This window comes from Hahella sp. KA22 (assembly GCF_004135205.1).
Lineage (GTDB): Bacteria > Pseudomonadota > Gammaproteobacteria > Pseudomonadales > Oleiphilaceae > Hahella.
Genome location: NZ_CP035490.1, coordinates 6311706 through 6369376, shown reverse-complemented (window position 1 = coordinate 6369376; position 57671 = coordinate 6311706). Strand labels below are relative to the sequence as shown.

The following is a 57671-nucleotide window of genomic DNA, read 5'->3' as shown; positions in this document are numbered from 1 at the left end:
CGCTACTTTCATGCGCCTTTCGCGAACTTCCCAGGTGTTGAGCGGCGGATTGAGACCGGAATCGGGGATGATTGCGCAGTTTTAGCACCTCTGAGTGGGCGTCTCGTGATTTCTACCGATACCTGTGTATCTGGCGTCCACTTTCCGGTGGATGCGTCTGCGGAAATGGTCGCCGCGCGCAGCCTTGGTTCTAGCGTTAGCGACTTGGCGGCGATGGGAGCCGAGCCTGTTGGGTTCACTCTGGCGTTAACTCTGCCAAGTATCAATGAGGACTGGCTGCAGGCGTTTGGCTCTCGGTTGTTTGAGTCCGCCTTGGCGTGGAATATTCCCCTCATTGGTGGAGATACGACGAAAGGCCCTCTTACTGTCACAGTGACGGTGTTTGGGCGTGTTCAAGATCATTGTTTATATCGTCACGGAGCTTCGGCTGGAGAGGATGTCTGGGTTTCTGGGGCTCTCGGTGACGCCGCCGCCGCTTTGACTTTATTAGAGCGGCCTTATGCCTCGCTAACGGCTCTGGAGCGCCAGCTTTACCAACGCTATGAAAGTCCGCAGCCTCGTATAAAGTTGGGAAGTAAGTTACAGGGGATAGCGACCGCGGCCATTGATATTTCCGACGGGTTGGCGGCGGACTTGGCGCATATCTGTTCCGCCTCAAATTGTGGCGCCCTTATAGAAGAAGAAGCTATACCTCTGTCCTCCGCTTTATTGGCGACTTATTCCAAAGATGATGCGTTGAGCTTCGCCCTTCAGGGCGGGGATGATTACGAACTCTGCTTTACCGCGCCACAATCTGCGCGCGAACTTATTCAATCATTATCCGTTAATGTGGCGTTGAGCCGTATCGGAAGCTTGCGAAGGGAATCGGGGGTCGCATTGCGAGGGCATGGAGAAGAAGTAAAGCTGGCTCCAAGGGGCGGATACGACCATTTTAAAGAGAAATCTGTAACGTGACTTTGACTACACGCGCTGAATCTTCCTTTACACCGCCTGTTATGGCGACGCTGAAATCTCCGACGCACCTACTTGCCGCTGGCCTGGGCTCGGGACTGGCGCCTTGGGCGCCGGGGACTTTTGGCTCCGCGTTGGCCGTGCTCATTTACATGGCCTCTTTGGCGCACTTGGGACCATGGCTGCAATTGTCGGTTATCTTTGTGTCAGCGGTGTTGGGCGTTTATCTGTGTGGTAGAACCGCTAGCGACTGGGGGGTGCACGACCACAAGGCCATTGTGTGGGACGAGTTTGTCGGGCAATGGATAGCATTGTTCCTGTTACCCTGGAATAGTGTGTTTATCCTGCTGGCTTTTGTTTATTTCCGGCTATTTGATATCTGGAAGCCGTGGCCTATTCGGTGGTGTGATCGCCATATTCATGGGGGTAAAGGAATCATGCTTGACGACCTTCTGGCTGGCGTCATGGCGTTGGCGGCGACGCAACTGACGGTCTACTGCGCCGCGTTGTTTTAGCGCCTCAATAGATTCTATGCGCTCGCATCACTCTGGCGGCTTGGCTTTCACCAGGTAGAAGCTGGGCGACTTTCAGAAAGCGGCGCAATCCCTCTTCTGCGCGTTCTTTAGCGGCGTAAGGTCCGCTATCAAAGCCTTCCCGTGTAGAAAAATACCACTTGTCGCCGACAGCGAAAAAGCGGTCGCTGCGAAACGGCGTCAAGCCGTCTTCACCTCTTCTGTTGGTCGTATCCATATTAAAGTCCCTCTTCTGCATAGATATAGTGTTGTTATCGTTTGATTAAAAAGTGGCACAACTTATTAAATTAGGCAAATGGGTTAGCCTATGCGTTATTTTGTTAGCTTAATAAGTGGCGCTACGAGGTTGCATAAGCCCTTCCGCCGTATGACAATTGAACCCGTTTTATGAAAGCTCCTAAAGCTTCTTACGAAATAAAAGTTAAAGAGGATGATATGAAGGTTATTTGGTCCTGGCTCCGGTCGTCGCTTGTAGTGGCGTTAGCAATCGCCATCAGTGCGTGTGGAACGACGCGAGCGATTAAAACCTATGATGGTCAAACCCTGGGCGATGGCCAAGTGGCTAAAGTCATGGCGCCAGCTGAAATAGAGCTGCTTGAAATTGATGGCGTTTCACAAAAGAACTTTCTATTGGAAAACATTGATTTAACCTACGATATTTTACCTGGTCAGCGGACGCTTGTTTATCGCTACGCGAGCATCTGGGCTAAACCAAGACAAAGCGATGACGGGAATGCCGAGCATGTTGATACGGTGGCTACGGATCGTCTTCAAGTTACGGTGGATATGAAGCCCGGGCAAGTTTACACGTTCAGTTATGACAAGCCTGATAATAAGCGTGAAGCGGCAGTCTTTGTGCGTAATCCAAAAATCGCTTTAGTTGATAGCGCGAATAGAACCATTGCTGTTGGGGGCGCATATCAACCAGTTGTTGTAGCTGCTACCCAGCCTTCAGCTACTCAACCGTCTGCTACAGCTACTGCGGCTACTGTTAGTCCTTCTGTTGCAGCTGTTCAGCCTGGGCAAAGTGCTGTGCAGAATAATGTTTCGGCACTGCCGTCAGACGCCGGTATCTCCCGTATAGAGGCATTGAAAGTGCTTTGGGAGAAGGCGTCGGCTGAGGAGAAAAAACAATTCCTTCACTGGGCCTTTAAGTAGTGTTTTCTTCCCCGAAGGCTTGCTCTACAAGCCTTCGGGGGTGACAAACTATCCTGGCGGGTTCAGAATAGACTTCCAGTAATCCTCTCTAATTGCCCTCAATATTAAAATCAATGTGAGTTGTGAGGCATCAAAAGGGAGATATAAATGTCTGTTCGAAAGCCTGCAGTTAGCGGATTATTCTACCCCGCCAACGAGGAAGACCTCTCTGAATCAGTGAGTCGCTATATCGCGACGTCGACTTCCTTTGATCATAAACCCAAAGCAATTATCGCCCCCCATGCAGGCTATATTTACTCTGGTCCAATAGCGGGAGTCGCATACAGCGCTCTGCGTAATTCAGCTAAACATATTAGTAAGGTTGTATTGTTGGGGCCAAGCCATCGCGTTGGCTTTAGAGGGATCGCAGTCCCTTCCTCTGATGTATTCTCTACTCCTCTCGGCAACATTGTGGTTGACGCCGATAATCTGGCGAAGCTCGCATTGCTCCCCCAGGTTATTACTTTGGATTCGGCGCACGCTCAGGAGCATAGCCTGGAGGTGCATCTGCCGTTCCTGCAACGGCGCCTTGATCGCTTTGAACTCACTCCCCTCGTGATAGGTGATGCTGATGCAGAGTCAGTCGCAGAAGTTCTAGAGCTTTTGTGGGGAGGAGAGGAAACGCTGCTCGTGATTAGTACGGATCTGAGTCACTATCATGATTATGTGACGGCTATAGACATTGATGCAGCGACAACTCGTGAAATTCTGGCTCTTCATCATGGTCTTACGGGAGACCAAGCCTGCGGCTGCAAAGGGGTAAACGGGCTTCTACTGTTGGCTGGCCGTAAAGGAATGCATATTTCTTGTCTGGCCCAGGCTAACTCTGGCGATACTGCTGGCGATAAGCGTCGAGTTGTAGGATATGCTTCCTATGTCCTGTATTAATCTCTCGGACGAAGAAAAGAAGCGGCTATATGAAGTGGCTTCCCTCGCTATTGAGCAGGGACTTGTTTCTGGTGAAAGGCGAATTATTGATCTGTCTGGGTTTTCGGATACGTTGTGTCAGGCAGCTGCTACTTTTGTTACCGTCTTGAAGCAAGGCGAATTACGCGGGTGCATTGGAGTGTTGGGGGCTATCCGCCCTTTAGTTCAAGATGTGTCGCATAACGCTTTCAGCGCAGCATTCGAGGACCCTCGCTTTGCTCCTTTGAAACGGGATGAGTGGCGGCTATGCGCATTACATATCTCAGTGCTTACTCAACCGCGATTATTGCCAGTTACTTCTGAGCAAGATCTGGCAGGCAAGCTAAAGGTTGGGGAAGACGGTTTGATACTCTCCTGGCATGGACATCGCGCTACGTTTTTGCCGTCAGTTTGGGAGCAACTCCCTAAACCTGAAGACTTTATTGGTCAATTGAAGCGTAAGGCGGGTTTGGATAGAAAATTCTGGGATAAGGATATCAAGGCTGAAATATACCAGGCTACATACATATAGTTCTATATCGGCGCGCCTTAAAGTTCTGAGTTGACGTCCTTTTGCTTCTCTTCAGTTTCCCCGGTTTTCTTTGCTTCGGAAAATAAGTTGCTAAAAAGAGAAGTGATATCCCCCAATAAGGCCGCAAGGATATTTGGAGGTCGTTGCTCAGTTAACTCTGGCGTAGCCTCTAGAGAGTTTAAGTCTGTATGTGCTAAGTCCTTTTCCAATTGAGTAATTGCGTTCTCAAAATGCTTGGTCAGATCTGCTGGATTTGTAATGACCTTCGGGTTGCTGGTTAGCGTAAATGTTACTTCGCCGTTGTAACTTACCACGACGATAGAAAGGCCGAGCCCATCGAACAAAGGTGCGCTGCCAAGCTGTTTGGTCACTTTTGCCCCGTTAAAGTAAAGAGGGGTTTGTGGGCCTGGAATATTGGTAATCGGTATATTGAATAATGGCTTGTGTCTCTGGGCGAGTTGAAACTCGGTGTAGATGCGAGCAGAGAGGCCTAGCATGGAGGAGGGAATGAGCTGAGTTAAGCGAGCGGCGGAGATTGCCTGACCATATATTTGTGATGAAGTTGCGTTGTCATGGATAGACTTGAGCCGGATGGCCAGATTGGGCTCATTCGTAGCGAGCGAAATCAGCATGGCTGAGAGCTGGCTGCCTGTGGGACTATCAATACGCTTGGAACGAACCGAGATGGGCGACACGGCAATTAGCGGGCGTTCGACGTTCTCATTCAGGGCTTGTAGGTAGCGTATTAAGACTTCGGAGCACAGTGTCATGACGACATCGTTAAGTGTAATGTCGTCATGCTGCTTTTTGAGCTGCTTAAGTCTATCGAGGCCGCATGCAAAATAGGCAAGGCTGCGTTCTTTTCCAATGGCGCGGTTGAACGGTGTAGGTGGTGCGCTGAAAAGGGCGGGAGGAAGCGCCAGTCTATGTAAACGCTGGACCAATAATGTATAGAACGCTGATGCGGCTGCGTCTTTAGCCATATTGGCGAGTCGAAACGGGGTATTCAGAGCGGAGCCGTAGACATTACTGATCAAGCGGGTCCTGGATGGTAAAGGGCTCGGGCTCCAGGCTTGTGGTGACGCTCTTTTGGCTGGTTCGGGAGAAAAGTCGAGCAGAGCGCTCATCAGTTCTTCGCCTGTCGCGCCGTTGATGATTGAATGGTGGATCTTGACGATTAAGGCGCAACAGTTGCATCTTCTTTCCCCGTTTGGCTGGCGCCCGCCAACTAGAGTTATCTCCCAAAGCGGTCGTTCGCGGTTTAAAGGTTCTGCAAGTATTGCCGAGGCGAGTTGGAGTAACTGCTCTTCTGCGCCGGGAGCTGGGAGATGGGCGTGTCGAAGGTGATTGCTTAGGTCAAAGTCCGGATCGTCTACCCAGTAAGGATGGTCCAGTTTTAGCGGCACCTCTACAAGGCGTTGTCTGAATTGTCTGGCGGTAGGCAGGCGGGATTCAATGTGATGGTAAAACGCCTCAAAACTCAGCTCACTGTTCTGTTCTGAGCAGTCGAGGACGTACACGCCGCCAATATGCATGGGGGCGTTTTCTGTTTCCAGATAGAGGAAGGACGCATCCAGTTCGCTTAGCTGCTGCATATCCGCTTAATGTCCTGTAATGGCGTACCGCTCACTCTATCAGTACGGCGCAGTCAGCGATAGCGGGTTGTTTCGCTTGTCCTAGTGCTCTCGTTTGAGCTTATTTGGTGCGGTTTACTGCAATTTCAGTCAAAGCAAATAATGCGTCTCGATATACTGAAGGAGTGAGTCGTTCAAGCCTTGCTGCGGCTCGATTAGCATACTCTTTCGCCAGCTTGACAGTATAATCCAGAGCTCCTGACTCCCTGACGGCAGTCATTACGGCATCAAGTTGCTCTAAGCCGCCTTCTCTGATTGCTTTACGTATCAATTTTCTTTGCGCATCGTCGCCTTTCTGTTGAGCGTAAAGCAGTGGTAGCGTGGGTTTGCCCTCAGCTAAGTCATCGCCCACATTTTTGCCCATTTCAGCTGCGTTGCCCTGATAGTCCAGGACATCGTCAATCAACTGGAATGCAATGCCCAGCTCTAGACCAAACTCCTTCATATTGGCGGTTGTGTCTGCGTTGGCTCGACAAAGTATTGCCGCGCTATGCGAAGCGGCTTCGAACAGCATGGCTGTTTTGGCGGTTATCACTTCCATATACTGCGCTTCGGTGATATCGGGATTTTTACAGTTGGTAAGCTGTAGCACTTCCCCTTCGGCAATCACATTCGTGGCGTTGGCCAATACCGCCATCACATCTATGTCGCGCAGCTCTACCATCATCTGAAATGCTCGAGAGTAGAGAAAGTCGCCGACTAGGACGCTGGGGGCGTTGCCCCACTTTGCATTGGCTGTGTCTCGCCCACGACGCAGATCTGAAGTGTCCACAACGTCATCATGCAATAGCGTGGCAGTGTGTAGAAACTCAATGATAGCGGCTAACTTAAGGTAATGCCTTTCGTTGGCGTTTAGTGCATTGCTGACCAGTAAGACCAGGAGAGGGCGCAGACGCTTTCCGCCTGAGTCGATGATGTACTGACCAATCTTCTCCACAAGTGGAACGTTGGAGAAAAGCTGATTTTTGATGAGTCCGTCGACGGACAGAAAGTCTTCGTTAACGGCTGCGTAAATAGTTTCTGCCTGCATGCTTGAATGTTCACCGGGAGGCTATGCGCCCGCTATCGGATGTTCGGCGCTATCGCCGGCCGGTTCGCATAAAATGCGGCCGATTAAGTGATTACCGATGGGAGCGTGAGTGTCGACACTGGGTTTGGCACCCTACGGGAGAGGAATGCTAGGGGGGAAGTCCGTGTTATGTCAAGGTTTTGCGGGCAATTATGGGGTGGTTGGCCAGACTGTAGCAGGATTCGCTTCCAAGCCTCGAATTAGAGTGCGCCTCTCTATAAACTTGGTTGCTCAATCTTTCTGCATTTTGTATAATCTCGCGCCCGCAAAAACCATTCCCTGTCATAGGGTCACCAAAGTGTTTCCCCTGGCAACAGGCTCCGCGGCGGTTTATTCGTTCAGTTTTCTGGCGAAGCCGGTATTAAGTAATGGTGATGCATGGACTTCCAGCAGGCCTGATGAATGATTAATAAGACAGGCGGCGAAGTTCATATTTAACCCGTGTGATTGGAGATTTATCTCATGTACGCAGTTATCGTGAGTGGCGGTAAGCAGCATCGCGTAAAAGAAGGCGAGCGTCTTAAGCTGGAAAAAATTGAAGTTGAAACCGGCGGTGTTGTTGAGTTCGACAAAGTCCTGCTTGTCGCTAACGGAGACGATGTTAAAGTAGGCGCTCCAGTTGTTGAAGGCGCTAAAGTGACTGCAGAAGTTGTAGCTCACGGCCGTCACAAGAAGGTCAACATCATTAAGTTCAGACGTCGTAAGCACCATATGAAGCGTATGGGGCACCGTCAGTGGTTTACTGAAGTTAAGATCACCGGAATTTCCGGCTGATACGGCAACTAATCTAGAGGAGTAATAACATGGCTCACAAGAAGGCGGCGGGTAGTAGCCGTAACGGTCGCGATTCAGAATCCAAACGACTTGGCGTCAAGCGTTTTGGCGGTCAATTCGTTAAAGCTGGCAACATTCTGGTTCGTCAGCGTGGTACAGAGTTTCATCCTGGTGAGAACGTAGGTTGTGGTCGCGACCACACTTTGTTCGCGAAGCAAGATGGCTTTGTTAAGTTTAACGTTGGTGGCCCGTTAAACCGCAGAACAGTCAGTATTGTCGCTGCGGAATAAGACTGACCCGTAACGTTTAAAAGCTCCGCATATGCGGAGCTTTTTTGTTTGCGCCGTACATGTGCAAACCTTGTGTTATAAAGATGTTGGTAATGGCTGGCTTCAAGCGCTGGCGAAATTGCAATTGTTGGGAGAAAAGGCATGAAATTCGTTGATGAGGCCACAATTTACGTGGAAGCAGGTAAAGGTGGAAATGGCTGTTTGAGCTTTCGTCGCGAAAAGTATGTGCCTAAGGGCGGGCCGGACGGTGGCGATGGTGGTGACGGCGGATCTGTCATTCTAGAGGCGGACGAGTCTATCAATACACTCATTGACTATCGCTATACGCGTAAGTTTAAGGCGGCGAATGGGGAGAGCGGTCGCGGAGGCAATTGTACTGGCGCGAGTGGCGTCGACTTGGTGCTGAAAGTGCCTGTGGGGACCACTATTATCGATACCGATATTGATGAGGTGCTTGGCGACTTGGTGGAAGTTGGGCAGCAAATTAAAGTGGCGCAGGGAGGCTTTCACGGCTTGGGCAATACCCGCTATAAATCCAGTGTTAATCAGGCTCCGCGCCAAACTAAGCCAGGACAGCCGGGGGAGTCGAGGAATATTCGGCTAGAGCTAAAAGTATTGGCTGACGTGGGATTGCTTGGCTTGCCCAATGCTGGCAAATCAACACTGATTCGCGGTATCTCCTCCGCTAAGCCCAAAGTAGCGGACTATCCTTTTACAACACTGGTTCCTAACCTTGGCGTTGTGCGCGTACAGGCGCATCGTAGCTTTGTTGTGGCCGATATCCCTGGACTGATTGAAGGCGCTGCAGATGGCGCAGGGCTGGGTATACGCTTTCTCAAGCATTTGGTCCGTACCCGTCTCTTGTTGCATGTCGTGGATGTTTCTCCTTTGGATGAATCAGACCCTGTGGAGTCAGCGGTTAAAATTGTGGCGGAACTGGAAAAGTTTAGTCCGGCGCTGGCCGCTCGCGATAGGTGGTTGGTGCTTAACAAAACGGATTTGTTGGCGGAGGACGAGAAGGATGCAGTTTGCGCCGACATTTTGAAGCGCTTGAATTGGTCTGGTCCCAGCTATGAGATTTCCGCGCTGGCGGGAGAGGGTCTGCAGCGTCTTTGTCAGGATATTATGACCTGGATTGAGCGAAGAGCTGAGGAAGAGCGTGATGATCCTGACGTGGCGGAAGCGGATCGCTTGAATCGCGAGCAGATGGATCAAGAAGTTCGTGAGCGTATTCAGTTTCTGAGTGAGCAGCGTCGTCTGGCGAGAAAGAAGGCGAAGGAATCTGATGACGATGATGATGACGAAGATGTTGAAGTTTTCTATGCGCCTTAACGGGAATTACGGGGACGTGTGAATTATGTCGGTCAGGCTGCAGCTAGGACAATTAAACGAGTCGCAGGCGCGAGCGCGTCTGCGGGAAACACGTCGCTGGGTGATTAAAATCGGCAGCGCATTGCTGACAAATGATGGGCGCGGATTGGCCTTGGAGGCAATGGGGTTGTGGGTGGATCAGTTGGCGGCTTTGCGCAAAGATGGCGTTGAAGTGGTCATTGTCTCTTCTGGCGCGGTGGCGGAAGGGATGAGTCGCTTGGGGTGGAAGGAGCGTCCGAAATTGTTGGATGAGCTGCAAGCCGCTGCTGCTGTGGGGCAGATGGGTCTGGTGCAGGCGTGGGAGGCGCAATTTAAGCGTCATAACATGCAAACTGCCCAGATACTTTTGACGCATGAAGACTTGTCTGACCGTAAACGCTACCTGAATGCTCGAGGAGCCTTATGCACCCTAATTGATATGGGGGTGGCTCCTATTATCAATGAGAATGACACGGTGGTGACGGATGAGATTCGCTTTGGAGATAACGATACGCTAGCTGCTCTGGTTGCGAATCTGGTCGAGGCTGACCATTTGATTATTTTGACGGACCAGTCGGGCCTGTTTGATAAGGATCCTCGTTCCAATGCCGATGCCAGTTTGGTGGGGGTCGCCAAGGCTAATGACTCGGCCTTGGATAGTATGGCTTCTGGTAGTTCTGGCGCTTTAGGTCGGGGGGGGATGTTCACCAAGCTGCGCGCCTCGCGTTTGGCTAGCCGTTCGGGGGCTGCGACGGTTATTGTGGGTGGACGTATCGATTCAGTGCTTACCCGCTTGCGTGATGGGGATGAATTGGGGACGCTTTTGCTTCCTGACCAAGAGCGCTGGGTTGCGCGTAAGCAGTGGCTGGCTGGACACCTCAAAACCCGGGGGCGTCTGGTGTTGGATGATGGTGCGGTTCGAGTGCTGACTCAGCAGGGGCGGAGCTTATTGCCTGTCGGGGTTAAGTCTGTGGAAGGCGGCTTTCAGCGCGGAGAAATGGTGAGCTGCTATGATTTGCAGGGTAATGAGGTCGCCAGAGGGCTGGTGAACTACGATGCAGATGAGGCGGTGCGAATTGTTGGCGTTGCTTCTGAGAAAATTGAGTCCATTCTGGGTTATATCAATGAGCCTGAGTTAATACATCGGGATAATTTGGTTTTATTGTAGTTTTACCTGGCGTGCAGACAATAAAAAACCGGCGTAAGCCGGTTTTTTATTGTTCAGAAGAACTTAGCTAGCCTTCAGCGCCTTAATTTTGGCGTTTAGGCGGCTCTTGGTGCGAGCAGCTTTGTTCTTGCTGAAAATGCCTTTGTTGACCATGGAGTCAATGATCGGCGCTGCAGTCGTTAATGCCTGTGTTGCGCCGTCATAGCTGCCTTGCTCGATCTGGGCGCTAACTTTCTTGATGTATGTGCGTACCATGGAGCGCAGGCTCATGTTGTGAGCGCGGCGTTTTACTTGCTGTCTGGCGCGCTTCTTGGATGAAGGATTGTTCGCCACCTTGAAACTCCTCAATATTCGAATGCTGTCGGTTGGTGTCGCCGAAATAAATGACGCGGAAATATGCCGCTTTCGTGGCCATTTGTCAACGATTATGGCAAAAAAAATGACTGTTTTTCATTCAATGCAAGCGTGGCGGCCGAGTGATCTATTTTTCCGCTAACTCTCGCATGATAGGATGTGCCGCCTGTCGATAGAGGGCGATCGTCTCTCAACGCTATTTTTAATTTTCCTAGGTATGACTAATTTGTGAGCGCAGCAGATACGCATAAAGAAAAGCCTACTCCGTCATTGTTGAGGTCCAGTGGCTTGGTTGGGTTGATGACCATGCTGTCCCGGGTGTTAGGTTTGGCTCGGGATATTGTAATCGCCAATTTTTTTGGCGCAGGCGCAGGCGCCGATGCTTTTTTCGTGGCGTTTAAAATTCCAAATTTTATGCGTCGCTTGTTTGCAGAAGGCGCTTTTTCACAGGCTTTTGTTCCTGTGTTGTCTGAGTATCGCTCGAAGCAATCGCCGGTTGCGGTGAAAGCTCTTGTGGACAATGTCTCAGGTACGCTGGGTGTGGTTTTATTGGTCATCACTGTTTTAGCTGTGGTGGTGGCTCCGTTGTTGGCGGCGTTGTTCGCTCCTGGCTTCTTGGATAATGATGATAAGTTTGCGCTTACCGTGGAAATGCTACGTCTGACATTTCCTTATCTGCTGCTTATTTCAATGACGGCGTTTGCGGGGGCGATATTAAATAGCTATGACTATTTTGCTGTTCCAGCGTTTACTCCTGTGCTGCTGAACCTGTCATTGATTGGCGCGGCGTTTCTGATCACGCCATACATGGACGAGCCAGTAATGGCTTTGGCTTGGGGTGTATTAATTGCAGGTATGGCTCAACTGCTGTTCCAGCTTCCCTTCCTCTCTCGCTTACAGTTGCTTCCCAAACCTAAGATAGATAGGAAGCACGAGGGCGTCCGCCGAATTTTACGACTAATGACGCCGGCGATGTTTGGTGTGTCGGTAAGCCAAATAAACCTTCTCCTGGACACTATCCTGGCGTCTTTTCTGGTGACAGGGAGTGTTTCCTGGCTGTACTACTCTGATCGTTTGTCGGAGCTGCCTTTAGGGGTTTTTGGAATCGCAATTGCGACCGTGATCTTGCCTAGCCTGTCACGAAAACATGCGGCGGATAATGCAAAAGACTTCTCCGCCACCCTTGATTGGGCGATTCGCGCAGTTCTTCTTATTGGCTTGCCGGCTGCGGTGGCTCTAATGACGTTGGCGCAGCCTATGATTGCTACGCTGTTCCAGCACGGGGCGTTGACTGACTTCGATGTGCAAATGTCCGCTCAAAGCTTGCAGGCGTACTCTCTTGGCTTAACTTTCTTCATGTTGGTTAAGGTTTTGGCTCCAGGCTATTTCTCGCGGCAAGACACTAGAACGCCAGTAAAGATAGGGATTGCAGCGATGATCGCCAATATGGTTTTCAATCTTGCATTGATTTATCCCATGGCGCATGCGGGCTTGGCCCTGGCGACCTCTTTGTCGGCAGCGCTAAATGCTGGGCTGCTCTGGCGCGGCCTGGTGAAAGCGGGCGTGCTCCAGCACCAGTCTGGTTGGGGGCTGTTCTTGTTGCGTCTTATTGGCGCCAATGTTGTGATGGCGTTGGTTCTCCTGGCCTTGTTGCCTGCTGAGAGCTTCTGGTTTTCGGCGAATACTGCGACGCGTGCGTTTTGGTTGTTGGGAATATGCTGCGCAGGCGGGTTGAGTTATTTCGCGTCTCTTTACGTGTTTGGCGTTCGTCCCCGTCAATTTTTTATGCGCGGATAAAGACCTTGCTTCAAATGAGATCTCATAGATTGGGCAGCTGGCGCCACATGCTTTATAATCGCGCTTTTGCATGGCCGCTGTAGACGCATGAAACTGATTCGGGGACTGCACAACTTAAAACCATTCGCCTCTGGCTGTGTGGCGACTATTGGAAACTTTGATGGCGTGCACATTGGTCACCAAGTCATAATCAGTCAGTTGCAGTCCAGGGCTGAAAGCATGGGCGTTCCCGCCGTGGTCATGGTGTTTGAGCCGCAACCACGAGAGTTTTTTGAGAAGTTGGACGCTCCCGCTCGCTTGATGCGGTTCCGTGAGAAGTTAGATGCTATCGCCGCCTTAAATGTGGATTACTTATTGTGTCTTCAGTTTAATCGCCGGCTGCGAGGCCTGACTGCTCAGCAGTTCATTGATGACGTTCTGGTAACAGGGCTTCATGTTAAGCACCTCGTTGTTGGCGATGACTTTCGCTTTGGCTGCGATCGCTCTGGAGACTTTCGCTTGCTGGAAAAGTCTGGCGTGGTATCCGGCTTTAGTGTTGAAAATACGCCCACTGTAGAAGTAGAGGGTGAGCGTGTCAGCAGTACGCGAATTCGCGCCACACTGGCGCAAGGCGAATTTACGCAAGCGGAAGACCTGCTTGGAAGGCCCTACAGTATTACAGGGTGCGTGGTGCATGGACGTAAGCTGGGGCGACAGTTGAACGCGCCGACAGCCAATGTATCTTTAGGGCGTAAAAGACCAGTGCTGTCTGGCGTCTACTTAGTTAAGACGACGCTGGCTACAGGTCACGTGCGATTTGGCGTAGCTAATATTGGCGTTCGTCCCACCATTGATGGCTTGGGAATGACGCCAGCTTTAGAGGTGCATCTTTTTGAGCATGCCGACGATATATATGGCCAGCGAATAAATGTGCAATTTCTTGAAAAACTGCGGGATGAGCGCAAATTCAGCGGATTAGAGCAGTTACAAGAGCAGATACAAAGAGATATTGAAGGCGCTAAGAGGCGACTGCAATCTATGCCACTGCAAAACATCAATAGTGCAGGCTGAACGAAAGCCTGCATGGTGTGTGGCGAAAAGCCGTAATCGTATGTTCACTAAGTATGGTTGGGCTCTGCTGTAGGGCGGTCGCAGCAATTGAATTGATCGCCGTAAGATGACTTTCAAGTGTAAACAGTAAAATGTAAGTGGATGGCAGGCGCAAAATCCTGACTTTGGCATATTAGGTAAATTATGAGCGACTATAAGCACACCCTTAATCTTCCTCAGACCGATTTCCCCATGCGTGGCAATCTCCCTCAACGTGAGCCGGATATGCTGAAGCGCTGGGGAGATATTGAGCTCTACGAGAAGATTAGAACGGAGTTTAAGGGGCGTGAAAAGTTCATACTGCACGATGGCCCTCCTTACGCCAACGGCAATATTCACTTGGGGCATGCGGTTAACAAAATCCTGAAGGACATCATCGTCAAGTCAAAGAGTGTGGCGGGTTACGATGCGCCTTACGTTCCTGGCTGGGACTGCCATGGCCTGCCCATTGAGCACAAAGTCGAAACTATGATTGGTCGCGCTGGCGACAAGGTCGGCTATAAAGAATTCAGGCAGAAATGTCGTGAGTATGCTCTGGAACAGGTGGCTAAGCAGCGGGAAGATTTTATACGCCTGGGCGTTTTTGGCGACTGGTTCAAACCTTATTTGACCCTTGATTTCAAAACTGAAGCGGACATCATCCGGGCGTTGGGCAAGATCGCGACGAGCGGGCATCTTCAGAAAGGGTATAAGCCAGTCTACTGGAGTGTTGTTGGCGGCTCCGCCTTAGCGGAAGCAGAGGTTGAGTATAAAGATAAGACGTCTAACTCCATCGATGTCAGCTATCCTGCTGAAAATGAGCAAGACGTACTGAGTGCGTTTGCTGACGCATCTGGCGAGGGAGATGTTTCCATTGTTATCTGGACGACTACCCCTTGGACTTTGCCTGCTTCTCTGGCGGTCTCATTGGGAGCGGAAATTGAATACGCGCTGACGCAGTGCAGCGTTGATGGTCGTTGGCAGCGTTGGATCGTAGCGGAAAAAATGCTTGAGTCCGTCATGTCCCGCTGCGGTGTTGAAGATTATCAGGTCGTAGGACGTTGCACTGGGCAGGACCTTGAAGGCAAGACATTCCACCACCCTTTCTATAACCGCAGTATTCCTGCGTTGCTGGGAGATCATGTCACTCTGGATGCAGGTACGGGCGTTGTCCATACTGCTCCTGACCATGGTATGGAAGACTTTGCGGTCTGCAACAAATACGGCATTGAAACTATCAATCCGCTGGACGACCGTGGCGTGTACCGGGATAACGTTGAGTTATTCGCAGGGGAACATGTCTACAAGGTCGATGACCATGTAATTGAAATATTGAAAGAACGCGGGCGCCTGCTAAGCCACGGCAAAATTACCCATAGCTATGCGCACTGCTGGAGAACTAAGACGCCGCTGATTTACCGCGCCACGCCGCAGTGGTTTATCAGTATGGATAAACAAGGGTTGCGTGATCAGGCGTTGGCGGAAATCAAGCAGGTGCGTTGGGTTCCATCCTGGGGACAAAACCGCATTGAGGCGATGATTGAGCAGAGCCCGGATTGGTGTATCTCTCGCCAACGTACATGGGGGGTCCCCATCGCTTTCTTTGTGCATAAAGAAACCCAGGAGCTGCACCCGGATACTGCGCGTTTGATTGAAGAAGTCGCCAAACAAGTTGAGAAAACAGGTATCGACGCATGGTGGGATATCAATGCGGAAGATCTGTTAGGCGCTGACGCTCAGAATTATGAAAAGGTCACGGACACTTTGGATGTGTGGTTTGATTCCGGCGTCACGCATAGCGCTGTCTTGGAGCAGCGAGAAGAACTGGCTCAGTTCCCTGCGGATCTGTATCTGGAAGGGTCTGACCAGCATCGGGGCTGGTTCCAATCTTCTTTGAAGACAGCGGTGGCTATTAAAGGTAAAGCTCCCTATCGGCAGGTGCTCACCCATGGCTTCACTGTGGATGAAAAAGGCCACAAGATGTCCAAGTCCTTGGGGAACGGCATTGAGCCCCAGGAAGTCATGAACAAGCTTGGCGCGGATATTCTACGGCTGTGGGTTGCGGCGACGGATTACAGCGCTGAGATGGTGTTGTCAAAGAATATCCTGGAGCGTACGGCGGATTCTTATCGTCGAATTCGCAATACTTCTCGCTTCCTATTAGCGAATATCAATGATTTTGATCCGCTCAAAGGCATGGTGGCGATGGATGATCTGTTGGCGTTAGATCGCTGGATTGTCGACCGCGCCTGGTTGCTGCAGGAAGAACTGAAGAAGGCTTACGAGCAGTACAACTTTGTTCAGGTATATCAGAAAGTGCATAACTTCTGTTCTGTAGAGCTGGGCAGCTTCTATCTTGACGTCATCAAGGACCGTCAATACACCATGAAGTTGGACAGCCGCGGCTGTCGGTCAGCGCAAACCGCGCAATATCATGTCATTGAAGCGCTAGTGCGCTGGATTGCGCCGATCCTGAGCTTCACCGCAGAAGAAATCTGGTCATATATTCCTGGGAAGCGCTCAGAAAGTATCTTCCTTGAAACTTTCTATGAAGGTTTGCAACCTCTGGCTGAAGGTTCTGAAATGGGGCGCGAGTATTGGAGCCGCCTGCTGCGGGTCAGAACATCTGTCAACAAAGCGCTTGAAGAAGCGCGTAATGCAGGCAAAGTGAAAGGTTCACTGACAACGGAAGTGTCCCTGTTTGCTACACCTGAGATGCAGCGTGATCTGAGCGCTTTGGGTGAAGAGCTGCGCTTTGTATTCATTACATCTGGCGCCTCTGTTTTTGGTGTGGAAGGTGCGACTGAAGCCAATTCTGTCGCTACGGAAACGGAAGGCCTGCGTGTTGGCATCAAGAGCTCAGAGTACAAGAAGTGCGGCCGCTGCTGGCATCATCGCGAAGATGTGGGCGCTCACAAGTCACATGAAGATCTATGTGGACGCTGCATCGAAAATATCGATGGCTCAGGAGAAAAAAGGAAATATGCCTAATGGATGCGCGGGCCAGTGAAGTCAATCAAGGCGGAGGCGAGATGCAAAAAGTGAATCCGGCAATGCTGCGTTGGTTATGGCTGACTTTGGCGGTTATTGTTCTTGATCTGGGAACCAAGTGGTATGTGAGCGCCAATATGGTTCTGGGCGAATCTGTGCCCGTCGCGCCTTTCTTCAGCTTTACGCTGCTGCATAATACCGGCGCAGCGTTCAGCTTTCTGGCTGATGCGTCAGGCTGGCAACGCTGGTTCTTTATTATTCTGGCGGCTGTTGTGAGTGCGGTGTTGGCGCTATGGCTGGTGCGGCTGAACCGCGCGGAGCGCTGGATGGCCTGTGCTCTCAGCTTGGTTCTCGGGGGGGCTCTAGGTAATCTGTATGACCGGGCTGTGCTCGGCTATGTTGTTGACTTTCTGCACTTTTTCTATGGTGGATACAACTTCCCTGCGTTTAACCTCGCCGATACCGCAATTACCATTGGCGCTTTTATGATTGCGATTGATGTATTCCGTAATCCTTCCGGTGTGACGGAAGATAAGTAATTAACGAGATGATGCAATGACTGAAATGTTTGTCGGCGCCGGAACGCTTATCACTCTGCATTTTGAGCTGCGTTTAGAGAGTGGAGAAGTTGTTGACTCAACTTTTTCTGGTAAACCGGGCGAGTTTGAGTATGGCGACGGCGCACTGCCAGCAGGCTTTGAAGAGTTGTTAAGAGGAATGCGGGCAGGAGAGCGCAAGAGCTTTTCTGTCCTGCCTGAGAAGGGGTTTGGCATGCCTAATCCTAATAATGTTCAGGAATTTCCGTTAGACAGCTTCCCCGATAAGGAAAGTCTGGAAGTGGGGATGGTGATGTCATTTGCTGACGCCGCCAAGGCGGAACTGCCCGGCGTAATTAAGCAGATCGAAAACGGTATAGTGACCGTTGACTTCAATCATCCGCTCGCAGGACATACGCTGGACTTTGAAGTAGAGGTTCTGGTGGTGAAAGAAGCGCAAACTGGCGAACAGGAGGGCTGTCATGAAAATTAAGCTGGCGAATCCTCGGGGTTTCTGTGCCGGGGTAGACCGCGCGATTGAGATCGTGAACCGTGCTTTAGACGTCTTTGGCGCTCCGATATATGTTCGTCATGAAGTGGTGCACAATCGCTTTGTGGTGGAGGGTCTCAGAACAAGAGGCGCAGTATTTGTAGATGAACTTGATGAAGTTCCAGATGGCGCATTGGTCATTTTCAGCGCCCACGGTGTTTCTCAGGAGGTGCGCCAGGAAGCCGACGCCAGAGGGCTGAAGGTTTTCGACGCTACCTGCCCACTGGTCACCAAAGTTCATATGGAAGTGATGCGTTATTCCAGAGACGGTCGGGAATGCATCCTGATTGGCCACGCAGGACACCCTGAAGTGGAAGGCACGATGGGGCAGTACGACAGCGTTAATGGCGGCGCCATTTACTTGGTGGAAGATGAAGAGGATGCAGGCAAGCTCATTGTTAATGATCCCGGAAATCTCGCCTATGTCACCCAAACAACCCTGTCTGTTGATGACACCGCTCGAGTAATCGACGCGTTACGCCAAAAATTCCCTGAAATCAAAGGCCCGCGTAAAGATGATATCTGCTATGCGACGCAAAATCGCCAGGATGCCGTCAAAGAGCTGGCGGTCACATGCGACGTGGTGTTGGTGGTTGGTTCAGTAAACAGCTCAAACTCCAACCGCTTGCGGGAATTAGCCGAGCGTATGCAAACCCCTGCATACCTCATTGATGGCGCCCATGAAATCCAGTCAGACTGGTTCGCTGGCGCCGCCAGTGTTGGCGTCACGGCAGGCGCCTCCGCCCCAGAAGTGTTGGTGCAGCAAGTTGTGCAAAGGTTAAGAGAACTTGGTGGCGAAGCCCCAGCAGAGATAGCTGGGCGCGAAGAAAACATCGTTTTCTCGATGCCTAAAGAGCTAAGAATTCCCGCCGTTAACGAATCATGATCAAACTGGAGCGCAGCATAGTCCTGTGCTCCAGTTCACACTTCCCCTCCCATTGAGACCGTTTATCCCGCAAATGCTCCGTTTATCGTGCGGCGCATGACTATGCTATTCATCTAAATTATTTTTAAGGTGCTTAAAAAGGATGAGAATCTATGAAGCAGAAAGGTTTTACATTAGTTGAGTTGATGGTTGTTATCGCCATTCTGGCTATAACATTAGTTCTGGGGCTCCCCAGTTTTTCTAATTTAATTGATAGTAATCGCGTGACTGCCAATACGAATACCCTTGTAGGAGCGCTAAATTTAGCTCGAATGGAAGCAGTTAACAGGGGGGGGAAATCAGGGTTAGCGGAACCGGTGGAACCTCAAGCTGGGCTTCTGGATATAGGATTTGGGCTGATGCTAATGGTGACGGGGCTTATGACGCAGGTGAAGAGATACGGGTATATGAAGGTGTGAAAGACAGTTCGACTCTTAGCTTAAACGGAGGGGGGACAACGATAATCTATCGTGCCTCAGGTTTTGCTTCCGCTAGTGCTAACTTCAAACTCTGTAGTTCAAATGCAAATGTACAGGGTCGTGCGGTGACTATCAGTGCAGCTGGCCGTGTAAGTGTCGCGGAGGAAACTTGCCCATGAATATACGTTCCCCAAGCTCTCGCCAGTCTGGCTTTACAATGATTGAAATACTAGTCGCAGTAGTAATTTTGGCTATTGGTTTGCTCGGTGTTGCTGGGCTTCAAACCCTCTCCGTCAAAGCATCGACGAACTCAAGCGCCCGTAGTCAGGCTATCTATCTTGCTAATGATATGGCGGACCGTATAAGAGCCAATCTTCAGGGGCGTAAAGACTCCAATTATGACGCAATTACAGGTGACGCTAAAAAAGCTGCCTGTCTTACAAGCACAGGGTGTTCTGCTGCAGATATGGCTGCCAATGATAAGGCTGAATGGTTAGAAGAGCTGTCCAATAGATTACCGAATGGTAAAGGCGAGCTTAAACATACTGGAAATTTATACACTATTACTATCACGTGGGATGAGCGTGTGAAGCAAGGTGCTGATAAAGATGACGCCAATGTTGCGCTCCAACAAGCTACGCTTAGTTATACCTTCTACCCCTAGGAGTTTATGAAATGAAACATATCAGGCAGTCAGGCCTGTCACTTGTTGAACTAATGATAGCTCTTGCTTTGAGCGCGCTCTTGATTGCCGGTGTGATTCAAATATTCAACTCAAATAAAACGGCATTTAGGGTTCAAGACGCTTTTGCAAGAGTTCAGGAAAACGGTCGTATAACTAGCGAAGTGGTTAGTAGGGAAATCCGAAGTGCGGCATATCTTGGATGTGCGAAAGGATTGTCTTTCACGAATAATGTTGATGTATCTAAGTTCTCTCTTACGGCGGTTAAACAGGCTCTGGCTTTTGATGGGGGTAATATGGTTGAGGCTTTTAACGATGTCTCAAATACTACCGGTACCGACTTGGCCAATTACGGTCTGGTTGTAGGAACTGCCTCGGGGAATATTGTATCGGGTACTGATGTTCTTATATTGCGGGGGGCGGGCCCTTGTGAGGGTGGGAAAGTCGTTAGTTATAATTCAGGTGGCGGTGGAACAGCACAATTTAAAATTGAGGACGCTACAGCATGTGGGCTATCGCAAAATGATATTGTATTAGTAACAAACTGCCAGAACTCTGAGATGTTTGCTATATCAAATAACCCATTGTCCGGCGGGACAAAAGATACTATTGCGCATGCTGATAATGTAAATAATTCAAGTAAGTTGTCTGGAAACTACTCTGATGATGACTCTTACCTCATGAAGTACAGAGAAAATATATTTTACATTGGCGTGGGAGCTAGCGGCAGGAATGCTCTATTTCAAATGCAGTTCTCAGGCCAGAAAGTGGAAACTTTTGAATTGGCCGAAGGCGTTGATGATTTACAAGTACTCATGGGAGAAGACTCTGACGAAGATGGAACAGTTAATAGGTATTTAGAGCCTGGGACAACGGGCCTTGATAACGAAAAAGTCGTATCAGTCAAAACATCCTTTACCCTAAGTTCAGAAAATTCTGTTGATCAAGGTGCTGGAAATCAAGTGGTACAGACTTCGTTGCAGTCAATTACTACGGTTCGTAACCGCGTTAAGTAAAGGGGGAATTGGCATGTTAAAAAAACAGTCTGGAGCGGCGCTTTTTATCAGCTTGATACTGCTCCTGGTTCTAACAATTATTGGGCTTGCGTCAATGAATGATAGTGTCATGCAAGGAAAGATGTCTTCTGCCATTCAAGACTCTAATCTGGCATTGCATGGAGTGGAGAGTGCTGTGAGAGAGGCGGAGTCCGCGTTGGATGGTATGGCTTCACCTGAGGGGTTTGGAACGACTTCGGGGTTATACTCAGAAACAGATAAACCAGCGATTTACTCTAAAACACTTTGGACTGATGATGCAAAGTCTATAAAAGCTGTCGGTGATGACTTAAAAACATCCCTCGGTCTTAATGAAGAACCTCGTTATATCATTCAGTATGTTGGCCAAGTCGGCGGAACTAAAGATAGAAAGCCAGGTATCGATAATTATGGTCACGATACGGGGCAGGGAGAAGTCCTTGGATTTAGGATTATATCTCGAAGTACTGGAGGCTCAGGAAATTCTTTGAGGATGGTGGAAAGCTATTATGGAAAACGGTATTAAGCGCGATAGGTCGTTGGAGATTTAACTATGAAAAAGTTGCAACAAAAATTCTTATGGTGCGCCTCTGGATTCATTTTAGTATTTCCAAGTGCAGGTTTCTCAGCGAGTGTTAGTCCTACAAGCCAGCCTCTGTTTCTAGATTCTTCGGTGAAACATAATATTATGTTGTCAATAGATGACTCAGGCAGTATGGACTGGGAGGTGTTGTTTGATAATCTGAAGAGTGACTTGTATCTGGATAGTGATGGTAACTTTATTAAGAATGGGGTGTATTCCACCTCAGGGTATAGGTATGGATATCTTTTCCCGAATGGTTATAGTGATCACTATTATACAAGTACGACTAAAGCTGGCATGATGACTAACTGGGGTGCTGTGCCTCCTTTAAGGCCGTATGCATTTGCTCGTAGCCCTGATTTTAATAAATCATACTACGACCCAAATGTCACATACGAACCTTGGCCGATATATGGAGGAAAGCTGGTCGGCCCTGACTCGACAGAGTATACAACTTTTGGTCCTGCATCTACTTCTGCTACTAGATTTGACCCGCTAGTAAGCAGAACTATGAAACTGTTTGAAGACTTTACACCTCCCTTAGCAGACTACAGTTGGCAGTTTTATCTTTCTGATAACGATATGGTTTGTGACAATGCGGGTAACTCAGGGAGCTCTTGCTCTAGCGCTAATATTGCCAACTACTCAGATGGTTCTAGATACTATCGAGGGAGTTATTATCCGGCTACATACTATTTGAAGAATACAGCATCTTCATATACATATGATTCATCAGGTGGTGGGGGGAGCGTTATCTCTCCAGATTATTCTCAGTTGTTTGAGGCGGAGAATTATATAAGCGAAGGGTCGGAGTTTAAAAAAGGTACTACTTTAAATAGTGCGGGTGATATGAGTGCCAGCACTTACTATAGTTTCTCATATATTAGCTCTGACGCATCGTATGGAAATTTTATTGGTGTCAGCAACGTTAGTTCTAGCTCACCTCCGCGTGCTGACAGCTTGCCCAGTGTTTCAACTGGCGAGGCTGTTTTCGATATTAACTTGACTGGTAAAGTGTATATTTGGATTCGCCGTTGGTTTCCGAGTGGAAATGATGACTCCGTGTGGCTGAGTATTGATGGTTATGGTAGTTCAGCAATTGATGCGCTGAATAATAATGGTCGTTGGGGAACATATGGTGGGCAGGAGTGGAATGGTTGGATTGATAGTCATTCTACTTCAACATCCTGGGTATGGGAAAAGTGGGCTGTTGCTGACTTGCCAGCTAGCGGTGTAAAGAAACTGAGAATGCGTTACCGTGAGAATAGAGCGTTCATTGACCAAGTGTTGGTGACTACGGATTCAACAATCACTCCGGCAGGGCAAGTTGTGCTCTCTTCGTCTGCAACCAAATCATACTCTTGTGGAGACGCGATACCTAGCCGTTATGATGAGTTCGTGCGCAAGCCAGGGGTCTATAAGTTTCCAGCAGGATCGAACATAGTAGCTTTGGCTCCAGATGGCACTTGTCTTGAGGAGTATAAGATTACCGGCACTGATACGAATGTATTTGCAAATGGGGCGACAAATACTGCAAGAACTGGAGTAACTGTCGCGCAAGAGAAGCAGAATTTTGCTAACTGGTTTAAATATTATCGTCGGCGCCATCAAGCTACCAGAGGTGCTATAGGGCACTCTTTCCAGAGTATAGATGGGATTAGAAGTGGTCTTTTCTGGATTAATAATCAGCGCTCAGTCAGCATGTTCGATATGGACAAAGGTACTGATGTTATAGGCTTTTTGAAAGATAACTATTTGCACGTAGGAGAGGGTGGAACCCCTTTGCGTGATGCGTTGCATCACGCAGGTAGTGAATATAAAAAGGCAGGGACAATTACGTTGCAGTGTCAGAAAAATTTTACACTATTGTTTACTGACGGATTTAATAATAATACGTTGGATGAAGATATAAAGAACGTGGATGGAACTGATAAAGCTGCAGGCGCTGGAAATATTAGCTATAAAGCGGCTGCCCCTTTTAAAGATACGAATTCGAATACTTTGTCTGATGTCTCCATGCTTTTTTATAACTCAATTCTGAGGACAGATATCCCAGCAGGAAAAGTAAAGACTTCATCTGATTGTGATTTGGCAACCCATGATAGTTGGCTGGACTGCAATCCTAACTTGCATATGAATACATATACTGTTGGGCTTGGTGCGTTAGGCTCTTCAGTTTATGGCAAGCCAAGATCTGATGGCGGCACCTATTTGAAAGTAAAGGACGCCCATAACCATCACCCAACTTGGCCTACGATTACTAATGATGAAGACTCCACACAGGTTGATGATTTATATCATGCAGCAGTAAATGGAAGAGGGGAGATGTTTAATGCCCAGAATCCGGCTGCACTGAGCGTGGTTCTTGAGTCCGCACTGAAAGATATCTTGAGTGTTATTGGCTCTGCTGCAACAGTAACCTTCAATACTGCCTCGTTAAAAGAAGAGAGTGCAGTTTATTCGGCTAGCTTTAACTCATCTGCTTGGACAGGGGATCTTCATGCGCTTGACCTTGATGCGAAGGGTAATGTTCTTCCTTATGATGCAGATGACCCTGACTATCAAGGATGGTCCGCTGAATCAATATTAAGAGCACGAATAGAAAAAATATATGATGATTCAATAGATGATAGTGAAAAGGACGGCAGAAATATCTTTACGTACTCGAACAATAAAACTGTTCGATTTGACTACGACAACCTGACTGCTACACAGAAAGCGGATTTTGATGTGCCAGATTCATCAGGAACAACCGCTCAAGATAAAGTTGAATATATTAAAGGAAAGGATATCTCTGGCCTGAGATCACGTTCTAAGTCTATGGGAGATATTATCAATTCTTCGCCGGTATATGTAGGCAAGCCGGCGCAGAACTACCCTGATAAAGACCCCTTTGGAGAGGACCTGGCGGGGAAAAGGTATTCTGATTTTGAAACTGCGCAAAAAAACCGTCGGGCAGTTGTCTATGTCGGCTCTAATGACGGAATGATTCATGGTTTTAACGCTAACCCTCGAACAGATAAGGATGATTCTTCCACCATTATTGATGACAGAGGGCGTGAAGTGATGGCGTATATTCCTAACCTGATATATTCCACGACAGCTAACTCTGGTTTACATTACTTGACAGATCCTAATTACACACATCGTTACTATGTTGACCAAACCCCTATAGCTGCGGATGTGTATTTTGATGGCAAGTGGCGGACAATTCTTGTCGGAGGTTTGCGTACAGGCGGGAAAGGAATATTCGCGTTAGATGTGACAACCCCTGATTTATTTGAAGCGGAGCAACCAGCAGCCTCCTCCACCACTACGCCTGAGTATGAAAGTCTTGTACTTTGGGAGTTTGATGGCGGTGATGATATGGGACAGCAGATTTCTACCCCTATTGTTGCGAAGATGAATAGTGGAGACAGCGATAGCTGGGCTGTGATTTTTGGTAATGGATTTAATAGCAAGAGTAATACGACCAAGCTTTATATAGTGAATGTAGAGCCGAACTCAGACCATTCAGTAAAATTCAAGACAATTGACACTCAGTTTACAAGCTCATCTACTGGGGGGCTGACTGGGGGGCTCTCAGGCGTAGCTGTCGCTGATGTTGATGGAAACGGGACTGCCGACCGTATATTTGCTGGGGACCTGAATGGGAATATGTGGGTATTCGATGTTTCTAGTAGTAATGAAGGCGACTGGGCAGTAGCCAATAAATCGGGTAGCTCACCAGCTCCATTGTTTACAGCTAAAAACTCAGCAGGCAAAGTGCAACCTATTACAGCTGCGCCGAACTTGGCGTTTCACCCAGAGAAGGATGGTTCTGATAATTTGTTGGTTTCGTTTGGTACTGGAAAGTATCTTGAGTCTGGAGATCCGACAAATACAGATGTGCAGTCAGTATATGTCGTATGGGATAAAGCAAAGTCTAGTAAAAGTTTGACTCGATCAGATTTAGCCCCTGTCTATATAGAGCAGTCTACGACTTCAGTGACAGTAAAGGATGCTGATGGTAAAGATGTAACCAAAACTATTGATGTCAGAAAAACGACAGAAATCAAGCCAGGTAGTGTGCCTAAAACAGGGGCTTTGGTTGACTGGAGTTCACAGAGCGGTTGGTATATGGACTTTGATGCAAAAACTAGTACAGGGGCAGATGTAGCCACAGAGAACGGTGAGCGTCTAATCGTCAGACCGTCTATTCGAAATGGCTTTCTTGTGTTTAATACGCTAGTGCCTGAATCTGATGAGTGCGGTGCTGGAGGTCACTCTTGGCTTATGGCGATGCCATTGGCAAATGGAATGACGCCTTCAGAACCGGTTTTTGACTTGAATAATGACGGTATTGTTGATAGCAAAGATGCCTTAGTTTCTGGAATGGGTGGCTTTGACGCTATAGTAGGAAGCTTGAATATTTTAGGGGATAACATATACATGTCACCCTCAAGGACTTCATCATCTGGAGATGGCGGCTCTTTAACGCCTATAAAAGTGGGAGCTGACTTTGGTAAAAGTGCTGAAGAAGGCCGTATTGGATGGCGAGAACTGATACCTGACTAGGAGTGGTATATGAAGCTCAATCGAGGCTTTAGTTTAATTGAATTAATGATCGTGGTAGCTATAGTGGGAATAATCGCAGCCTTTGCCTATCCAAGCTATTTGGAGTCCACAGCTAAGTCTCGTCGCGCTGATGCTCAATCAGCGTTGATGGGACTGGCTTCGGCTATGGAGAGATGGTACAGCGGCCATAGCTATAGTTACACTGGAGCTGCAGCTGAAGGAAAAGATACAGGAGCTCCTGTTGCAAGTCTGTTTCCTTCTCAAGCCCCATTGGACAGCGGTACGAAATATTACGACTTGGTTATTTCCGCAGCAGCGTCCAATACTTTCACATTGCAGGCTAAACCGATTGCTGGAGGGGCAATGGAAGGAGACCGCTGTGGCACAATGCAAATCACATCTGAAGGTGTGAGAACTGCAGCAGAAACAGACTGTTGGCGGTGAATAGTAAGCAACGGCGTAAAATACGCCGTTGCTTTCCCTCAACACTTGGGTTCTTTGTTTGATGAGACTCTAGGTCTTCCTCCCCTGTTAATCACAATGGAGTTGTTTGCCGTTGACGCTTGATGGATCGAGCATATGTAGAACGTACCGTTTTGCTTATAAGTAAAGCCGCTTGGTTGATACTGTAAATACTTATTCCCACCCCAACTTTGCCAAGTTATTTCGATTTCTGTGGCGCTCTGCAGCTTTCTTAATATAGTTTCATCGCTATCAATAACTTGATTATTGTTACTATCGACAAAAACATATAGCGGGTGTTTCCAGTCGTTAAGACAAGTCTTGCCATTCGAGGATGGGCACAGGGTAGTAGGTTCACCTGAGCTGACTGCATAGTTTCGTGTAAAGTTAATGATGCCCAGTAATTGGTTGGTAGCTGAAATAGCCTTCTGATTTTGAATAAATTGGAGGAGTTGCGGATAGCCGATGCCGGCGACTATGCCAACGATTGCGAGAACAGCCAAAAGCTCAATGAGGGTAAATCCCTTGCGGTGCATAATTCAGTTCCTTCTGTTTGGTTAAACCGATTCCAATCGGAAGGCGTATTATGCAGATTTTTGAGCCTTTGGCTAGTGTTTGACCAATAAGACTGAGTTTTGCCCGGTTAGATATGGCGTTTAGGGAGAATTACTCCATCCCCAGTTTCTTCAGGCGGTAGCGCAGGGCGCGAAAGCTGATGCCCAGCTTTTTGGCGGCCGCTGTTTTATTCCACCGAGTTTCTTCAAGCGCTTTCTCAATAGCCTGCTTTTCTATGTTCTCAAGAAAGTGTTCAAGGTTAACCTTGTTTTCGTCGAATTCAGGTACATCCAGCTCCATGGCGTCTGATGCTGAACCTTCCATATCTGTTTTAGGCAGGTGGATGTCCTCTTCGTTAATGACATCGTCTTCGCACAGGGTAAAGGCGCGCTCCATAATATTTTCGAGTTCGCGAACGTTACCTGGAAAATAATAAGCCTCCAGTTTCTGCATCGCCGCTTTGCTAATTGAGGCGTTAGGAATTTCGCATTCATCCGCCAGCTGTTTTAGAAAATGATTGGCGAGAAGCGGGATGTCTTCTTTTCGTTGACGCAAGCTTGGGACTCTCAGCTCGATGACATTTATTCGATAAAAAAGGTCTTGGCGGAACCGGCCTTCATCTACCTCATTGTGCAAATCTTTATGAGTGGCGGACAATATGCGTACATCGATTGGAATCTCTTTTTGTTCGCCAACTGGACGAACAGCTTTTTCCTGAATCGCACGCAGTAGTTTTACTTGCATGGTTAAAGGCAAGTCAGCAACTTCATCAAGAAACAGCGTCCCGCCATTCGCCGCCTGGAATAACCCTACTTTATTTTCAACTGCGCCAGTAAATGCCCCTTTCTTATGGCCGAAAAATTCACTTTCCATTAACTCGCTGGGTATAGCGCCACAGTTGACTGGCACAAAGGGACCTTCGCTTCGCGGCCCTTGCTCATGGATCGATTTGGCCACCATTTCCTTTCCGCTACCCGACTCGCCGCTAATATAAATCGGCGCCTGACTGCGTGCGAGCTTTCTGATTTGCCCGCGAAGTTTATCCATCGTGGATGATTCACCGAGCAATTGGGTTACTTGAGGGGCTATTTTGGGGGCGTCATTTTTTGACAGTTTTAGCGCACTGTTAACGAGCTCGCGTAGACGAGCAAGATCTACAGGTTTGGAAACAAAGTCAAAAGCGCCGGCTTTAAGTGCGGAAATGGCCGTATCAATACTGCCATAAGCTGTAATCACCGCTACAGGGGTGTTGGATGACTGCTTTTGGATGTGGGCGACAAGGTCGATACCATTGCCGTCCGGCATATTCATATCGGTCAGTACGAGACTGAAGCTCTCTTCGCTCAATAACTGCTTGGCTTGCGTAATATTTTCCGCCGCCCTTGTTTCGATTTGCATGCGGCTTAAAGTGATTTCCAGTAACGCGCGAATATCGGGTTCGTCGTCAACGATGAGTACTTTCTTTATCATAACTGATTGTTCTATATAGCTCGTTTCGGATGGGGAAAGGTGATGCGGAAGCAGCCGCCCCCTTCCTGTCTTGTGAGATAGTCTAATTGCGCCTGATTAGCTTCACATAGCTCTTTGGATAAGTATAAACCCAAGCCTGTCCCTTTGGGGTCAGTTGTGAAAAAAGGCTCAAATAGATGATTTAATTGCTCCTCATTGATTCCCGGACCAATATCCATAACGTCAATAAAAGCTTGTCCTGTCTCTTCAACTTCGCCCACGACCAGCTTAACCCAGGCGCGGGCGCTTTCCTGCTTGCTATAGCGTAACCCATTGCCCACGAGATTATTGAGGATCTGATTCAGGTGATTGGGGTCGAAGCGGCCATGGATGTCGTCTTTTAAGGGCAGTATCTCGATTTCTGCGTCACGTGTGCCGGCGGCGGTGTAGTCGCACACAAAGTCCGTTAACCAGGGAATCAGAGTGAGCATTTGCGGTGAGCTGATTTTTCTGCGCGACAGGCTCAGTACATTCTCAATGATGCCGTTCATGCGGGTGGCGTGCCGTAAAATAATCTCCGCCATTTGCTTGTCGGGAGGCGTTAACTCCTGTGACTCCAATAGCAACTGTGCGGCATGGCTGGCAGCCCCTAGCGGATTCCTGATTTCATGAGCTATGCCCGCAGTGAGTCTGCCCAATGAAGCTAATTTGAGTTGCTGAGCCTGTTGCGCGATTTTGCCTGTATCTTCGAGGAAAATAAGGATGTCCTGACCTTCCTCTTTTTGCAAAATGGCGAAATTGGCTTGTATTGGCGCTCTGTTCGCCGAGCCGCGAAATGGTGTGGTTTTCTTGCTTGGGTCTTCCTGCCATTCCTGTAATCGGAGTAGCAAGTCCTCTGGTAACGAAGTTAACTCATGCGTTTCATCGACATTAAGCAAACTCTGTGCGGCCTGATTGGCCATTCTTACGCCGCCATTCTCATCCGCGACGATAATGCCGGTTAGCATTCTTTGTATGATCTGATGATTGAGACGCTCAAGCTCCAGAATATTTTGCGCACGCTTGCGCGCAAGGTTTTCAGTGGTTGCGATGCGAATCGACAGGTTTTTAACGAGCAATGCGGTGGCGAAGTACACGACACCTAAAATGCCAGCTCGGAATACGTTATCCACGTCACTGTATTGTACGACCATTCGGTATATTTCCTGGGATACAACTCCCAGGCTGGCTATGGCCGCCAGTAGCGTCCCTAGCTGTCCTCGCAAAATTATATTGCCGGCGGCGACGCTGATGACCACCATATTTCCCAGGCCGCTTGAAACGCCGGTCCCGAATAAGAGCATTGCTGAGATCAGGAGGAGTTCTAAAACAACCGACACCATGGCGTGGCGTATTTCGGGACGGAACCCTGCTAAGAGTAAAAAGCCCGTAAATACGTGAATCGCCAGATAGCATATGACAGAGACTTCAAAGTAAAACGGCGATAGGTACTGGCTGACGCTGGATGGGTTTTGTAGATATAAGGCGCTCACCAGAATGATGCCCACCGTCACCCTATAGTGGTTATAAACCCGGAATAGCCGGTTGGTGGTTTGTTCTACATCGGTGCTTAAATCAGACATGCGCGGAGCCTGCAACAAAACTATCCTTGAAGAAGTGAGCTGCCTATTTAATTCGATGTTGACGGAGAAGTGTCCGGCATTGGAATTATTTCGGTATAGTGCTCAGAATTTTAATGAAAACAGTATAATGCAAACTTTCCCAATGTTTGTGTGACAGATGGTAACCAGAATGACGCAGCTTAAAGTCGCTTTCGCACAGATCGACTGTTTGGTCGGGGATATACCCGGCAATGTAGATAAAGTCATAGAGGCCGTTGAGACGGCGAAGACAAAATATAACGCCGACTTGGTGATTTTTCCTGAGTTAACTTTGACCGGCTACCCCCCCGAAGATCTATTGTTGAGGGCTAGCTTGCAAGTCAGAGTTGAAAAAGCCCTGGAGCGGATTCTGGACTCGGTGAAGGATGTTGCTCTGGTTATCGGCTTTCCTTGGAGAGAGCAGGGCAAGTTGTTCAATTGCGCCGCTTTTATTGATGGCGGCGAGATAAAGGCGAAATATCGTAAGAAATGTTTGCCGAACTATCAGGTGTTTGACGAGAAACGCTACTTTGAACCAGGGTCTGAAACGGTGGTTTTGCCATGGCGAGGCTTTAATCTGGGCATTTCTATCTGTGAGGATGTATGGGAAGAAGGCCCTATCGCTGCGACAGCTGCGGCAGGCGCTGACTTTATCGTCAATATCAATGCATCTCCCTACGATATGGCTAAGCACCAACAAAGGCGCACGCTTGTTCAGTCTCGCGCAGTGACCAATAGCGTCCCGATCCTGTATGTGAATATGATCGGCGGCCAGGATGAACTGATTTTTGACGGCGGCTCGTTCGCGGTTGATCGTCATGGAAGAGTTTGCTTTAGCGCTCCTCAGTTTGAAGAAGGGATTTTTCTGCTTGAGTTAAATGAGGTCCTTCACGGCGAGAGCCGGGAGGGCGCCGATCCTGCGCCCACTATGACGGTGGAGGAGAGCATCTATAAAGCGTTGGTGACCGGGGTCAGGGATTATGTGAACAAAAACCGGTTCAAATCAGTCGTGATTGGTTTGTCTGGCGGCATAGACTCTGCTGTTACCTTAGCGGTGGCTGTCGATGCGATTGGCGCTGATAGAGTGAGAGCGGTGATGATGCCTTTCCGCTACACCTCCCAGATGAGTCTGGAAGACGCAGAAGCTGAAGCGAAGGCGCTGGGCGTTCAATATGATGTGGTTCCCATTGAGCCTATCTATGATCAGTTTATGGGAGCGTTAACCCCCTTGTTCGCCGGTTTAGATCGCGATACGACGGAAGAGAATATTCAGGCGCGTATACGTGGCGTTATTCTGATGGGGATTTCGAATAAAACTGGCGCGCTGGTGTTGACCACGGGTAATAAAAGCGAAATGGCTGTTGGCTATGCGACACTATATGGCGATATGGCGGGAGGCTATGACGTCCTGAAGGACGTATTTAAAACCATGGTGTTTCGCCTTGCCTGGTATCGTAATACGTTGTCTCCGATTATCCCGGAAAGAGTTATCACGCGCCCTCCATCTGCTGAACTGGCCCCAGATCAGAAAGATGAAGACAGCTTACCTCCTTACGAGATTCTGGATGAGATATTGTCCTTATACGTTGAGCATGACATTAGCGCTGACGGTATTGTTGCGAAAGGCTTTGATAAGGAGACCGTTTACCGAGTGGTGCGTTTGGTGGACATCAACGAATATAAGCGTCGCCAGGCCCCTGTTGGAGCAAGAATCACAATGCGTGGGTTTGGGCGGGATCGTCGTTACCCGATAACTTCTGGGTGGAAGCTGGGGGAATGAGTTAGTTCTCTTGGGGGGGACAAAAACAGAAAAGGCCGCTGATGCGGCCTTTTCTGCATATGAACCAGAGCTAGTCGCCAAGACCGAAGTCAAAATCGAAGACGCTGCTGATGTTGCGATCTTCTTCTTTGAACTCAGAGCCATTGAAGCGCATATTGGCGTCGAAAGATTTGTAATCTGGGTAACTGGCGGCGAGCAAGACTAAAGCGTCATCGGCTTGACGCTGCATACCCAGATACCTGTAAAGCTCCACCATTAAAGATAACGCTTCCGGTACGACGGGCGTCTCAGGATAATTCTCGACGACGTATTGAGCACGGGCTACTGCTGCGACGTAAGCCTGGCGACGAATGTAATAACGTGCGACATGCATTTCATACTGGGCCAGACGCTCTTTTATCGCCAGCATGCGCTTTTCCGCGTCAGCCGCATAGGGGCTGTCTGGGAAGTTCGTGACAAGGGTGGAGAAGTCTCTGAACGCCTCTTTCGCGCGCCCTGGATCACGGGAATTAACGTCGATGGGGAGAAATCTCGGTCCTAAGCCCAAATCCGCATAATAGGCGGCCAACCCTTTGATGTAGTAGGCATAATCTACATGAGGACTTTCAGGGTGAAGGCGGATAAATCGCTCTGCCGCGGACTCCGCTCTTTCTGGATTCAGAGAATTATAGTGGGCGTATATCAAATCCAGCTGAGCTTGCTCTGCATAGCGCCCGAATGGATGGTAAGTCTCCAGGTCTTCCAAGTGGCGCGCTGCTTCCAAAAAGTTGCCTGAGTCCAAAGCGGACTTCGCCTTGTCGTAGTATTCCTTTTCACTCAACACTTGGGGTGGGGCGGAAGCGCATGCTGTCAGCAGAACAAAGGCCAGCATGGCAAAAAGGGCGCGAATACGATGCATATTTGAATTAAACTTCACTAATTTCATGGAATAGAGCAGTCTTGCGCAGCAAGGCTTTCGTGAATATTGGCGCGCCATTATTCCACAACCATAGTTTTGACAACACCCCACAGCCGACGGATTTAATTTATGAGTCATCGCATACAACAGTCATTGATTGTTCCCGCTGAGCTTGGCGAGCAGCGGCTGGATATGGCTGCAAGCGAGCTAATGCCTGAATATTCAAGGTCCAGGATACAGAGCTGGATTAAGCAGGGAGCCCTGCGCGTCAATGGAAAGCAGGTTAAACCTAAAGAAAAGGTAATTGAAGGCGACCAGGTTGAGCTGGATGTTGAACTAGAAGCGCAGGGGGACTGGGAAGCGCAGCCGATTGCGCTGGATATTGTTTTCGAAGACGAGCACCTCTTGGTAATTAATAAACAAGCGGACTTCGTTGTTCATCCAGCTGCGGGGCATAGCGATGGCACGGTGGTTAACGCAGTCTTGCATCACTGTCCAGCATTGGCCGAACTCCCTCGCGCTGGCATTGTGCATCGGCTGGATAAAGATACGACTGGTTTGATGGTAATCGCGAAAACGCTAGTTGCGCACAGTTCTCTCGTTGAGCAGCTGCAAGCAAGAGAAATGGGGAGGGAGTATGAGACTGTCGTATACGGTGAGTTAACTGGCGGAGGGATGGTCGACGCAGCGATTGGCAGGCATCCGCAGAGCCGGCAGAAGATGGCGGTGACCCGTGGAGGAAAGGATGCGGTGACCCATTACAGGCTGATACGGCGTTGGCGGGGCTTCACACATTTGAGGTTGAAACTGGAGACTGGGCGAACACATCAAATTCGGGTGCATATGGCGCATATCAATCACTCAATATTAGGCGATCCGCTGTATGGAAGCCGTCCGCGCCTTCCTAAGGGGCTTTCGTCGGAAACCATCGACTATCTTCGCTCTTTTGGCAGACAAGCACTGCATGCGAAAGCGCTTGAATTATCACATCCAACTACTGGCGAGGTGCTGAGTTGGGAAGTGGACTTGCCTGAGGACATGATAAGCCTGCTAAACCGCTTGGATAGGGAAGAAGAGGATGCTTTATAGATGGATGCCGGTAGACTGCAGTTGATTCAACCTGATTGGCCAGCTCCTGCTAATGTCCGAGCGCTGGTCACGACGAGAGCGGGCGGAGCAAGTCAGCTGAAATTCGCCAGCATGAACCTTGGCGGTCATGTTGGAGACGATGCAAATGCAGTCGACACTAACAGGCGTCTTCTAGCGGCGGAAGCGAGCTTGCCTGCTGATCGCTTTCATTGGTTGGAGCAGGTGCATGGTGTCGATGTGGCCGTGTTGAATGGTATGAGGTCTCCCCAACCACTTACTGCTGATGCTGCGTATACTGCTCAGTCGCAGCAGGCATGTTGCATCCTGACAGCGGACTGTCTTCCTGTTCTATTCGCAGCTGCCGATGGTTCTGCAGTGGCTGCGGCTCATGCAGGATGGCGGGGGCTGGCCGCAGGGGTGTTAGAAAATACCGCCAAATGCTTTAGTGACCGGACAGAATTGCTGGTTTGGCTCGGACCTGCGATTAGTCAGGCGGCATTCGAAGTCGGCCAGGAGGTGATGGATGCTTTTGTCGCACAAGAACCAGAGTCTTCCGCTTGCTTTATCCCTTCATCGTCTAACGCCGGTAAATGGCATGCGGATTTATACGCTTTGGCTCGGCTGAGGCTGCACAGACTTGGAGTTACACAAATCTTTGGCGGCGACTATTGCACCTATACGGATTCAGGCAGGTTTTTCTCCTATCGCAGAGATGGCGTAACGGGACGCATGGCGTCAGTTATTTGGCTCGACTCTTCTTCTTAGGATTATGGCTTGAGATAGGTCAATATCCCACTTACTTTCTTTCTCTTCTATGCGCACAGCCTTGAAGCTTTCAGAGCATGGCCCCACATTTTCGGTAATTGAAACTGCGTCATAGTGGACGCGGATAACATCGGAATTTTGGGGTAATGCAGATGCGATTTGATAAATTCACCAGCCGTCTCCAGATGGCGATATCAGAAGCCCAATCGCTTGCCTTGGGTAAAGATCACAACTTCATAGAGCCTGTACACCTGTTCCAATCACTGTTGAACCAGTCTGGAGGCTCCACAGCGCCGCTGTTACAGCAAGCAGGTGTTGACGTGGCCCGCTTTAAATCAATGTTGGCGCAGGAATTAGATAAGCTTCCACAAGTCCAAGGCTCTGACGCGGACGTTCATTTATCTAATGACTTGGGGCGGCTGTTGAATCTGGCGGACAAGCTGGCGCAGAAGCGCAGCGATCAGTTTATTTCCAGTGAGTTAGTGCTTCTGGCGGCGATAGACGACCGGGGTGTCGTAGGAAGGTTGCTAAAAGAGTGCGGCGCTGATAAACAAAGTTTGGAGAGGGCGATAGAAACTATGCGTGGTGGTGAAAAAGTACAAGATCAAGGTGCGGAAGAGAGTCGTCAGGCGCTCGATCGCTTCACTATCGACCTTACCTCCCGGGCGACGGAAGGTAAATTGGACCCCGTTATTGGCAGGGACGATGAAATCCGCAGAACGATCCAGGTATTGCAGCGCCGCCGCAAAAATAACCCTGTTCTAATCGGTGAGCCCGGCGTGGGTAAAACCGCGATTGTTGAAGGACTTGCGCAACGTATCGTGAACGGTGAAGTCCCTGAAGGGCTGAAAAATAAGCGTGTACTGGCTCTGGATATGGGGGCTTTGATAGCGGGGGCCAAATTCCGCGGTGAGTTTGAGGAGCGCCTGAAGGGGGTGCTTAACGAGCTTGCGAAGCAAGAAGGGCAGATCATCTTGTTCATTGATGAGCTCCATACCATGGTTGGCGCGGGTAAAGCGGAGGGCGCGATGGATGCGGGCAATATGTTAAAGCCTGCGTTGGCCCGCGGCGAGCTGCATTGTGTCGGAGCCACGACATTGGATGAATACCGGGAGTTCATTGAAAAGGACGCCGCTCTGGAGCGTCGCTTTCAGAAAGTACTGGTGGATGAGCCGAATGTTGAGGACACCATCGCGATATTGCGTGGCTTGAAGGAGCGCTATGAGGTGCACCATGGCGTTGAAATCACTGACAGCGCCATCATCGCTGCGGCGAAATTATCCCATCGCTACATTGCGGATCGGCAGCTGCCGGATAAAGCCATAGATTTAGTCGATGAAGCCGCCAGCCAGATACGGATGGAGATTGATTCGAAGCCGGAGCCGTTGGATAGATTGGAGCGGCGCTTGATTCAGCTAAAGATGCAGCGGGAAGCCCTAAAGAAAGAGAAAGATGCGGCGTCCAAAAAAAGTGTGGATGAGCTGAATACGCAAATTGATGAAATGGAAAAGGAATTTGCGGATCTGGAAGAGGTATGGAGTTCTGAAAAAGCAGCGCTGCAAGGTACGCAGCAAATCAAGAGCCAACTGGAACAGGCCCGTGTAGACTTGGAAAATGCCCGCAGACAGGGCGACCTGACACGAATGTCTGAGCTGCAATATGGACGCATTCCTGAGCTGGAGAAGCAGCTCGATATGGCGAGCCAAGCCGAAATGCTGGAAATGCGGTTGCTGCGCAATAAAGTTTCTGAGGAGGAAATTGCCGAAATAGTCTCCAAATGGACCGGTATTCCTGTCGCCAAAATGCTCGAGGGCGAGCGTGAGAAACTGTTACGTATGGAAGAGGCATTGCATCAGCGTGTTATAGGACAAGACGAGGCTGTTGTTGCGGTCGCCAATGCGGTGCGTCGCTCAAGAGCCGGTCTCAGCGACCCTAATCGCCCGAACGGTTCATTCCTGTTTTTGGGACCAACAGGAGTCGGTAAAACAGAGTTATGCAAGTCTCTGGCGAGTTTCTTGTTTGACACTGAAGAAGCGATGGTGCGCATCGATATGTCAGAGTTTATGGAGAAGCATTCCGTTGCTAGATTAATTGGAGCTCCTCCCGGCTATGTGGGCTATGAAGAGGGGGGGTACCTGACTGAAGCCGTCAGACGTAAGCCATACTCTGTCTTGCTTTTGGATGAGGTAGAAAAGGCGCACCCTGATGTATTCAATATTCTGCTGCAGGTGCTGGAGGATGGCCGCCTAACGGATGGGCAGGGGCGTACTGTAGACTTTCGCAATACAGTCATTGTTATGACTTCTAACTTGGGGTCTGACCTGATTCAGGCGATGGGCGGGCAAGATGAAAACTACGACGAAATAAAAGATGCTGTATTGGAAGTGGTCGGCAGGCATTTCCGTCCAGAGTTCATTAACCGAATCGATGAAGTGGTTGTCTTCCATCCGTTGACCGCTGAACAAATTCGCGGTATTGCGCTGATACAGCTGGATATCTTGAATCGTCGCCTGCAAGAGCAGGATCTTAAAGTGGAGTTGAGTGCGGAAGCCATGGCGACGCTGGCGGAAGTTGGCTTTGACCCCATATACGGAGCACGCCCGCTGAAACGGGCGATACAGCAACGAGTAGAGAACCCATTAGCACAATCCATTCTTAATGGTGAGTTTCAGCGTGGGGATGTGATTGCAGTTGAAGTAGAAGATGGCAGGTTGATATTTAAGTAGGGCTAAGCAGGCTCTTCGAGTGCGAAGCGCTATTGCGCTCCGCACTTTTCGTCAATTAGCGCTTGGGTGTCTTTACGCTTTTGAAGTATTTCTTCAGGTGTCATGAAGCGTTGACTGCCATCTTCCTGTTCTTCACGGATTCTTGCATTGTTCATCAAAGTTTCTAGATTTACTTTTAGTAGCTCACAAACTTTCTTTTGTCTCTCATCTGCTTCTGCATTTTCCTTAATCTGTTGCTGTTTCAGTCGCTCCAACTCCTGTTGGTCACTTAACTCTTTGGACTGAGCATCTAAGTCTTGCCGCTCTTTAGTTGGCGTTCCTGTTTGCACGTTAAGTTCTTCACTGGTTTTAAAATCCGGCTTTTTATCAGAATAGTGGATAACGCCATTCTCATCGGTCCACTTATAAACACCGCTTGCAAAGGACAGAGAGCTGATACTTAACAGAAAAATAGAAAAGATGGCTGTACGCATAAAATCAAGGATCTCCAAGCCACTGAAATTCATAAACAACAGAGAGTACATAATACCGGAAAGATAGATGAAAGAGCAGCGTTGGTAAAGCCGCGGAAGCCTTGAAATGCGCATTTTCTATTGACAGAGACGGATGGGATGTCAGAATTGTCGATTGCTCGAACATCGACGTAACTTTTACGGCAAAACCAACAAAGCTACGAACGATCATGACCACACGATATCTGCAGACCACAGACTCCTAACACCAGGAGCAGTCTTTGAGTAAATGCCCAACAGGCATGTGTGAGCAAGTCAAGAGATAACCTCTCGCGATAAACAGCTAGTGTGGCGGCGTCCACCATATGTATCCTTTTGGGTCTATATTTGAGTGGAAGTTATTAGCAACCAGCCCTAATTCGCGCTGACGCATTCTGCGCGTATTAAGAGAGGAAGACGTGACGGCAGAAATGTTATCCGGCGCCGATATGATCGTGCGCTTTCTGCAAGACGAGGGTATCGAATACATATACGGATATCCTGGCGGTGCGGTGCTTCATATATATGATGCGCTGTTTCGCCAAAATAAAGTAAAGCATATCCTGGTGAGACATGAGCAAGCAGCCGCTCATATGGCGGATGGCTATGCTCGAGCGACAGGCAAGCCAGGCGTCGTTCTGGTAACCTCAGGTCCCGGCGCCACCAATACTGTGACAGGCATTGCAACCGCCTACATGGACTCAATTCCTATGGTGGTGTTGTGTGGGCAGGTTCCTTCCACGCTGATTGGCGAAGATGCTTTTCAGGAGACTGACATGATGGGCGTTTCTCGTCCTGTCGTGAAGCATAACCTGAGCGTCAGAGACCCCAGCGAAATCCCCGTCGTATTGAAAAAAGCCTTCTATCTGGCCTCTACTGGTCGTCCCGGGCCGGTTGTAGTCGATATCCCTAAGGATATGACTACGCCTAACGAGAGGTTCGAGTACGTATACCCCAAAAAGGTAAAAATGCGCTCATACAGCCCGCCAACCCGCGGGCATGCAGGACAGATAAGAAAAGCTGTAGATATGATGATGGCGGCGAAACGCCCCATCATATATGCAGGCGGCGGTATCGTTTTGGGACATGCCTCTAAAGAGTTGGTTGATCTGTCGCATCAGTTGAATTTTCCCGTTACCACGACCTTGATGGGGATCGGCGGATTTCCTGCGGATGACAAACATAGTCTTGGTTGGCTGGGAATGCACGGCAGCTATGAATCTAACATGGCTATGCACCATAGCGATCTGATTGTGGCTGTCGGTGCGCGATTTGATGACCGCGTCACCAATGCGACGGAAAAATTCTGTCCAGGCGCCAAGATTATTCATGTGGATATAGACCCAGCATCAATCTCGAAAACCGTTCAGGTTGATGTTCCTATCGTCGGGCCGGCTGCTTCCGTATTGCGCGATATGATTGCGTTTGTGAAAGAGGACAGCTCACGTCCAGATAAGGAAGCGCTATCGTCATGGTGGAAGCAGATTGATGAATGGCGCGCCTACCACGGTGGACGCTACCGCACTGACGACAGCGAGATGCTCAAGCCGCAGCAAGTCATTGAAATGCTGTGCAAGATCACGGAAGGCAATGCCTATGTCACCACTGACGTTGGCCAGCACCAGATGTTTACCGCGCAGTATTACCGCTTCAATAAGCCCAATCGCTGGATTAATTCTGGCGGTCTGGGAACCATGGGATTCGGTTTGCCTGCGGCGATGGGCGTCAAGCTGAGCTTTCCTGAAGAAGAGGTCGTGTGCGTGACGGGTGAGGGCAGTATTCAAATGAATATTCAAGAGCTCTCAACCTGCAAACAGTTCAATCTTCCGATAAAGATTATCAACCTGAACAACCGCTCCTTGGGAATGGTTCGTCAGTGGCAGGACATGAATTACGAGGCGCGTCATTCACAGTCCTATATGGAGTCTTTACCAGACTTCATGGCGTTGGCGGAAGCTTATGGGCATGTCGGGATTACCATTCGTAAGCCGGAAGAACTAGAGGAAGGTTTAAGAAAAGCTTTCGCAATGAAAGACCGTTTGGTGTTTGTCGATATTTATGTTGACCCTCATGAGCACGTTTACCCGATGCAGGTGGCGCGTGGCGCAATGAAAGATATGTGGCTAAGCAAAACGGAGAGGGTGTAAACGGCATGCGTCGAATCATATCAATGCTATTGGAGAACGAGCCTGGCGCGCTGTCTCGAGTGGTAGGACTGTTTTCGCAACGGAATTACAACATTGAAACGCTGACGGTGGCTCCAACAGAGGATCCGACACTTTCCAGGTTGACTGTCACGACGATTGGCTCCGACAGGGTCATTGAGCAGATTACCAAGCAACTTAACAAATTGGTGGAAGTCGTTAAGGTGGTCGATCTGACAGAAGGCGCCCATATTGAGCGCGAGCTGATGTTGATCAAGCTGAAAGCCAGTGGAGCCTTAAGGGCCGAAATAAAGAGAACAGCTGATATTTTCCGGGGACAGATTGTTGACGTGACCAGTACGGTCTATACGGTTCAATTAACCGGAGATAGTGACAAATTAGATGCTTTTATCCAGGCGATTGGAAAAAGCAGTGTGTTAGAAGTCGTGCGCAGCGGAGTTTCCGGGATTGCGCGCGGTGAAAAAACATTATCAGTTTAACGAGTAAGGGCGCGAGCGCGCACAGAAATAGGTGAATAAAATGCAAGTTTATTACGATAAAGATTGTGACCTTTCCATCATCCAGGGCAAGAAAGTTGCAATTATTGGCTATGGCTCTCAAGGGCATGCGCACGCTAATAACCTGAAGGACTCCGGTGTTGATGTATGTGTTGGTTTGCGTAAGGGGTCTGGTTCCTGGGCCAAAGCTGAAAACGCAGGACTTGCAGTTAAAGAAGTGGCGGAAGCTGTCGCTGGCGCAGATGTAGTAATGATTCTGACTCCAGATGAGTTCCAGGCGAAACTATACAAGTCAGAAATTGAGCCGAATCTTAAGAGTGGCGCTACGCTGGCGTTCGCTCACGGTTTCAGCATTCATTACAACCAAATCGTGCCACGGGCGGATCTGGACGTCATTATGATCGCCCCCAAGGCTCCAGGGCATACGGTTCGCTCTGAGTTCGTAAAAGGTGGCGGCATTCCCGACCTGATCGCTATTTTCCAGGACGCTTCTGGTTCAGCGAAAGACTTGGCTCTTTCCTATGCTAGCGGTGTTGGCGGAGGCCGTACCGGTATCATTGAAACTACCTTTAAAGATGAAACCGAAACTGACCTGTTTGGTGAGCAAGCAGTGCTGTGCGGTGGTGCAGTAGAGCTGGTGAAAGCTGGTTTCGAAACACTGGTGGAAGCTGGTTACGCGCCAGAGATGGCGTACTTCGAGTGTCTGCATGAGTTGAAGCTTATTGTCGACCTAATGTACGAAGGCGGTATCGCCAACATGAACTACTCCATTTCCAACAACGCGGAATATGGTGAGTATGTCACTGGTCCTGAGGTTATCAATGATCAGTCCAGAGCGGCTATGCGCAATGCGCTGAAGCGCATTCAGGATGGTGAATACGCCAAAATGTTTATCGCCGAAGGCGCTCATAACTACCCATCAATGACAGCTTATCGTCGTAATAACGCAGCTCATCCGATCGAGCAAGTTGGTGAAAAACTGCGTAGCATGATGCCTTGGATTGCATCCAATAAAATCGTGGATAAGTCCAAAAACTAATCTGCGATAATGCCACAGACCTGAAAACGCGGCGTAAGCCGCGTTTTTTTTTGGGCTGGTTGTCTAATCCTGCTCTCATGTATAGTTGTTTGCTCTATTGGAAATTATTGAGTGATATATGACCTCTTCAAACTCTAAAAAAGAAGTCGAGCTTGCTGACATCAAAGCTGATGCTTCCTGCAAAAAAGATGAAACTGTTGCGGGTGCGGAAGTCGTTGAAGAAGAAGTTGTCGGTGGGGCCAAGGTGCGGCGGAGAGGGGTATACCTGTTGCCCAATCTTTTTACTACAGGATCCTTATTTTCAGGCTTTTACGCGATTGTCGCCGCAATGCATGGAAACTTTGAGAATGCCGCTATTGCGATATTCATTTGTATGATTCTCGATGGCTTGGACGGGCGAGTGGCGCGCCTGACCAATACGCAAAGCGCGTTTGGCGCTGAATACGACAGTTTGGCCGATATGGTGGCCTTTGGTGTGGCTCCTGCATTAGTAGCCTTCACTTGGACATTATCTGATCTTGGAAAGATAGGCTGGGTCGCTGCTTTTATATACGTGGCCGGCGCAGCATTACGGTTGGCTAGATTTAACACCCAAATAGGGTCGGTGGATAAAAAGTATTTTGTTGGCCTTCCTAGCCCCTCCGCCGCTGCAGTTGTCGCCGGAACGGTTTGGACGCTACACACATTGGAGCACTCCATATGGCTGTCATACGGCGCAGTGTTAATTGTCGCTGGCGCGGGAGTGCTGATGGTCAGTAACATTTTGTTTTATAGCTTTAAGGAATTTGACCTCAAGGGGCGGGTGCCCTTTGTCGCCATACTGGTCGTTGTGTTGATCTATGCGGTCATTGCCACGGCTCCTGCGCAGGTGCTATTGGGCGGCTTTTTGCTATACACCGTTTCAGGCCCATTCCAGGCGCTGCAGCGTTGGAGAAAAAAGAAACGGCAGGCCAATTGAATTTTTTCTGATCCCTGCGGTCTAACCTTGGTGTGAATTAATGATTTAGTTGTTACACCTTGCTGGAAGGACCGCTTCAATGCTCATCAAAACCTCTTCAGATATTCCCTCGTCAGAGATAACCGACGAAAAAGTCTACCTGTCACGCCGTAGTTTTATGAAAGGCGTGGCGGTTGCGGCAGTATCGAGCTCTGCTGCTGGGTCATTAATTGGTTGTACGAGTTCTGCGAGTGCGGCGGTTACTCCTTCAAGACAAGCATGGGAAAAGTTGGTGGCTCCCCAGTTTCAAAATATTAAAGCTGGGTCCTTCAATACTACTGAAGAGCAGACCCCCTACGAAGACATTCTTCGTTATAACAACTTTTATGAGTTTGGTACCGATAAAACTGATCCGTCCAGATATGCGGAGCAGTTGGATATTCAGCCATGGTCTATCAAAGTGGATGGCGAATGCGGGAAGCCCGGAAGTTATCAACTTGAAGACCTTATCAAAGAAAATCAGCTGGAAGAGCGTGTGTATCGTCTGCGCTGTGTCGAGGCATGGTCGATGGTGATTCCTTGGGTGGGGATACCCATGGCGACTATTCTGAAAAAGTTTGAGCCTAACTCTAATGCGAAGTATGTCGCTTTTGAGACGGTGGTCAGACCAGAGCAAATGCCGGGGCAGCGCTCACTGTTCAGCAGCATTGAGTGGCCTTACAGAGAAGGCTTGAGAATTGATGAGGCTATGCATCCTCTTACTCTGGCGGCAGTTGGTCTTTATGGCAAAATCCTCCCTAATCAGAACGGCGCCCCGATACGGTTAGTGACTCCATGGAAATACGGCTTTAAAAGTATTAAGTCGATTGTTGGGATTAAGTTTCTGAGGGATGAACCGTATACAACGTGGAATGCTTTAGCTCCCAATGAGTATGGCTTTTATGCAAACGTAAATCCCAGTGTCGACCATCCCCGCTGGAGTCAGAAAACTGAGCGGCGTTTACCTGGAGGTCTCTTCGGTCCTAAACGCATAGACACCCTAATGTTCAATGGCTATGCAGATGAGGTTGCGAGTCTTTATGCTGGCTTGGACTTAAGGAAGAATTACTAATATGGCTGCGGATAAGTGGGGGGCTGCTCGTTGGTGGGGGATATTTGTGTTGTCTATCGGGCCACTAATATATCTGATTTATCGGGTAGTCTCCCGAGACTTAGGGCCTGATCCTGGAGAGGCGATTACGCGCTTTTCAGGCCTTTGGGCTTTGAACTTCCTATTAATAACGCTTGCGGTTACTCCACTAAATCAATGGTTAAAGCTACGCTGGTTGGTGCGCTACCGAAGAATGCTTGGGCTCTACTCCTGGTTTTATGCGACATTGCACTTTGCTGCGGGCTTTTTGCTGGTGCTGGATATTCAAAATTTTATCCAAGAAATAACTAAGCGCCCTTATATAACAGTAGGCTTTGTGGCTTTTGTGATTCTGGTGATGCTTGCTGCGACATCACCTAAATTCATGGTTCGTAAACTAGGAAAAAGTTGGAAGAAGCTACATAAGCTGGTTTATCTGAGTGGTGTTCTCGCGGTTGTGCACTTTGTTTGGCTGGCTAGAGCTGATTACACCGAGCCATTTACGTATGCATTTATATTGGCATTGCTTCTCGTGATGCGCCCAGCCTATCGCCGTTTTGGCTCTGCCAGTAGAACACGAGGAGCAGCGCTTAATTGATTGATTTGTATGCAGAGATACGTTTTTTAAGTTTTTTGGAAGAAAGTTAAAAAATGGAGTTGACGGGAAAGAGGAGGGGCGTATAATGCGCCCCACTTCGACGGGGAAGCCGGTCGGAGGGGAAGGAAAGAGCTGGTTCGAAAGAGTCGGCGGCGCTAAAAAGGAGTTGACACTGAGAAACGAAAGTGTAGAATGCGCGCCTCGGTCGGAGAGAGTCTCCGGAAGAGAAAGTTCTTTAAAAAGTTAATCAAGTAATTTGTTGTGGGCGCTAACTGAGGCGGATCTGGAAAGATTAAGTCTTAAGTTAGTGACTCGTACAATTCATGGGTGAGCAATCACTCAAGAGTACAGTAGTTTTAACTTGAGCAAGATTAAGAATCTTAATGATTCACACTCTTTAAACTGAAGAGTTTGATCATGGCTCAGATTGAACGCTGGCGGCAGGCTTAACACATGCAAGTCGAGCGGTAACAGTCCTTCGGGAGCTGACGAGCGGCGGACGGGTGAGTAATGCATAGGAATCTGCCTGTTAGAGGGGGATAGCCCGGGGAAACTCGGATTAATACCGCATACGCCCTACGGGGGAAAGCAGGGGATCTTCGGACCTTGCGCTAACAGATGAGCCTATGTCGGATTAGCTAGTTGGTAGGGTAAGAGCCTACCAAGGCGACGATCCGTAACTGGTCTGAGAGGATGATCAGTCACACTGGAACTGAGACACGGTCCAGACTCCTACGGGAGGCAGCAGTGGGGAATATTGGACAATGGGGCAACCCTGATCCAGCCATGCCGCGTGTGTGAAGAAGGCCTTCGGGTTGTAAAGCACTTTCAGTGGGGAGGAAAGGGCAGTTGCTAATATCAGCTGCAGTTGACGTTACCCACAGAAGAAGCACCGGCAAACTCCGTGCCAGCAGCCGCGGTAATACGGAGGGTGCGAGCGTTAATCGGAATTACTGGGCGTAAAGCGCGCGTAGGCGGTTGCTTAAGCTAGATGTGAAATCCCCGGGCTCAACCTGGGAACTGCATTTAGAACTGGGCGACTAGAGTTTTGGAGAGGAGGGTAGAATTCCAGGTGTAGCGGTGAAATGCGTAGAGATCTGGAGGAATACCAGTGGCGAAGGCGGCCCTCTGGCCAAAAACTGACGCTGAGGTGCGAAAGCGTGGGGAGCAAACAGGATTAGATACCCTGGTAGTCCACGCCGTAAACGATGAGAACTAGCCGTTGGGGTCCTTAGAGACTTTAGTGGCGCAGCTAACGCGATAAGTTCTCCGCCTGGGGAGTACGGCCGCAAGGTTAAAACTCAAATGAATTGACGGGGGCCCGCACAAGCGGTGGAGCATGTGGTTTAATTCGAAGCAACGCGAAGAACCTTACCTGGCCTTGACATCCAGAGAACTTTCCAGAGATGGATTGGTGCCTTCGGGAACTCTGAGACAGGTGCTGCATGGCTGTCGTCAGCTCGTGTTGTGAAATGTTGGGTTAAGTCCCGTAACGAGCGCAACCCTTGTCCCTATTTGCCAGCACTTCGGGTGGGAACTTTAGGGAGACTGCCGGTGACAAACCGGAGGAAGGTGGGGACGACGTCAAGTCATCATGGCCCTTACGGCCAGGGCTACACACGTGCTACAATGGGGCGTACAGAGGGTTGCCAAGCCGCGAGGTGGAGCTAATCTCTTAAAGCGTCTCGTAGTCCGGATTGGAGTCTGCAACTCGACTCCATGAAGTCGGAATCGCTAGTAATCGCGAATCAGAATGTCGCGGTGAATACGTTCCCGGGCCTTGTACACACCGCCCGTCACACCATGGGAGTGGGTTGCACCAGAAGTAGCTAGTCTAACCTTCGGGAGGACGGTTACCACGGTGTGATTCATGACTGGGGTGAAGTCGTAACAAGGTAGCCGTAGGGGAACCTGCGGCTGGATCACCTCCTTAAACGATATCCAACTGTCTCAGTTTGGCGTCCACAACAAATTGCTTGATTGGCGAGTAGAGAGCTTACTTAAGGGTCATCAGACCCGTGACGCAATCGAGAGATTGCAAGTTCTGGGTCTGTAGCTCAGGTGGTTAGAGCGCACCCCTGATAAGGGTGAGGTCGGTGGTTCAAGTCCACCCAGACCCACCAGAATTTCCTTGTTCTTGGTGAATAACTAGGTTTGATTAGGAAAATTATGGGGCTGTAGCTCAGCTGGGAGAGCGCCTGCCTTGCACGCAGGAGGTCAGCGGTTCGATCCCGCTCAGCTCCACCATTCACAGAATGGTAGTAGTACGGTTGACAATTAAGTAAGTGAAATCTGACGGTTTCAGATGATAGAAACGAATACAGCATGAAAGTTTCAGAAAGATGACTGTATTGGTTTCTGGCATTTGGTCAGAGAAGCTCTTTAACAATTTGGATAAGCAAAGTAAAAACCAACGTGGTGACAGATGAAGTTTATTTGTCACTTAACGGATAGGTTTTACTGAGTAGTTATACTCAAGCGCAATATCGGCAAATTATTGTTACGGTGAAACCAGCGCTGTATAGCTTGAAGTGATGGCAGTAATGAAATTACTTCGGGTTATATGGTCAAGTGAATAAGCGCATACGGTGGATGCCTTGGCAACTGGAGGCGATGAAAGACGTGAAAGCCTGCGATAAGCGTCGGCGAGGTGGCAAATAACCTTTGACCCGGCGATCTCTGAATGGGGAAACCCACCTGATTTATCAGGTATCCTGCACTGAATCCATAGGTGTAGGAGGCGAACCGGGGGAACTGAAACATCTAAGTACCCCGAGGAAAAGAAATCAACCGAGATTCCCTCAGTAGCGGCGAGCGAACGGGGAACAGCCCTTAAGCTTTGTGACAGATAGGAGAACGCTCTGGAAAGTGCGGCCATAGTGGGTGACAGCCCCGTATCTGAAATCTTATCAAAGTGAAATCGAGTAGGTCGGGACACGTGTTATCTTGACTGAATATGGGGGGACCATCCTCCAAGGCTAAATACTCCCAGTTGACCGATAGTGAACCAGTACCGTGAGGGAAAGGCGAAAAGAACCCCTGTGAGGGGAGTGAAATAGAACCTGAAACCGTATGCGTACAAGCAGTGGGAGCAGATTTATTCTGTGACTGCGTACCTTTTGTATAATGGGTCAGCGACTTACGTTTAGTGGCGAGCTTAACCGAATAGGGGAGGCGTAGGGAAACCGAGTCTGAATAGGGCGAATTAGTCGCTAGGCGTAGACCCGAAACCGAGTGATCTAGCCATGGGCAGGTTGAAGGTTGAGTAACATCAACTGGAGGACCGAACCGAAATCTGTTGAAAAAGATTCGGATGACTTGTGGCTGGGGGTGAAAGGCCAATCAAACTCGGAGATAGCTGGTTCTCCCCGAAAGCTATTTAGGTAGCGCCTCGGACGAACGCCTACGGGGGTAGAGCACTGTTTGGGCTAGGGGGTCATCTCGACTTACCAACCCCATGCAAACTCCGAATACCGTAGAGTGATATCCGGGAGACACACGGCGGGTGCTAACGTCCGTCGTGAAGAGGGAAACAACCCAGACCGCCAGCTAAGGCCCCCAAGTCCATGTTAAGTGGGAAACGATGTGGGAAGGCAGAGACAGCTAGGAGGTTGGCTTAGAAGCAGCCACCCTTTAAAGAAAGCGTAATAGCTCACTAGTCGAGTCGGCCTGCGCGGAAGATGTAACGGGGCTCAAACATGGCGCCGAAGCTGCGGATTCATCCAATGGATGAGTGGTAGGGGAGCGTTCTGTAAGCTGATGAAGGTGTGTCGAGAGGCATGCTGGAGGTATCAGAAGTGCGAATGCTGACATGAGTAACGATAATGCGGGTGAAAAACCCGCACGCCGGAAGACCAAGGGTTCCTGCGCAACGCTAATCGGCGCAGGGTGAGTCGGCCCCTAAGGCGAGACCGAAAGGTGTAGTCGATGGGAAATCGGTTAAAATTCCGATACTTTGTATTGCTGCGATGGGGGGACGGAGAAGGCTAGGTCAGCCTGGGATTGGTAGTCCAGGTTTAAGCCTGTAGGCAGTGTGTTTAGGCAAATCCGGACACACAATGCTGAGGGGTGATGACGAGCTCTCTTTAAGAGAGCGAAGTGATTGATGCCCAGCTTCCAGGAAAAGCCTCTAAGCTTCAGGCAATACAAAACCGTACCCCAAACCGACACAGGTGGTCAGGTAGAGAATACCAAGGCGCTTGAGAGAACTCGGGTGAAGGAACTAGGCAAAATGGTGCCGTAACTTCGGGAGAAGGCACGCCGTCATTACGTGAAGGCCCTGCGGCTGGAGCGGAAGGCGGTCGAAGATACCAGGCCCCTGCGACTGTTTATTAAAAACACAGCACTCTGCAAACACGAAAGTGGACGTATAGGGTGTGACGCCTGCCCGGTGCCGGAAGGTTAATTGATGGGGTTAGCGTAAGCGAAGCTCTTGATCGAAGCCCCGGTAAACGGCGGCCGTAACTATAACGGTCCTAAGGTAGCGAAATTCCTTGTCGGGTAAGTTCCGACCTGCACGAATGGCGTAACGATGGGGGCGCTGTCTCCACCCGAGACTCAGTGAAATTGAAATCGCTGTGAAGATGCAGTGTATCCGCGGCTAGACGGAAAGACCCCGTGAACCTTTACTATAGCTTCACAGTGGACTTTGAACCTGCTTGTGTAGGATAGGTGGGAGGCTTTGAAGCGAGGACGCCAGTTCTCGTGGAGCCATCCTTGAAATACCACCCTGGCATGTTTGAGGTTCTAACTCTGACTGGTAATCCCGGTCGAGGACACTGTGTGGTGGGTAGTTTGACTGGGGCGGTCTCCTCCAAAAGAGTAACGGAGGAGCACGAAGGTGCGCTAAGTACGGTCGGACATCGTACGGTTAGTGTAAAGGCAAAAGCGCGCTTAACTGCGAGACAAACACGTCGAGCAGGTACGAAAGTAGGTCTTAGTGATCCGGTGGTTCTGTATGGAAGGGCCATCGCTCAACGGATAAAAGGTACTCCGGGGATAACAGGCTGATACCGCCCAAGAGTTCACATCGACGGCGGTGTTTGGCACCTCGATGTCGGCTCATCACATCCTGGGGCTGAAGCCGGTCCCAAGGGTATGGCTGTTCGCCATTTAAAGTGGTACGCGAGCTGGGTTTAGAACGTCGTGAGACAGTTCGGTCCCTATCTGCCGTGGACGTTGGAGATTTGAGGAGAGTTGCTCCTAGTACGAGAGGACCGGAGTGAACGAACCGCTGGTGTTCGGGTTGTGATGCCAATCGCATTGCCCGGTAGCTATGTTCGGACGGGATAACCGCTGAAAGCATCTAAGCGGGAAGCCCCCTTCAAGATAAGATCTCCCTGAGGACTTGATCCTCCTAAAGGGCCCTTGTAGACCACGAGGTTGATAGGCTGGGTGTGTAAGCGCTGCGAGGCGTTGAGCTAACCAGTACTAATTGCCCGAGAGGCTTGACCATATAACACCGAAGTAATTTACCGGTATTGATTGAGTATAACTGCTTATCCAAGTTAAAGGTCTTCTGACCAAGCGCCAACTAGACAAGCTAGACTAAGACAAAGCTTAACGGTTTTGCCTGATGATCATAGCGGACTGGAACCACCTGATCCCATTCCGAACTCAGAAGTGAAACAGTCCAGCGCCGATGGTAGTGTGGATTACCCATGCAAGAGTAGGTCGTCGTCAGGCTCTTAATACGAAGAACCCGTCCTCGTGACGGGTTTTTTTATGTCTGAAATTTATCGCAGGGCAGGACATGCAAACGGCCTCCCGTGCGGCCCTGCGCCACGACTCTTCCCTCCCGCACCCCCCCAGCTCAGTGAAAGTCCCGCGAGGGCGACTCCAGACCCTTAAGATGTTACGTCAGACCTGACTGTACCTTTATGCTAGCTCTAAAGTAACTCTCTACAATTGGTGACAACGTTAGTCTGGCAAAGCGATTATTGTTAATAAACAATGAATGCTTTGGTATGTATAATGCCGAGCCCTGTTATATCTAGGGCGTTGTGTTTTTTACTGGCTATTTGGAAAGGCCCACTTCTTAATGAGAATACTACACCTAATAAATCTTGATAATGTTGGTGGCGTCGAAAGGTTATTCTGTGAGTTTATAAGCCACACGACCCCATCTGACGTAACAAACTTGGTTTTAGCGGATAGTAAAAACATTGCGCCTTTATTGAAACCAGTCGTTAAGCGCTTTTCCAAGCAAATATCTTTTTACAAACATTGGGGAAAACTGAAAATCCCTAAGAAGCCGGTAAGTCTTAGATTGAGGCATCGTCGTCGTTGTATTCATGAGTCTAAGCCGGATCTGGTGCTAATCTGGAATCAACTTTCAGATATCCAGCAAGGCGACATCCCGCAGGGGGTGCCTGTGGTGTATTACGAACACGGGATGGCTTGGTATTCCCATAATCCCTTGAAGGAGAGAAACTTCTTTCCACAAGTGGACGGGTACATAGCGGCCTCTTACGCTGCAAAGAGAATGCTGGAACTCAAATATGGCGTTAATGGGAGAATTGACGTTTGCTTGAATCCTATCCGCAATGCATGTCTGGAATACCCACAAAAAACGAAGCAGGATGATAAAGACAGACCTTTTGTTATTGGCGTAGCATGTAGATTGGTTGCGTTAAAGGCGGTCAATTTAGGCATATACGCGCTGAAGGAAATACTGGATAGAGGAGTTTCGTGCGAATTAAGAATTGCCGGAGCTGGGCCCATGCGAGAAAAGCTAGAGGCGTTAGCAGTGAAGCTGGGCGTGAAGGAGTCTGTGTCGTTCTTAGGTTTGGTTGATGATATGGACAACTTCTACAGAGGTATAGATTGTCTGTTGTCGACCTCTATTCATGAAACGTTTAGCTTGGTCAGTGCGGAAGCAATGGCCGCTGGTTGCCCTGCGATAGTTGGTAAAGTAGATGGGCTACCTGAGGTTGTGAAGGATGAGGTGACAGGCTTCTGTTTGCCTCCCTCCCTTTGTAAGGATGAATATCTGAAAATGGACGCATCAAGTCCTCATCTGCCGCCGCAGATATATGATGTTGATGCGGATGAAATCGTTCCTCCTAAACTATTAGCTCCGGCGGAAATCGCGGAAGCTGTTCAGAAGCTGGCTCAATCTAATGAGCTTTATCAACAAATGAGCGGTGAAGCTCAAAAGTGGACTCGAAGCCAATTCCAATTTGAGCGATATATGTCAGAGATGATGTCGGCGCTGCGTTCTTATTGTTCTTAGTTGTTTACGCCAAACTGTTTGGCGAACTCCGTCAATGTGGCTCCGCGATAACGCCCATTGGCGGCTTTAAATAATTCTGTAAGATCGCGGTATAAAGCTTCGATAGACTCTTTGGTTTTAAAAGTCGGACTGCCCCCAGGCATAAACTCAGATGAGTGCAGTATAAACTCGACATATGGGCGTTTGTTTTGCTGTGCTTCGTCTAGTACTCGCAACATATTTTTAAGGTTGTTTCCTGTTGGTCTCAACCAGATTGTCGCATCCTCTTTCTCACGGCCCTTTAGTTTGTTAATTGCTTTACGGCACCGGCTGATGAACTTTGAGTATTTTGGCAGGATGCTTACAGGCAACTCCAGTAGGGATGAAGCGCCTTTTTTGCGAATATCGCTCAGATCGAGATAGTAAGGCGCATCTGGAAATCCACGGTAGTCTGTTCCCCCTTGTTGCTTAGGGTCCCCTAGATTCTTGCGCCAACTGACGCCAGGGGTCACAGAGCAATCCACTAAGTAGCCATGCCTAACCAGCGTCTGCGCATAGAACTCGTTAAACGCCCATCTTCCTGCACGATGACTAGTCATTTTGCTGGAGAAAGTGTCTTCCAAGAGTTTGGTTAGATAGTCAATTTTCTGTTCTATAAGAGCTTCTGGATATTCAATTAGATAAGGCAGATAGCGATAGTCGTCCTCCGTCAGACTCTCCTCGGGCGGGCTATTCCAGGCATGAAGATGCATGCCGACCTCAGCTGTATTTCGTTCAAGGCAGTCTTTTGCGAACTCAATATATTCGTCGGATATCGCCATTTCATAATTGGTCAAGTAAGTCGGCTTGAGACCAAAGCGCTCACACAACTCCTGAAACCGCGGGAGGAAACCTGCGTTCTTTGTTTCAATTTGGCGGGGGCTGGACCAGATATTATCGCCCTCTGTGTCAATAGTTATCAAAAAGGCGGGTTTAGGCTCGGCTGATTGCATTCTATGATTCCATGCTGCCGTTTACCGGGAGTAAACGTTTATATAAGTCTGTTAATTGTTGGCCCATGCGCTCTGGGCTGTATGGTTCAATAGCTTTACGCGCAGCGGCGCCAAGGTTAAGCCTATGAGGCTGGTCGAGAAGATTGGTGATCGCGTTGGCACAGCCAGCAGAGTCCAATGCGTCGACTACATAGCCGCTCTCACTTCGTTTAACCAGTTCTGCGCCACCGCATTGCCTGGATGTGATCACGGGTAAGGCGCAGGCCATTGCTTCAAATATAACGTTAGGAAAGGGATCGTATAGGGCAGGTAAAATAAGGGCGTCGGCGGCGGCGTAGTAGGGAATAACCTCTCTTTTTACCCCCGCGAAATGTACTCGCTCATTCAGCCCCAGTTTGTGTGCTTGTGATCGGTAAGCCCTCTCGTGCTTATCCCCGCCGACCACGATCAAGTGAGTCTGAGGCGAAGTTTGAGCTAGAGCGGTGATAGCAGTAGCTAAGCCCTTCCTTTCAAACCCTGATCCAACAAATACTAAGGCTGTTGCCTCTGTTGGAATACCCAACTGTTGACGGATTTTGGCTCGGTGTGGCGCACAAGCTTGAGGCGAGAACTGCTCTGCGTTGACGCCGTTGTAAATAACATGAATGTTGGCTTCGGGAAAGTTGAAATAACGGATGATTTCCTCTTTCACCATATGAGAATTACAAATGACCGCGCGTAATCGGGATGATGCGAATAAGCGCTTTTCACTTTCCAATACATAGCGATGGTAAGGGCTAAGCTCCAACCACCTTTGCTTAACCTTCGGCAGAATCCGTTTGCGCTGTTCCAGCCAGGATCGGTGTACGCCGTCACCCGCGCGGTAGATGTCACAGCAGGGCATGCGCTCGTGGGACTGCACAAGATCAAAGTCATGCTCTGCAACTTGAGCGCAGACAGCCTGAGCAAAGCGTTTTTCCCGGGATATGCGCCCCCACTTGGGAGGGTTGCAGGTGATGACTCTGACGTTACTGGCTTGCCCTTCCCATTTTCGGGTAAGTACGGTCAGCTCCAGATTTTGTGCGCCGAGAGCATCCAGCGCCCGACTGATGAAGCGTTCCGCTCCGCCGTCAGGCCGGTATTTCTGTCTGATTATCGCCAATTTGATCGTCACGACGTCAAGCGCTCCACGGCATTCAGTGTCTGTTCAACCTTTATGTGTGACAGGCATTCACTTCGCCAGCCATCGCCGCATCCGGCAAGGTCGCAGGGGCGGCAAGGATGGTTTGACGATAGAATTACGTGTTTGTTTAGCCAGGGAGACCACTCCCGTTCGTTGCTGGGACCAAATAGGGCTACGCACGGAGTTTGAGTTGCTGAAGCAATATGCATCGGAACAGAGTCTACGCCGATGAACAACTTCGCATGCTGTATCAGAGCTATTAACTCTTTGAGCGTCAGAGTCCCGCTGAAGTTGATAACGGGGTGAACCAGACGCCCCAGAATATCTTCCATCATACGCATTTCATCCCCGCTCGGGGCTGCGCTAAGGACTATGGTGTGTCCCCTTTCCTGTAATCGATTGATTAGGTCCGCCATTTTATCCACATCCCAACTTTTAAAAAGCCAGCGGGAGGTAGGATGTATGTGGATGTATTCACCTGTTGACGCGCCCTGTTCCGCCAAGCGATCAAGGACTGCGTGTTCTGCTGAATCGCCTGCGACAGCGGTCAGGCGTCGTTCTTCATCACTTGGATACAGGCCTATTCTGCGTAGAGCGTCGAGGTGTTTCTCAACGGTATGGCGATGTTTTGCGTTCACTGGATAGTGATGAGTAAATGTCTTTTTCCAGAGTTTTCCTGGACGTCGGGCGTAGATCTGACAGACGGAAAACCTGGGCTTAAGCAATCGAGTCAACAACATGCCGCGCCAGTGTTCGGTTAAGTGAATAACCAAGTCGTACTGACGTTGCTTGAGCTGACTAATCAGCCCCCATTCCGCTTCAAGTTGACGTCGAACGCCGAGCTTCTTCCATCCCCTGTCAATCAGATGCAATTGCGATATGGCAGGGTGAAGACTCAGCATGTCCTGAGTATCTTTGTATACCAAGCCATCTACCTCAAGATGAGGGTGTTGTGACTTTAACGCGGTAAAAACGGGAGAACTCAGCAGAACATCGCCATGGTGGCGAAGCTTGATGACAAGAACTCGCTTGATCCTGGAAAAGTCCACCGCGTCCTTTAGCAGGAGGCTGGGAATGATTTTACTTGCCGCCATAATGCGAATGATTCTCCCTGTTCTCCTCAGTCTTAAACCGCCGATGCATCCACAGGTATTGGGCGGGATAGCGGCGGATGGCGTTTTCTATCGCCAGATTCGTGGCGGTGGCGTCTGCAAGGTCGTCGCCGGATGGGTAGTCAGATAGCGCGGGCTCGAAGTAGACGTCGTAGCCCCCGTTTTCGTTACGGAAGTGACTAAAGGGGACCACAGGCGCTCCGGTTTTTTGCGCGATGCGTGATGTAGTGGTGATCGTTGCCGCCGGAACATTAAAAAATGGCGCGAATACACTGCCGCGCAGGCCATAATCCTGATCTGTGGCGTACCAGATCGTACCGCCGGCTTTCAGGTGGCGGATGAGGCCGCGTAAATCATCTTTTCCCATTACGGGATGGCAGAAGTCACTGCGGGCGCGAGTCATCACCAGATTGAATAAGGGATTATCGTGGTCTCTCTGCATGCATGCCGCAGTGGAATAGAGGTCAAACAGTGCGCCGCCGAGGTCCAGTGTGGTGAAGTGCCCCCCCAGCAATATTACGCCTTTGCCTTTGGCCTGAGCTTCTTGCAGGTTTTCCAGGCCATGAGCTTTGGTGATGGCGCGAAAGCGCTCTTTTCCTGTAAACCAGGCGGAGGCGGCCTCGAAATAGCCGATGGCGTTGTTGTCAAAGGCGGACTTTACCAAAGCTTGTCTCTGCGCTGCGGCAAGTTCTGGAAAGCAAAGATTAATATTAACCTCGGCGATTTTGCGTCGCTTGGGCAAAAAATAGTAGGCGGCGCGGCCCAACATAATCCCCAGGGCGCGTTGAAAGGCCAAAGGCGCATGGGCGATCAGCCATAGTAAAGCGATCCCAAGCCAGGTTGGCCAGTAGCGGGGGTGAATAAAGTCTGAGTAGGTCAGATCGCGTTTCTCTTCGGACACTTAACGGCGTTCCCAAAACAAAAGAAGCGCATTTTAGCCCGATCCCGTCCGGCTCTCCAGTTTGTCAGGCCAGTTGACGGAGCGGTAAGGTGCTGTGAGGGGGAGAGGCGTGCTAATATTGCGGCGCGATTCTTCCATCGCAAACAGATAAATGAAGGCTTCAGTTTTGAGGACGGGCATGCAGATACAGCTTCCAATGTTTCAGAATTCACGGGTCGTAGTGGTTGGTGACGTTATGCTGGACCGCTACTGGTACGGCGCGACATCAAGGATTTCTCCTGAAGCGCCGGTGCCCGTCGTCAAAGTGGAGCAGTTGGAAGACCGGCCTGGCGGCGCAGCTAACGTGGCCTTGAACATCGCTGCGCTGGGCAGTGCGGCGGTGATTTTGGGGGTAACGGGTAAAGATGAGGCTGCGCAGTCACTGGCGGCGCGGATGGAGTCCGCTGGCATACTGGCGGATTTTCAGGAGCACGAAACTCTGCCGACCATCACCAAGTTGCGGGTAGTCAGTCGTCACCAGCAATTGATTCGCATGGATTTCGAAGAGAGCTTCGCTGGTGTTCCCCAGGAGCCGCTGGAAAAGAAAGTCGCAGGCCAGCTAGCCGGTGCAGGGGCTTTGATTTTGTCCGATTACGGCAAGGGCGCCTTACGCGATCCTCAAGCTTTTATTCAACTGGCGCGAAGCAAACAAATCCCCGTGTTGGTTGACCCTAAGGGCAGCGACTTCGAGAAATATCGTGGCGCAACCCTGATCACCCCTAACTTATCTGAATTTGAAGCGGTGGTAGGGCATTGTACAAGCGAGGCGGAACTGGTTCAGCGAGGCTTAAAACTGGTTGAGGAGCTGGAGCTTGAAGCGTTGCTGGTGACTCGCAGTGAACAGGGGATGACCCTGTTGAGAGCGGGACGATCCGAACTGCATTTGCCTGCACAGGCGAAAGAAGTCTTCGATGTTACTGGCGCAGGCGATACGGTTATCTCTGTGCTTGCGGCCGCCTTGGCGGCAGGCAGTGATATGGGGCAAGCGGTGGCGCTGGCCAATATTGCCGCTGGCATTGTTGTGGGTAAACTGGGTACGGCGTCAGTTAGCGCGCCGGAATTGCGTCGTGCAGTTCAGCAGGAGCAAGGCGCAGGGCGTGGCGCGATGACGGTGGAGCAATTGAAAGTGGCGTTGGACGACGCCCGCGCGCACGGCGAGAAAATCGTGTTCACTAACGGCTGCTTCGATATCATTCACGCCGGCCATGTGGGATATCTGGATCAGGCGCGAAAACTGGGGGACCGATTGGTCGTTGCTATTAACAGCGACGCCTCTGTGAGCCGTTTAAAAGGTCCAGCGCGTCCAATTAACCCTCTCGAACGCAGGATGGCCGTGCTCGCGGGCCTGGAAGCAGTGGACTGGGTTACCTGGTACGAAGATGACACGCCAGAGCGTTTATTGGAGATTCTGAAACCGGATATCCTGGTGAAAGGCGGCGACTACAGTAAAGAACAGGTGGTCGGTTGGGAGATCGTCGAAGGTTATGGTGGAGAGGTTCGGGCGTTGGACTTTCTGGATAACTGTTCAACCACCGCTATCGTTGAAAAGATTCGCAAGGATCAGGACAAGTAGTCGTTCCACATTGCGAAGATCTCTTTGATAAGGGGAGTGATCGGCGACGCAGGAGCGTCGCCGAGTCGGCAACAATTAACCTTTGTAGGCTGCCACTGCGTCTTGAATCGCCTTACGGGCTGCTTCGCGGTCCGCCCATCCAGCAATTTTCACCCACTTGCCTTCTTCAAGATCCTTGTAGTTCTCAAAGAAATGCTCGATCTGCTTGATCAGTAGTTCAGGCAGGTCGGTCGGCTCGTTGACGTTTTTGTACAGCGGAGTCAGCTTGGAGTGAGGAACCGCCAACAGCTTGGCGTCTTCGCCGGCTTCGTCTGTCATGTTCAACACGCCGATTGGACGGCAGCGGATCACTGCGCCTGGCTGGATCGGGTAGGGCGCAACAACCAACACATCCAGCGGGTCGCCGTCGTCAGACAGAGTGTGAGGAATAAAGCCGTAGTTGCAGGGATAGAACATGGGCGTGGCCATGAAACGGTCGACAACTACCGCACCGGAGTCTTTGTCGATTTCGTATTTAATCGGGCTGCTTTGCGCAGGAATTTCGATTACGACGTTAATG

The 57671-nt window shown here is 49.7% G+C and carries 48 protein-coding genes, 2 tRNA genes and 3 rRNA genes (2 of these 53 cut by a window edge); 39 read left to right on the top strand and 14 right to left on the bottom strand.

All coding sequences use genetic code 11. From position 1 onward, the window contains the following. Together thiL and EUZ85_RS28185 are read left to right on the top strand one after the other, a co-directional pair. A protein-coding gene (thiL, locus tag EUZ85_RS28190) for a thiamine-phosphate kinase (RefSeq protein WP_127973442.1) crosses the window boundary here: on the top strand, positions 1 to 954 show its 3' portion. Its footprint begins 24 nt before the window's first position; the window shows 954 of its 978 coding nt (coding positions 25-978); its start codon lies beyond the left edge, outside the window; the stop codon is at positions 952 to 954. After that, a complete protein-coding gene (locus EUZ85_RS28185) occupies positions 951 to 1466 on the top strand; it encodes a phosphatidylglycerophosphatase A (RefSeq protein ID WP_127973441.1) in 516 nt (171 codons plus the stop codon). Before thiL ends, EUZ85_RS28185 begins: the two co-directional genes overlap by 4 nt. 4 nt (positions 1467 to 1470) lie before the next feature. Here the strand turns inward: EUZ85_RS28185 and EUZ85_RS28180 are convergent, their stop codons facing one another. Next, positions 1471 to 1701 carry a DUF6316 family protein gene (locus EUZ85_RS28180; protein WP_127973440.1) on the bottom strand — a complete coding sequence of 77 codons (231 nt, stop codon included), beginning with the start codon at positions 1699 to 1701 and terminating at the stop codon, positions 1471 to 1473. 170 nt (positions 1702 to 1871) lie between these two features. On the opposite strand from EUZ85_RS28180, the gene EUZ85_RS28175 reads away from it, so the two are divergent. From EUZ85_RS28175 to amrA, 3 genes are all read left to right on the top strand, one after another. Further along, complete coding sequence (locus EUZ85_RS28175) at positions 1872 to 2642, top strand: DUF2057 domain-containing protein (protein ID WP_127973439.1); 771 nt, start codon at positions 1872 to 1874, stop codon at positions 2640 to 2642. 147 nt (positions 2643 to 2789) lie between these two features. Then, positions 2790 to 3569 carry an AmmeMemoRadiSam system protein B gene (amrB, locus tag EUZ85_RS28170; protein ID WP_127973438.1) on the top strand — a complete coding sequence of 260 codons (780 nt, stop codon included), beginning with the start codon at positions 2790 to 2792 and terminating at the stop codon, positions 3567 to 3569. Beyond that, positions 3556 to 4119, top strand: a complete 564-nt coding sequence (gene amrA, locus EUZ85_RS28165) for an AmmeMemoRadiSam system protein A (RefSeq protein ID WP_127973437.1) — start codon at positions 3556 to 3558, stop codon at positions 4117 to 4119. Before amrB ends, amrA begins: the two co-directional genes overlap by 14 nt. Before the next feature lie 17 nt (positions 4120 to 4136). Here the strand turns inward: amrA and EUZ85_RS28160 are convergent, their stop codons facing one another. After that, positions 4137 to 5714 (bottom strand): wax ester/triacylglycerol synthase family O-acyltransferase, encoded by a 1578-nt coding sequence (locus EUZ85_RS28160; RefSeq protein WP_127973436.1) that lies wholly within the window; start codon positions 5712 to 5714, stop codon positions 4137 to 4139. Between the two features lie 100 nt (positions 5715 to 5814). Further along, positions 5815 to 6783: a polyprenyl synthetase family protein gene (locus tag EUZ85_RS28155; protein ID WP_127973435.1), complete on the bottom strand. Its 969-nt coding sequence runs from the start codon at positions 6781 to 6783 to the stop codon at positions 5815 to 5817. Between the two features lie 501 nt (positions 6784 to 7284). Here EUZ85_RS28155 and rplU point away from each other — a divergent pair. From rplU to proB, 4 genes are all read left to right on the top strand, one after another. Continuing rightward, positions 7285 to 7596 carry a 50S ribosomal protein L21 gene (gene rplU / locus EUZ85_RS28150; RefSeq protein WP_127973434.1) on the top strand — a complete coding sequence of 104 codons (312 nt, stop codon included), beginning with the start codon at positions 7285 to 7287 and terminating at the stop codon, positions 7594 to 7596. A gap of 29 nt (positions 7597 to 7625) precedes the next feature. Then, a complete protein-coding gene (gene rpmA, locus EUZ85_RS28145; protein ID WP_011399650.1) occupies positions 7626 to 7886 on the top strand; it encodes a 50S ribosomal protein L27 in 261 nt (86 codons plus the stop codon). A gap of 141 nt (positions 7887 to 8027) precedes the next feature. Next, positions 8028 to 9218, top strand: coding sequence for an Obg family GTPase CgtA (cgtA, locus tag EUZ85_RS28140; RefSeq protein WP_127973433.1), 1191 nt, complete (start codon positions 8028 to 8030; stop codon positions 9216 to 9218). Positions 9219 to 9243: 25 nt separating this feature from the next. Further along, the gene (gene proB / locus EUZ85_RS28135; protein WP_206617968.1) at positions 9244 to 10404 is read left to right on the top strand and encodes a glutamate 5-kinase; all 1161 of its coding nucleotides are present in this window, start codon (positions 9244 to 9246) and stop codon (positions 10402 to 10404) included. A 63-nt stretch (positions 10405 to 10467) separates the two neighbouring features. Here the strand turns inward: proB and rpsT are convergent, their stop codons facing one another. Beyond that, positions 10468 to 10737: a 30S ribosomal protein S20 gene (gene rpsT, locus EUZ85_RS28130; protein ID WP_011399647.1), complete on the bottom strand. Its 270-nt coding sequence runs from the start codon at positions 10735 to 10737 to the stop codon at positions 10468 to 10470. A gap of 249 nt (positions 10738 to 10986) precedes the next feature. Between rpsT and murJ the strand changes: the two genes are divergently transcribed. The 13 genes from murJ to EUZ85_RS28065 all read left to right on the top strand — a co-directional run bounded on the left by murJ (position 10987) and on the right by EUZ85_RS28065 (position 26344). Then, positions 10987 to 12555 (top strand): murein biosynthesis integral membrane protein MurJ, encoded by a 1569-nt coding sequence (gene murJ / locus EUZ85_RS28125; RefSeq protein WP_127973432.1) that lies wholly within the window; start codon positions 10987 to 10989, stop codon positions 12553 to 12555. A gap of 87 nt (positions 12556 to 12642) precedes the next feature. Then, entirely contained in the window at positions 12643 to 13605 is a 963-nt protein-coding gene (gene ribF / locus EUZ85_RS28120; RefSeq protein WP_127973431.1) for a bifunctional riboflavin kinase/FAD synthetase, read from the top strand. A 183-nt stretch (positions 13606 to 13788) separates the two neighbouring features. Then, entirely contained in the window at positions 13789 to 16614 is a 2826-nt protein-coding gene (gene ileS, locus EUZ85_RS28115; RefSeq protein ID WP_127973430.1) for an isoleucine--tRNA ligase, read from the top strand. Continuing rightward, positions 16614 to 17153 carry a signal peptidase II gene (gene lspA / locus EUZ85_RS28110; protein ID WP_241566883.1) on the top strand — a complete coding sequence of 180 codons (540 nt, stop codon included), beginning with the start codon at positions 16614 to 16616 and terminating at the stop codon, positions 17151 to 17153. Before ileS ends, lspA begins: the two co-directional genes overlap by 1 nt. Before the next feature lie 16 nt (positions 17154 to 17169). After that, positions 17170 to 17643: an FKBP-type peptidyl-prolyl cis-trans isomerase gene (gene fkpB, locus EUZ85_RS28105; protein ID WP_127973429.1), complete on the top strand. Its 474-nt coding sequence runs from the start codon at positions 17170 to 17172 to the stop codon at positions 17641 to 17643. Then, positions 17633 to 18586, top strand: coding sequence for a 4-hydroxy-3-methylbut-2-enyl diphosphate reductase (gene ispH, locus EUZ85_RS28100; RefSeq protein WP_127973428.1), 954 nt, complete (start codon positions 17633 to 17635; stop codon positions 18584 to 18586). The genes fkpB and ispH overlap by 11 nt, the downstream gene beginning before the upstream one ends. A 152-nt stretch (positions 18587 to 18738) precedes the next feature. Next, on the top strand, positions 18739 to 19044 hold the full coding sequence (locus tag EUZ85_RS28095; protein WP_127973427.1) for a Tfp pilus assembly protein FimT/FimU: 306 nt from the start codon (positions 18739 to 18741) through the stop codon (positions 19042 to 19044). After that, positions 18975 to 19223 (top strand): GspH/FimT family protein, encoded by a 249-nt coding sequence (locus tag EUZ85_RS32075; RefSeq protein ID WP_370454967.1) that lies wholly within the window; start codon positions 18975 to 18977, stop codon positions 19221 to 19223. The genes EUZ85_RS28095 and EUZ85_RS32075 overlap by 70 nt, the downstream gene beginning before the upstream one ends. Then, on the top strand, positions 19220 to 19708 hold the full coding sequence (gene pilV, locus EUZ85_RS28085; RefSeq protein WP_127973426.1) for a type IV pilus modification protein PilV: 489 nt from the start codon (positions 19220 to 19222) through the stop codon (positions 19706 to 19708). Before EUZ85_RS32075 ends, pilV begins: the two co-directional genes overlap by 4 nt. Positions 19709 to 19719: 11 nt before the next feature. Beyond that, entirely contained in the window at positions 19720 to 20742 is a 1023-nt protein-coding gene (locus EUZ85_RS28080) for a PilW family protein (protein WP_127973425.1), read from the top strand. A gap of 13 nt (positions 20743 to 20755) precedes the next feature. Then, positions 20756 to 21286 carry a PilX N-terminal domain-containing pilus assembly protein gene (locus tag EUZ85_RS28075; RefSeq protein ID WP_127973424.1) on the top strand — a complete coding sequence of 177 codons (531 nt, stop codon included), beginning with the start codon at positions 20756 to 20758 and terminating at the stop codon, positions 21284 to 21286. A gap of 27 nt (positions 21287 to 21313) precedes the next feature. Next, a complete protein-coding gene (locus EUZ85_RS28070) occupies positions 21314 to 25900 on the top strand; it encodes a pilus assembly protein (RefSeq protein ID WP_127973423.1) in 4587 nt (1528 codons plus the stop codon). Between the two features lie 9 nt (positions 25901 to 25909). Then, positions 25910 to 26344, top strand: a complete 435-nt coding sequence (locus tag EUZ85_RS28065; protein ID WP_127973422.1) for a type IV pilin protein — start codon at positions 25910 to 25912, stop codon at positions 26342 to 26344. Between the two features lie 38 nt (positions 26345 to 26382). Here EUZ85_RS28065 and EUZ85_RS28060 read toward each other — a convergent pair whose 3' ends face one another. The 3 genes from EUZ85_RS28060 to EUZ85_RS28050 all read right to left on the bottom strand — a co-directional run bounded on the left by EUZ85_RS28060 (position 26383) and on the right by EUZ85_RS28050 (position 29988). Then, entirely contained in the window at positions 26383 to 26898 is a 516-nt protein-coding gene (locus EUZ85_RS28060; RefSeq protein WP_127974603.1) for a GspH/FimT family pseudopilin, read from the bottom strand. 130 nt (positions 26899 to 27028) lie between these two features. Further along, positions 27029 to 28387 (bottom strand): sigma-54 dependent transcriptional regulator, encoded by a 1359-nt coding sequence (locus EUZ85_RS28055; protein WP_127973421.1) that lies wholly within the window; start codon positions 28385 to 28387, stop codon positions 27029 to 27031. 11 nt (positions 28388 to 28398) lie between these two features. Continuing rightward, positions 28399 to 29988: a PAS domain-containing sensor histidine kinase gene (locus EUZ85_RS28050; protein ID WP_241566882.1), complete on the bottom strand. Its 1590-nt coding sequence runs from the start codon at positions 29986 to 29988 to the stop codon at positions 28399 to 28401. Positions 29989 to 30157: 169 nt separating this feature from the next. On the opposite strand from EUZ85_RS28050, the gene EUZ85_RS28045 reads away from it, so the two are divergent. Continuing rightward, positions 30158 to 31786 carry an NAD+ synthase gene (locus EUZ85_RS28045; protein ID WP_206617967.1) on the top strand — a complete coding sequence of 543 codons (1629 nt, stop codon included), beginning with the start codon at positions 30158 to 30160 and terminating at the stop codon, positions 31784 to 31786. A gap of 70 nt (positions 31787 to 31856) precedes the next feature. Here the strand turns inward: EUZ85_RS28045 and EUZ85_RS28040 are convergent, their stop codons facing one another. Then, the gene (locus tag EUZ85_RS28040) at positions 31857 to 32711 is read right to left on the bottom strand and encodes an outer membrane protein assembly factor BamD (protein WP_241566881.1); all 855 of its coding nucleotides are present in this window, start codon (positions 32709 to 32711) and stop codon (positions 31857 to 31859) included. Positions 32712 to 32813: 102 nt separating this feature from the next. Between EUZ85_RS28040 and rluD the strand changes: the two genes are divergently transcribed. The 3 genes from rluD to clpB all read left to right on the top strand — a co-directional run bounded on the left by rluD (position 32814) and on the right by clpB (position 37264). Further along, on the top strand, positions 32814 to 33773 hold the full coding sequence (rluD, locus tag EUZ85_RS28035; protein WP_127973418.1) for a 23S rRNA pseudouridine(1911/1915/1917) synthase RluD: 960 nt from the start codon (positions 32814 to 32816) through the stop codon (positions 33771 to 33773). Continuing rightward, positions 33774 to 34538 carry a peptidoglycan editing factor PgeF gene (gene pgeF, locus EUZ85_RS28030; protein ID WP_127973417.1) on the top strand — a complete coding sequence of 255 codons (765 nt, stop codon included), beginning with the start codon at positions 33774 to 33776 and terminating at the stop codon, positions 34536 to 34538. It begins immediately after the preceding gene. A 152-nt stretch (positions 34539 to 34690) separates the two neighbouring features. Next, on the top strand, positions 34691 to 37264 hold the full coding sequence (clpB, locus tag EUZ85_RS28025; RefSeq protein ID WP_127973416.1) for an ATP-dependent chaperone ClpB: 2574 nt from the start codon (positions 34691 to 34693) through the stop codon (positions 37262 to 37264). A 29-nt stretch (positions 37265 to 37293) separates the two neighbouring features. Here clpB and EUZ85_RS28020 read toward each other — a convergent pair whose 3' ends face one another. Beyond that, complete coding sequence (locus tag EUZ85_RS28020; protein ID WP_127973415.1) at positions 37294 to 37737, bottom strand: DUF4124 domain-containing protein; 444 nt, start codon at positions 37735 to 37737, stop codon at positions 37294 to 37296. A gap of 449 nt (positions 37738 to 38186) precedes the next feature. Here EUZ85_RS28020 and EUZ85_RS28015 point away from each other — a divergent pair, with 449 nt between their 5' ends. The 12 genes from EUZ85_RS28015 (at position 38187) to EUZ85_RS27960 (ending at position 51354) form a co-directional block, all read left to right on the top strand. Beyond that, the gene (locus tag EUZ85_RS28015; RefSeq protein ID WP_127974601.1) at positions 38187 to 39902 is read left to right on the top strand and encodes an acetolactate synthase 3 large subunit; all 1716 of its coding nucleotides are present in this window, start codon (positions 38187 to 38189) and stop codon (positions 39900 to 39902) included. A 5-nt stretch (positions 39903 to 39907) separates the two neighbouring features. Continuing rightward, positions 39908 to 40399 (top strand): acetolactate synthase small subunit, encoded by a 492-nt coding sequence (gene ilvN / locus EUZ85_RS28010; RefSeq protein ID WP_127974600.1) that lies wholly within the window; start codon positions 39908 to 39910, stop codon positions 40397 to 40399. A gap of 40 nt (positions 40400 to 40439) precedes the next feature. Beyond that, positions 40440 to 41456, top strand: a complete 1017-nt coding sequence (gene ilvC / locus EUZ85_RS28005; RefSeq protein WP_127973414.1) for a ketol-acid reductoisomerase — start codon at positions 40440 to 40442, stop codon at positions 41454 to 41456. 118 nt (positions 41457 to 41574) lie between these two features. Then, positions 41575 to 42414, top strand: coding sequence for a CDP-diacylglycerol--serine O-phosphatidyltransferase (gene pssA / locus EUZ85_RS28000; RefSeq protein ID WP_241566880.1), 840 nt, complete (start codon positions 41575 to 41577; stop codon positions 42412 to 42414). Positions 42415 to 42493: 79 nt separating this feature from the next. After that, positions 42494 to 43504, top strand: a complete 1011-nt coding sequence (msrP, locus tag EUZ85_RS27995; RefSeq protein ID WP_127973413.1) for a protein-methionine-sulfoxide reductase catalytic subunit MsrP — start codon at positions 42494 to 42496, stop codon at positions 43502 to 43504. Between the two features lies 1 nt (position 43505). Next, complete coding sequence (locus EUZ85_RS27990; RefSeq protein ID WP_127973412.1) at positions 43506 to 44120, top strand: sulfite oxidase heme-binding subunit YedZ; 615 nt, start codon at positions 43506 to 43508, stop codon at positions 44118 to 44120. 399 nt (positions 44121 to 44519) lie between these two features. After that, positions 44520 to 46053: ribosomal RNA gene (locus EUZ85_RS27985) — 16S ribosomal RNA — on the top strand. A gap of 113 nt (positions 46054 to 46166) precedes the next feature. After that, positions 46167 to 46243, top strand: a tRNA-Ile gene (locus EUZ85_RS27980). Between the two features lie 48 nt (positions 46244 to 46291). Continuing rightward, positions 46292 to 46367: transfer RNA gene (locus EUZ85_RS27975), tRNA-Ala, on the top strand. Positions 46368 to 46685: 318 nt separating this feature from the next. Further along, positions 46686 to 49575: ribosomal RNA gene (locus tag EUZ85_RS27970) — 23S ribosomal RNA — on the top strand. Between the two features lie 116 nt (positions 49576 to 49691). Beyond that, positions 49692 to 49805, top strand: a 5S ribosomal RNA gene (gene rrf / locus EUZ85_RS27965). The 16S, 23S and 5S rRNA genes sit together here with 2 tRNA genes alongside, the layout of an rRNA operon. Before the next feature lie 355 nt (positions 49806 to 50160). Continuing rightward, entirely contained in the window at positions 50161 to 51354 is a 1194-nt protein-coding gene (locus EUZ85_RS27960) for a glycosyltransferase family 4 protein (RefSeq protein WP_127973411.1), read from the top strand. Here the strand turns inward: EUZ85_RS27960 and EUZ85_RS27955 are convergent. The 4 genes from EUZ85_RS27955 to lpxL are packed head-to-tail and all read right to left on the bottom strand — an operon-like array spanning position 51351 to position 55500. Then, positions 51351 to 52325: a deacetylase gene (locus tag EUZ85_RS27955; RefSeq protein ID WP_127973410.1), complete on the bottom strand. Its 975-nt coding sequence runs from the start codon at positions 52323 to 52325 to the stop codon at positions 51351 to 51353. The two genes, EUZ85_RS27960 and EUZ85_RS27955, sit on opposite strands and share 4 nt — an antisense overlap. A gap of 1 nt (position 52326) precedes the next feature. Then, the gene (locus EUZ85_RS27950) at positions 52327 to 53478 is read right to left on the bottom strand and encodes a glycosyltransferase family 4 protein (RefSeq protein ID WP_127973409.1); all 1152 of its coding nucleotides are present in this window, start codon (positions 53476 to 53478) and stop codon (positions 52327 to 52329) included. Then, entirely contained in the window at positions 53475 to 54581 is a 1107-nt protein-coding gene (gene rfaQ, locus EUZ85_RS27945) for a putative lipopolysaccharide heptosyltransferase III (protein ID WP_206617966.1), read from the bottom strand. Before rfaQ ends, EUZ85_RS27950 begins: the two co-directional genes overlap by 4 nt. Then, on the bottom strand, positions 54568 to 55500 hold the full coding sequence (gene lpxL / locus EUZ85_RS27940; RefSeq protein WP_129498771.1) for an LpxL/LpxP family Kdo(2)-lipid IV(A) lauroyl/palmitoleoyl acyltransferase: 933 nt from the start codon (positions 55498 to 55500) through the stop codon (positions 54568 to 54570). Before lpxL ends, rfaQ begins: the two co-directional genes overlap by 14 nt. A 178-nt stretch (positions 55501 to 55678) precedes the next feature. Between lpxL and hldE the strand changes: the two genes are divergently transcribed. Beyond that, entirely contained in the window at positions 55679 to 57112 is a 1434-nt protein-coding gene (gene hldE / locus EUZ85_RS27935; RefSeq protein ID WP_127973407.1) for a bifunctional D-glycero-beta-D-manno-heptose-7-phosphate kinase/D-glycero-beta-D-manno-heptose 1-phosphate adenylyltransferase HldE, read from the top strand. A 75-nt stretch (positions 57113 to 57187) separates the two neighbouring features. Here hldE and ppa read toward each other — a convergent pair whose 3' ends face one another. Beyond that, positions 57188 to 57671 carry the 3' portion of an inorganic diphosphatase gene (gene ppa / locus EUZ85_RS27930; protein WP_127973406.1) on the bottom strand. 44 nt of this gene lie beyond the right edge of the window, so the window shows 484 of its 528 coding nt (coding positions 45-528); its start codon lies off the right edge, out of view — the gene reads right to left on this strand; its stop codon occupies positions 57188 to 57190.

What these genes read in the sequence shown, in the direction of transcription:
- EUZ85_RS28180 (WP_127973440.1), bottom strand. Translation starts at nt 1,701, where the DNA reads ATGGATACGACCAACAGAAGAGGTGAAGACGGCTTGACGCCGTTTCGC.
- EUZ85_RS28175 (WP_127973439.1), top strand. Translation starts at nt 1,872, where the DNA reads ATGAAAGCTCCTAAAGCTTCTTACGAAATAAAAGTTAAAGAGGATGAT.
- amrB (WP_127973438.1), top strand. Translation starts at nt 2,790, where the DNA reads ATGTCTGTTCGAAAGCCTGCAGTTAGCGGATTATTCTACCCCGCCAAC.
- amrA (WP_127973437.1), top strand. Translation starts at nt 3,556, where the DNA reads ATGTCCTGTATTAATCTCTCGGACGAAGAAAAGAAGCGGCTATATGAA.
- EUZ85_RS28160 (WP_127973436.1), bottom strand. Translation starts at nt 5,714, where the DNA reads ATGCAGCAGCTAAGCGAACTGGATGCGTCCTTCCTCTATCTGGAAACA.
- EUZ85_RS28155 (WP_127973435.1), bottom strand. Translation starts at nt 6,783, where the DNA reads ATGCAGGCAGAAACTATTTACGCAGCCGTTAACGAAGACTTTCTGTCC.
- rplU (WP_127973434.1), top strand. Translation starts at nt 7,285, where the DNA reads ATGTACGCAGTTATCGTGAGTGGCGGTAAGCAGCATCGCGTAAAAGAA.
- rpmA (WP_011399650.1), top strand. Translation starts at nt 7,626, where the DNA reads ATGGCTCACAAGAAGGCGGCGGGTAGTAGCCGTAACGGTCGCGATTCA.
- cgtA (WP_127973433.1), top strand. Translation starts at nt 8,028, where the DNA reads ATGAAATTCGTTGATGAGGCCACAATTTACGTGGAAGCAGGTAAAGGT.
- proB (WP_206617968.1), top strand. Translation starts at nt 9,244, where the DNA reads ATGTCGGTCAGGCTGCAGCTAGGACAATTAAACGAGTCGCAGGCGCGA.
- ribF (WP_127973431.1), top strand. Translation starts at nt 12,643, where the DNA reads ATGAAACTGATTCGGGGACTGCACAACTTAAAACCATTCGCCTCTGGC.
- ileS (WP_127973430.1), top strand. Translation starts at nt 13,789, where the DNA reads ATGAGCGACTATAAGCACACCCTTAATCTTCCTCAGACCGATTTCCCC.
- lspA (WP_241566883.1), top strand. Translation starts at nt 16,614, where the DNA reads ATGGATGCGCGGGCCAGTGAAGTCAATCAAGGCGGAGGCGAGATGCAA.
- fkpB (WP_127973429.1), top strand. Translation starts at nt 17,170, where the DNA reads ATGACTGAAATGTTTGTCGGCGCCGGAACGCTTATCACTCTGCATTTT.
- ispH (WP_127973428.1), top strand. Translation starts at nt 17,633, where the DNA reads ATGAAAATTAAGCTGGCGAATCCTCGGGGTTTCTGTGCCGGGGTAGAC.
- EUZ85_RS28095 (WP_127973427.1), top strand. Translation starts at nt 18,739, where the DNA reads ATGAAGCAGAAAGGTTTTACATTAGTTGAGTTGATGGTTGTTATCGCC.
- pilV (WP_127973426.1), top strand. Translation starts at nt 19,220, where the DNA reads ATGAATATACGTTCCCCAAGCTCTCGCCAGTCTGGCTTTACAATGATT.
- EUZ85_RS28080 (WP_127973425.1), top strand. Translation starts at nt 19,720, where the DNA reads ATGAAACATATCAGGCAGTCAGGCCTGTCACTTGTTGAACTAATGATA.
- EUZ85_RS28075 (WP_127973424.1), top strand. Translation starts at nt 20,756, where the DNA reads ATGTTAAAAAAACAGTCTGGAGCGGCGCTTTTTATCAGCTTGATACTG.
- EUZ85_RS28070 (WP_127973423.1), top strand. Translation starts at nt 21,314, where the DNA reads ATGAAAAAGTTGCAACAAAAATTCTTATGGTGCGCCTCTGGATTCATT.
- EUZ85_RS28065 (WP_127973422.1), top strand. Translation starts at nt 25,910, where the DNA reads ATGAAGCTCAATCGAGGCTTTAGTTTAATTGAATTAATGATCGTGGTA.
- EUZ85_RS28060 (WP_127974603.1), bottom strand. Translation starts at nt 26,898, where the DNA reads ATGCACCGCAAGGGATTTACCCTCATTGAGCTTTTGGCTGTTCTCGCA.
- EUZ85_RS28055 (WP_127973421.1), bottom strand. Translation starts at nt 28,387, where the DNA reads ATGATAAAGAAAGTACTCATCGTTGACGACGAACCCGATATTCGCGCG.
- EUZ85_RS28050 (WP_241566882.1), bottom strand. Translation starts at nt 29,988, where the DNA reads ATGTCTGATTTAAGCACCGATGTAGAACAAACCACCAACCGGCTATTC.
- EUZ85_RS28045 (WP_206617967.1), top strand. Translation starts at nt 30,158, where the DNA reads ATGACGCAGCTTAAAGTCGCTTTCGCACAGATCGACTGTTTGGTCGGG.
- EUZ85_RS28040 (WP_241566881.1), bottom strand. Translation starts at nt 32,711, where the DNA reads ATGAAATTAGTGAAGTTTAATTCAAATATGCATCGTATTCGCGCCCTT.
- rluD (WP_127973418.1), top strand. Translation starts at nt 32,814, where the DNA reads ATGAGTCATCGCATACAACAGTCATTGATTGTTCCCGCTGAGCTTGGC.
- pgeF (WP_127973417.1), top strand. Translation starts at nt 33,774, where the DNA reads ATGGATGCCGGTAGACTGCAGTTGATTCAACCTGATTGGCCAGCTCCT.
- clpB (WP_127973416.1), top strand. Translation starts at nt 34,691, where the DNA reads ATGCGATTTGATAAATTCACCAGCCGTCTCCAGATGGCGATATCAGAA.
- EUZ85_RS28020 (WP_127973415.1), bottom strand. Translation starts at nt 37,737, where the DNA reads ATGCGTACAGCCATCTTTTCTATTTTTCTGTTAAGTATCAGCTCTCTG.
- EUZ85_RS28015 (WP_127974601.1), top strand. Translation starts at nt 38,187, where the DNA reads ATGTTATCCGGCGCCGATATGATCGTGCGCTTTCTGCAAGACGAGGGT.
- ilvN (WP_127974600.1), top strand. Translation starts at nt 39,908, where the DNA reads ATGCGTCGAATCATATCAATGCTATTGGAGAACGAGCCTGGCGCGCTG.
- ilvC (WP_127973414.1), top strand. Translation starts at nt 40,440, where the DNA reads ATGCAAGTTTATTACGATAAAGATTGTGACCTTTCCATCATCCAGGGC.
- pssA (WP_241566880.1), top strand. Translation starts at nt 41,575, where the DNA reads ATGACCTCTTCAAACTCTAAAAAAGAAGTCGAGCTTGCTGACATCAAA.
- msrP (WP_127973413.1), top strand. Translation starts at nt 42,494, where the DNA reads ATGCTCATCAAAACCTCTTCAGATATTCCCTCGTCAGAGATAACCGAC.
- EUZ85_RS27990 (WP_127973412.1), top strand. Translation starts at nt 43,506, where the DNA reads ATGGCTGCGGATAAGTGGGGGGCTGCTCGTTGGTGGGGGATATTTGTG.
- EUZ85_RS27960 (WP_127973411.1), top strand. Translation starts at nt 50,161, where the DNA reads ATGAGAATACTACACCTAATAAATCTTGATAATGTTGGTGGCGTCGAA.
- EUZ85_RS27955 (WP_127973410.1), bottom strand. Translation starts at nt 52,325, where the DNA reads ATGCAATCAGCCGAGCCTAAACCCGCCTTTTTGATAACTATTGACACA.
- rfaQ (WP_206617966.1), bottom strand. Translation starts at nt 54,581, where the DNA reads ATGGCGGCAAGTAAAATCATTCCCAGCCTCCTGCTAAAGGACGCGGTG.
- hldE (WP_127973407.1), top strand. Translation starts at nt 55,679, where the DNA reads ATGCAGATACAGCTTCCAATGTTTCAGAATTCACGGGTCGTAGTGGTT.